Raw genomic sequence first — 53805 nt, 5'->3', positions numbered from 1 at the left:
TTTCTCTCTCCCGTTCCTATCAAGCATCTTATTAAAAGGAAGACTTTCCAGTGCAGCACGGTAAGCATCACGGGAAGCCCTGTCTGCTGCACAATCATAAAAGTTCTTCATTGTTCGATATATCTCCTTGCTGCAAACAATATATCCTTTTATTTCTTCTTTCGTTCTTTGTGGTATACCTTCTTTAACGTTACTAATATGTGTAATTGATGATACACCATTTCTGAATCGTCCAACCATTTGGATAGCATCAGTATAAGGGTCTATCATTGTATGTTCTGCAAAGTAAACATCGGTTAACATTATTACATGAGGTTTCTGTTCTAACTCAATATCCACAGCATTGAAAAAACGGCTAGTGAAAAAATTGTACCGTTTCATTTTATCAATGCTGCACTGTTCATAGGCATTGGTAAATTTATTCCTTCCCAACTTATCAACACTCTTTGGGGCACAAAAGACTGCGGAATCTTCCAATAAATCTAGTTGCTTCATCAATGAATATATAATATCAGTTGAATTGATAAACACACAAATCGGAAGTGGTGCAGCTTCCTCATTGTTTAGCTTGGATAGTGTATCTTTAAATGCTTGCAGCGTATTATTCGTATGATGAAGCCAAATCTCCTTTTTATAATCGAAAGTCGGCTGTATTTCTATCGTCTGAAAGTTCTGCTCCTTAAATCGAGGGTCATTCAATTCTATCGGTGTGGCAGAAACCAATGCTTTTTGGTCAAACTTAAAGAAATCATCTATCGGTAGTGTTATGTCACTCCGGTAATCCGCATCCTTCACTAGCTTATGACATTCATCAAACAGAAGAAAACAAGAACAATGCGCACTCATTTCCAGTTCTTCAAATGCGTCCTTTACTTTCTGAAAACTTTCGGGAGTAGTAAGTATCTTATAATACTTCTTCTTGCTCTTCTCCAAGTAGTTTACAATATCGTCAGTATATACACCTTCATATACTCCGAACAGATTATCATCTTTATGCTTAGGGTCATTGCACTTACCAATTATAACAGGAACATTCGGCTCAATGATAATCGAGTTACGTTTTGCTGTGATTTCTCCATAGGTAGCACCAAGTCCGGTCAACTTCTTATAAAGAATAGTATTCGTAGGAATTTCGGGAAGAACTTCGGTAAGGTATTGCACCTTACCGAGCTCACTAAGATTAATTTCTATTGTCATCTTCCTCATTAACGTCTATCACATCCATTCCTTCATTTTCGTATTCTTCCTGCTTGATTGCATCAAAATCAGGTGCATCTTGCAACAAATTTCCAGGAGTATTAGCTTCATTAATGAACTGGGACAACTCTTCTACTGGCTTTACATTTAACTTTTTCATAATTTTAAATTTTAATAGATTTATAAATATAGGGAAGGAATTGCGCCTTCCCCCGTTAATAATTCAATTATGCTATCAATTCTTTTTCCAATAAATAATCATATAACTCTTCTGTCCTTTCCAACCGGAAGAAAATCTTTCCTTTTCTGAAAAAAGCACTGGCAGTAATTTTCGCTCCATACTCACGAAACGTAGGAACAAATTGTAATGCTTTTCCCGCTAAAATCAGTTGCTTAAAAATTGATAGTTGAAAATCCTTATCTTCTCCTTCACTATAAGCCGTAACACTATTAGGATTAAAACCAAAATCTTCCGCTTGTCCTGTTTCCAAATAAGTACGTAACCAACTTAATCCTTCTTGATTCAATATCAAACAGAAACCTTGAATCTTTTTGGATTCAATCCAAGCACATGGATAGTTATCCTTGTTAGTGTAAAACTTAACATTCAATTGCTCACCTCTTTTCATCATTGCCTTTACAGTTTGCATTGCACCTTCATTGTCATAAGACTTAACTACTTTTTTTTCTCCAAATTCTAAATTCATAATCTTCATTTTAAAAAATTAAACATTAATGAATCTCAAACGAGGTGCGCACCTTTGTCTTTGATTACGCTGCAAAACTACGGAGAAATAGAAGCGTATGAAATGAAGAAAAAAACATAAAGAAATCCCTTTTTTTATGCTTAATTCTTTATGTAATCACAAATATCATAAATCACAATATATCAACAAATTATATGTATTTGCACAATAATCATCAATTAAATAAAGGCTATCATTTTTTATCTTTATATGTTTTACCAATATGATTTTAAATGTTCAACTGGATTATTGGGAGACATTTTGCACATGGGGATTTTCCACCAATTTGGACGAACTTCATATTTTTGTAAGTTCCTGATTGTAGCCCGCAAATTCAATATGTCATTTTTAGGACTGTCCTCATCAATCAGTTTGAGATATTTCAGTAACTCAAGAATAAAATTCCCCTCGTTATCTGTTAATCCTTTACCTTTGGCTGCAAATGATGAGTGGCGTAGTAGGTTATATATACTAAGAGTTATCGTATCAAGTATCGCATTTTCGCGCTTCCTCCCTCTTTTACCTATACTGGGATAATCTTTATCCAATTCCGTTTCCGCTTCTTCCAAAGTTGAAACTCCTAAATATTTATCAAGATATGGAGTTATCATATTGAGAAACCAACTATCATCATTCGTAAGCTCTATTTTCTGTTTGTTATATTCAATCGTGACAATATTACTCTTGGTCTTTTTCTTCTCATGAAACATCTTGTAAAGACGTAGCATATCCGGTCTGACAGAATAACTATACTTTAGTTGCGTTGGGTCAGCAATATAATCCTCAAAATCAAAATAGCCATTGGTCTGTGTGTATTTATAGTAGATACTTATAATAAGAAGAATAGCGTAAAATACATCTTGGTCTTGCTGTTCATAGGCTTCGTCCTCATTTTTATTGTATGTATTCCACAACGTTTCAATATACTCGGCTTTAAAATTACCACTTTCAAGGACTAAATTCTGTCCCACAGTCATGCTAAATTCATATTTGTCCTCATCTGTCCCACAATTTGGATAGGGAATCTCCTGCTCTTCCTTCTTTATTGACAAGTACAAATCCTGTATTTCTATTGGGAACTTATTACCCAAAAGATACACATCAGATATATAGTCCAGTTCATTATGAAACATTGAACGGCTGAATCCCACTTCACTATTCAGCCATGATTCGATTCGTTTTATCGTATTGATTGGTATTATTTGATATTCCATATTTTCAAACTTTGTCACAAAAATAAAAAATGTCGCTTCACCATAAAAGCAAAGCGACATTTTATTTTAAAGAAGATTCTTCATTGCTTCATCTATCTGCTCATTTTCAAAGCTATCAAGATAATACTGTGTCGTTGACAAACTTGTATGTCCCAATGATTCACTTATCAATGCGATGTTTACACCAGAACGTTTTAATACCGTTGCAAATGAATGACGTGCAACATAGGTTGTCAGCGGAATACTAATATCCAAATGAGCCCCTATCTTTTTAAGAGCTTTATTCATGCCTTTTATCACTTTTCTAATCCTGTCATATTGCTGTTGTTCAGTAATATGAAAATTACGGTCTAATATTGGGAAAACATAATCATTCAGTTGTGAGTTTGGTTTCCTATATTTATCTACAATTTGTACAGCTTGAGGTAAAAGTTGAAATGTAATAGGCTGCTTTGTCTTATGTCGTACAAAGCATATTCGATTATTCACAATATCTGAATACTTCAAATATGCTATATCAATCATATTCATACCACAACCAAGATAACTAAAAGAAAATAAGTCTTTAGTCAAATAAAGTAATGGACTATAATAAGTTGTTATCTCCATTAAATCAACATTCATTATTTTATGTATTTCAGCCTTAGTAATTGCCCTCTTACATTTACCCTTGCGATAATGAGATATTTTGAATTTTACAAAAGGATAATACTTCTCGTTCACCACATTATCTTCTATTGCTTTATTATAAACAGCACGTAATTCTCTCATTCGTATTCCAATCGTATTATCAGAATTACCACGTTTACGAAGATAAAGTTCATAACGCTTTAACCAATTTACATCAATATCCGTGAAAGGTATATCCAAGTTACCTGCGAATCTCAATACAGAATTATAACAACTAATGTAAGCTTTGGCATTACCTAACCGTTTCTCGGCAGTCATATACTGTATGATGTATTGAATATAATCTCCCACATTCTGTTTATTACAACTTCGTTCCACGTATTCAGCCAAAGATTGTGGAGTAAAGTCTTTACCAAGTGTTTTCAGTTCAAACATCATATTGACATATTCTTGTCTCGTTTGATTCATGATATTCAATAACTGTTCACGATTGGGATAGTTTCTTTTAGGTTCTTCCTTATCAAAATTCCAACAAGAAGCTTTGATTGAAATTCCCAAAGATTTAAAGTAACGTAACTTACCTTGGCTAATTCTCAACATTAACGGATGTTCTCCATTAGCTAAAACTTTTGATTTAAAACAAATAATGCCTATATTAGCATCCATAACGTAACATATTATTGTCACATTTTGGTTTGCGCTACGGTTTACACCGCTAAGCAAATAGGAGATATTTTAGAAGTCAGATATAAGATTTAGCAAAAGCCAAAATCTTCATAAATGACTTATATTCAGTAGCTCTGCTGGTAGCTTTCAAAGGCTTAGCCTTTGGAAGACGCAGGTTCATAATCATGAGGTCCCCGGTTCAATCCCGGGTCCCGCTACTTGATAAGAATAAGGCATTTGGGAGGCTTCCACTTCTGGGTGCCTTTTTCTTTTATACATCAATTGGTGCCGGTTTACACCAACGCAAATCATATATCAATCAGATTAAACATCCGTCAAATTCAATGTGGCAAGGTTCAACATATTAAAAAAATAGCCTCAACTTACAAAAAATTGAGGCTATCGAAATATCACTTAAAAAGTCTCTCTATTCCCATTCTATAGTCGCATTAGGTTTCGGAGACATATCATAACAAACGCGATTTACATTCTTCACTTCTTTCAGTATACGGTCTGTTATCTTCATCAGGATAGGCCATTCTATCGGTTCGATAGTAGCCGTCATAGCATCTACCGTGTTGACAGCGCGAATAATCACCGGCCAATCAAAAGAACGGGCATTATCACGTACACCAACAGATTTAAAATCGGGTACTACTGTAAAGTATTGCCATACCTTTTTATCCAATCCGGCAATCTGAAACTCTTCACGCAAAATAGCATCGGACTCACGTACAGCCTCCAAACGGTCACGCGTTATAGCACCTAAACAACGTACGCCCAAACCTGGACCAGGGAAAGGTTGACGGTAAACCATCTCATAAGGCAATCCCAACTCCAAGCCACAAGCACGAACTTCATCTTTAAATAATTGGCGCAACGGCTCCACAAGCTCGAACTTAAGGTCTTCAGGCAGCCCACCTACATTATGGTGAGACTTCACCATTTTAGCAGTTTTCGTTCCACTTTCCACAATATCCGGATAAATAGTCCCTTGCCCCAAGAAGTCAATACCATTCAGCTTACGTGCTTCTTCTTCGAACACACGAATAAACTCACCACCAATAATTTTACGTTTCTGTTCCGGATCTTCCACACCTGCCAGTTTATTCAAGAAACGATCGGTTACATCTACATAAATAAGATTTGCTTTCAACTGGTTGCTGAATACCTCAACCACATCTTCAGACTCTCCCTTACGCATCAAACCATGATTAACATGTACGCAAACCAGATTGTTACCAATTGCCTTCAGAAGTAAAGCTGCTACCACAGAGCTATCAACTCCACCCGACAGAGCCAACAATACTTTCTTATCGCCCACCTGACGCTTAATCAACTCTATCTGATCATTGACAAAGTTCTTCATGTTCCAGTTAGCTTCAGCTTTACAAACATCGAAAACAAATGATTTCACTGCCGCCTTTATAGCCTCAATATCATCCGCAAATTCTGCCAACTTCACTTCACAAGTTGCTTTATCGTGACCTGCAGCCATGACGGGAATCCCCAAAGTATAGATAGCCGGATTTACATCAATAGCAACGCCATCAATTACATTATTCGGTCCACCATTAATTATAATACCCTTTACATTGGGCAATGCTTTCAGTTCTTCCACTGTGATATCGTGAGGATAAATCTCACTATAAACTCCTAATGCACGGATGGCGCGAGCCAACACCGTATTCTCATGACTACCCAAGTCAAGGATAACAATCATATCCTGCTTCATCTGATTTTGGTTGTTTTTTAAGTTATTGTATTGTTTATTATTCACTATCGTTTCCAAACGGTCTGCAAATATAAAGATTTTTAGAGAGACTATAATACATTGATTCTCTAAAGTTTCAGAACAGAGTCGCGTTTTTTTGCTGTTATATTATTCCAAAGAAAAAAATGAAGTTATACAGACAAGCAAAAATAAAAAAAGAAGCATTCACAAACACTATAGAGTTTGAAAGACTTCTTTTATCCTAGATATTTTATACATTTGCTGCATAAAACATAATATTTCACCATGAACGAAGAGAAAAGTTCCTTTATAAAAGGTATAAATGAGCAACACCCAGCCGCTTATCATCAGCTTTATAATGAATATTATAAAGCATTGGTGTTGTATGCCATCAACTTTCTCTCTTCCCAACAAGCTGCCGAAGATATTGTACAGGATCTTTTTGCAACTATGTGGGAAAAGAAAATGAGATTCTTATCATTGCCTTCTTTCCGAACTTATCTTTATAATTCTATACGAAATGCCTCTCTTAATTATTTAAAACATCAGAATGTAGAATCTCTCTATCTTGAACGCTTGGCAAGCACTTATCGAGAAATCACAGAAGAAGAAGATACCAATGAAGAAGAAGTATACCGACTACTATTCCGTGCTATCGATAAATTGCCAACACGCTGCCGGGAAATATTCTTATTACATATGGATGGAAAAAAGAATGAAGAAATAGCTACTGCACTAGGAATTTCGATTGAAACAGTAAAAACACAAAAGAAAAGAGCTATACAATCTATCAAAGAACAGATGGGCACATGCTATTTTTTGCTCCCCTTATGTGACATTTTGTATAGTTCCAAGTTTTTTTCGTAACCAAAATAATCTTTTTTAGAAAGTTTGTACCTCTTTTTAATCTTCATGTTGTCTTATTAACAAATGATAAGACAATAAATATATGAAAATAAAATCTGGTACAGAAGAATTAATAGCCAAATATCTCTTCGGTGATATTACAGAGCACGAGAAAAAACAACTTGACAATTGGATCAAGACCTCTCCACAACACGAAGAGTTTTTCAATCGTTTACGAACAAGCGCATCATTTCGTAAGCGCTACGAGGCATATACACAGATTAACTCACATCAGGCATGGAAACATTTCAAAAAGAAATATTGCCAAGTATCAGTCACATCAATTCTCCTGAAATATGCAGCTATTTTAATATTACCTATAATAATAGCAGCAGGAGGATGGTACTTTTATATTGCTTCCGAAAAACAAATATCTGACAATCTAGCCTTAGGAGATGCCATACAGCCAGGAATTCCTAAAGCTACATTAATTTTAGCCGGGAATGACAAACAATCGCTTACTCCAACATATCCAACACCAGTTAAGGTTAATCATTCCACAACTGCTATAGCTCAAAATGGTGCGCTCATCTATCCATCAACACCCAATATAAATATAGATATATCTCAAAAACAGCAGCCTGAAATAGTAGAAAAAAACACATTAACAACTGAACAGGGAAACGAATTCAGAGTAACCTTTGAAGATGGAACAACCGTACACCTCAATTATAATACAGAAATACGGTATCCTGTAAAGTTTAGTAAGACTAAACGCACGGTTTATCTAAAAGGGGAAGCCTATTTTAAAATAGCCAAAGATGCTCGTCCTTTCTACGTTGTCACTGACCAAGGAATAATCAAACAGTATGGTACAGAATTTAATGTTAATACATTCACCTCTGGACGAACAGAAGTCGCATTAGTGAAAGGGAGTATCAGTATTATTCCTCAAGGAAGTACACAGGAACAACTCATAGAGCCGGGCCAATTGGCACACATTGAACAGAAAGGTAACAATATATCTATATACAATGTAGACCTCACTCCCTACATAGCATGGAATGAAGGACGACTTATTTTCGAAAATCGTACTTTAGAAAATATTGTCGAAATTCTAGAACATTGGTATAATGTTAATATTTCCTTTGGCACTTCCGAGCTTAAACAACTGCGATTTACTGGTAATATGGATCGTTATGCCACAATCAGCCCGATATTAAAAGCAATAGCACGTACTACGAATTTACAAATAAAAATAGAAGGAAGAGAAATTTTAATCACAGACAATTAATTACTAATTAAACAAGAAGAAAGAATGAGAAAGACAAAAAGTAGAGAAAGAATCCGAATACTTTCTCTGGTAGTAGTATTATTACTATTACCCACAATGATGCTTGCCATTCCAGAAAGTGGCAAAAAAGTAACTTTAAATCTGGAATCTGTCACTGTCAAAGATTTTTTCGATGCTTTAAGACAACAAACCGGATTAAGCTTTGTCTACAATACAGAACAGACAAAGTCACTGAAACCCATCACTATCCATGTAAAAGATGAAACTGTGGATAACGTACTACGTACCGTACTCAATGGCACGGGTCTCACTTACAGCATGGAAAGAGATATTGTCACTATCTCTAAAGTGGAACAACAAGGAAGCAAACGTATCGCAACAGGTATCGTTTCGGATGAAGAAGGATATCCTTTGCCCGGTGTTAATGTTGTGATTAGTGATCTTCAACGCTTTGCCATAACAGATAATAATGGTAAATATAATATAGAGATTCCAGCTAATACCGCATGTACTATCACCTTTTCATATATCGGAATGTCTACTCAGCAAGTAATGATTAATAGTGGTCGGAATGATGTACGAAAAAATATTACTCTAAAAAGTGATACTAAATTAGATGAAGTTATCGTTACTGGAATTTATACTCGTAAAGCAGAAAGTTTTACTGGAGCAGCAACTACTATTTCGAGCAAAGATCTGATGCGTGTCGGAAATCAGAATGTGTTCCAGAGTTTGAAAAATCTGGATCCTACAATATACATTGCAGATAATTTTGATATGGGCTCCAATCCCAATAGTGTTCCGGATATGTCAATGCGTGGAACTTCCAGTTTTCCAACGACAGAAAGCAGTTCTTTGCGCAGCAACTATCAAAATCAACCCAATCAACCTTTATTCATTCTTGATGGTTTTGAAACAACTGCTGAGACAATAATGGACATGGACATGAACCGAATTGAAAGCATTACAATTTTAAAAGACGCCTCAGCAAAAGCTCTCTACGGTTCTAAAGCAGCCAATGGTGTAATTGTTATTGAAACAAAACGTTTAACCGGAAATCAACAGCGTATTACGTATAATGGTAGTATTTCTTTGGAAATGCCGGATTTAACCAGTTATGACCTTTGTAATGCATTTGAAAAATTGGAAGCAGAACGTTTAGACGGAGTATATACAAGTAGTAGCGCCAATACACAAATCCAATTAGATCAATTATATAATGGACGACGAAAACTTGCATTAGAAGGATTAGATACCTACTGGTTATCCAAGCCACTTCACACTGGCATAGGACATAAACATAACCTAAATATAGAATTAGGCGATTCCCAAAATTTACGTGCAATCTTAGACCTTACTTATAATCAGATTACTGGGGTTATGAAGGGATCTGACCGCCGCAATATATCGGGTGATATAAATTTATCATACAGACATAACAAACTATTACTAAAGAATATCCTATCAATCATATCTAACAAAAGTAATGAGTCCCCTTATGGAGAATTTAGCGAATATTCCAGAATGAATCCATATTGGCAAGCAACTGATGAAAATGGGAATATAGTTCAATGGGTAGAACAAATTGGCTCAACATCAAGCAAAGTAGCTAACCCTATGTATAATTCTATTATCGGAACCAGCTTTACTTCCAGTTATTTACAATTCACCAATAATTTTTATGCAGAATGGCAAGTTGATAAAAACTGGAAAGCAACAGCACGTATAGGAGTCTCTGAAAAACGAAATGATATGGATGATTTCTATCCCGCCTCACATTCCATTTTTGCAAATGTTAATGATATACTTAAGCGTGGTAAGTATATTATGGAAAATGGTAAATCCAGTTCTATTTCCGGAGACTTGAATATAAACTATAATAATCAATTTGGTAAACATACTATCTTTGGAAATGCCGGTGCCTTTATCTCCGGAGAAAAATCATCAGCATATCGACACACGGCAGAAGGTTTCCCCAATAATCAGAAGGCAGATATTTCATTCGCAAAACAATATGCAGAAAACAGTACCCCTACTGGTTATTCCACAATTAACCGTGAAGCCAGCTTCCTATTAGCCGCTTCGTATGATTATGACAATCGTTATTTAGCCGATGCAACTGTTCGGGAAAGCGCATCTTCCTTATACGGTTCAGATAACCGTTGGGCCAATAGCTGGTCTTTTGGTATTGGATGGAACCTGCACAATGAAGCCATCTTGAAAGGTGTTGGATGGATTAAACAGTTAAAACTTCGGGCCTCGATTGGTTTGACTGGAAATCAAAACTTTGATACCAACGCAGCAATTGCTACATATAATTATTACACAGGCGTCGTATATGGAGGCTTAGCTGGCAAATTTACAGGAGCTTATTTAGCATCTATGCCTAACTCCAAATTAAAATGGGAACAGAAAAAGGATCATAATATAGGAATTGATATGAGAGTTGCCGGATTATCCCTTTCTGTTGACTATTACTCAGCAGATACCAAGAATATGTTAACCGATGTAACAATCCCAACTTCTACAGGGTTCGCAATAGTAAAAGATAATTTAGGATTGGTACGTAATTCTGGAGTTGAAGCTAAAGCTAATTATACAATATGGCAAGGAAAAGAAGGTTTTGTAAATGTATATGGAACATTTGCCTATAACCGAAATAAAATAATTCGTTTGTCAGAGAGTATGCGGGCTTACAATGAAAAAATGATGAAACAAGCAGAAGATAATAATACCTCTGCACCTGTATTAATGTATCAAGACGGATTATCTATGAAAACAATATGGGCAGTTCCTTCAGCCGGTATTGATCCGCAAACCGGACAAGAAATATACATTAAAAAAGATGGTACCTACACCTATACTTATTCAGCCAATGATATGGTCGCTGCTGGTAACTCCGATCCTAAGTATCGTGGTACAGGCGGTTTCACAGCCGAGTATAAAGGTATCGGATTAAGCGCTACTATAAGTTATCTTGCTGGTTGTCAAATGTATAATTCAACCCTCGTCAGTCGGGTAGAAAATGCAAATATTGCTTACAATGTGGATCGCCGATTGCTAATTGGTCGTTGGACTACTCCCGGACAAGTAACACCATACAAGAAATTTAATTCTGAAACAACTACACGTGCTACCACTCGCTTTGTACAGGATCGGCGTGAATTATCACTCTCTTCCATCAGTGCATATTATGAGTTTCCCAGTTCCATTTATAGGAAATTAAGTATGCAACGTCTGCGTTTATCATTCTATTTAAATGATATTGCAACGTTCTCTTCTATAAAAATAGAACGAGGTTTAAATTATCCTTTCGCAAGAAATATGTCGTTCTCATTAACAGCCACTCTCTAAATTTTATAAAGATGAAAAAATACATATTAATCCTATTAACGTCCGTAGTAACATTATCCTCTTGCAGCGACTGGTTCGATGTTACTTCAGGGTCTGAAATTCGAGAAAAAGATCATTATAGCACTCTAGCCGGATTCCAACAATCTTTAATAGGTTGTTATATTAGCATGACAGACAATGCCCTTTATGGTAAAGAATTATCCTGGTATGCAATTGAAATATTAGGTCATCAATTTAATCCTGTGACTTCCAATTCAAGTAATAGTAGAGAAATGCAAGAATATGAAAAATTCAATTACGACCACACACAAATATTCTCGGACATCGAAAATATCTGGGCTAAAGCATATTCTGTAATAGCCAATGCCAATGAAGCATTAACTAATATGGAAGGACAGGAGTCAAGTCTGAACGAAGTCTATTATCATGTTATCAAAGGAGAACTTCTTGCCATTCGTGCATATATACATTTTGATCTGTTGCGCCTATATGGATATGGTGATTGGAAAAACCGTTCCGCAGAACTAAACTCTAAAAAAACGATTCCATATGTAACAACTTTATCATCGATCCCAACTCCTCAACGCACAGGAAAAGAGACACTTCAAATGATTATCAACGATTTGGAAGCCGCAGAAAAATTATTAAAGGAATACGACCCGATCACAAAAAAACATCCGGCTTCTTATTACACAAGTATAGATGCAGATGGTTTCTTCAAAGATAGAACTTTACGACTCAATTATTATGCAGTCAAAGCATTGGAAGCACGTGTATATTTATGGGAAGGCAGTAAAGAAAGCATAGACAAAGCTTTAAATGCTACTGAAGAGATAATCACAGCTATCGGTGATAATGGAATTGTTATGGACGATATGTACACTTACTCCTACCTGTTACCAGAAATTTCTCAATCTAACCGTTCTCTAGCATCCGAAGCTTTATTTAGCCTAAATGTTTCAGACGTTACGTCCAAAATTACCTCATATATAATACCCAACTTCGTCAACACAGACTATACAGCTATGTATATATCTCCAACAGATGTTGAAAATATATATGAAGGCATAAATTCAGATGTTCGTTTCACACGAATGTTAGATCAAACCCAAAGTGATTCCAGAGGATATGTCCCTATGAAAATTCATCAAGCAAGTTTAGACGAATTCAATAAGAACCGCTTGTCTCTAATACGCTTGCCTGAAATATTCTATATTGCTGCAGAATGCTATGCAACAAGTGCAACCCCAAATCTTGACATGGCATTACAAAGGCTAAATAAGATTCGCGAAAACAGAGGTATCAGCACCCCTCTTGAAAATCTAAATGCAGATCAAATCATAAAAGAAATACAAAAAGAATATCACAAAGAATTCATTTCCGAAGGTGTCATGTTCTATTACTATAAGCGAACAGGGTGTAAATCTATTCCTAATTATAGTGAAGAGATGACAGATACGCAATATTTATTGCCTTATCCTACCTTCGAAATACAATCCGGTCGTGTACAATAAACAATATTAATATGAAAAAAATAATTATAAAATCAGTCTTAGCGATAAGCTGTTTCTCTTTATGCCTCATTAGTTGCGGCAAGGAAGAAATACCATATTTTGACAGTCAATATAATGCTGTCAGATTCAATTCTACGAATGAGTACGATGCAGAAACCGACATATTTAAAGGGAATTATTCTTTTCTGGAGAATCCCTTTGATGAATATGGTGAATATGAATTGCCTTTAGTTTTGGTCGGAAATGTATCGACAGAAGACCGTACTGTGAATTATGTAATCAATGCGGAGGAAACCACTGCCCCCGAAAACAGTTATGAAATAACTGCTGCAGTGATTCCCGCAAATAGTTTAAAAGGAACAATAAAAATAAGGCTGTTTAATACTGATGAAATACAAAATGGAGCATCATATAAACTTTATATCCAGCTAAAGGAGTCATCAACTCTAGGGTTAGGCCCTAAAGAATATATCACAGCAACAGTAAGTTGGAACAACAATATCATTGCCCCTCCAGCGACTGAACGATATGTATGGATGACATATAATTCACTAATAAAATCATCCCTAGCTCCAACCTCTTATTCTACAACAGCTTATAGTTCCAATGCTTTAAAAACAATTGTAACAGCTTTAGACTGGGATGATTGGGACGATATGACTGCGCATCCTGACCAACCACAGAGACCAACATATTTTACATATAAATATCTCGCCAATTATAGATTATTCGTAACAGACAAATCATATGAAGCTTATGCTGCAAAATTAGCGGATTATCTAAAAAAGTATCAGAAAGAACATCCCGATACCCCCCTAGTTCATAACGAAGGTAATTTGAAAGGACAAATTATAGAAGCCAGAACATATTAATTTATATAATTCTATAAAATTATGAAGAAAAATAATATAACTCAATTAATAATATTACTGCTGCCTAATATTCTCTGGTTTACTTCTTGTTATGAGGATAAAAGTTCATTTGTAACAAACCTTATTCCAGAAGTACAAATTAGTATAAACGATAAAAATCAAGAAAATTCAATATACGTAGGTTATCAATCTCCTGTCGATATTGTACCATCTATTACCCAAGATGGTTTTGATGGTTCTAATTTGCGCTATGAATGGGCTGTAACCGAGGAACCCTCAACTAATAATCCTGTTTATGAAATTATTGGTACAGAAAAAGACTTTCATGGTATTATAAATCGTCCTATATCAAATGGAGCCTATACGTTAAAATTGACTGTAACAGATGTAGCAAATGATAACTTACAATATATTTATTCTTGGGAATTATATGTACAAAGTAGCTTCCTAGACGGATTGTTGATCGCAGATAGTGAAAACGGAACAACAACAGATTTTACTTTGATTAACAATTCTCAAATAACAAATCAATATACAAAAGAAGAAAGAATATTCCGTCACATACTAGAAACTGCTAATGGAGCAGCATATGATGAATTATTGACTTCATTAACCTATGAGGTGATGGGGAACACAGCAATACTTGGTAGTTCTCACTTAAATCAGATTTGGGCTATTTCTTCCACAGGAAAAAGCATTCGTTTCAACTGTAAGGACTATTCAATAAACGGGACATGGGAAGATGAAAAAATATTTTTATATTGCCCCACCGATTTTCAAGTAAAATCTTATATTCGTTCTTCACAACTTTTCATCGCTTATACAAATAATGGACTATATTCATTCTTAAACGTAGCAGGTAACAAATTCTCTATGCCTAATTCTGTTTTTAATGGATTTGAAATCAATAACAATGTATATGCAGCAAATTCTTCATATAGTATTGGAGACAACCATTTAGTATGGTTAGATAAACCCAAAGGTGCCTTTTATTCCTTAAATGGCACGAGTTATAACACATGTACTCCGTATATCTCAAATCCGGATTTCGATCCTAATGACATGGGGAGTCAAACAGCTATTGCCGCAACAAGTTCTCAAGATGGCTCATTGGCCACTTTCTTACTTAAAGACGATAATAGTGGAAATTATGCTATTTACACTTTAAGCCAATATAAAGCAGAAGAAGGCTACTATGAAGATCCTGATAATTGGGAGGGATGGATTGTGACTTCACCAGAACAACCAGCAGCAGCAAAAAACAAATATATTATTCCAACGACAGGAAAAACCTTACTAGACAAAGCTGTATCTATTTTCTTCGGACATACAAATAATGTATTATATGTAGTAACAGATGCAGCTATATACTCATTTACTTACGGTATGGGAAATGAAGTATCTGTCTCCACCACCTCACAGTTTACCCCCAGTAACGGAGAAAAAATTACAAAGGCCAAGTTATATCAACAAGGGCAATATACCAATCAAATTAATGTAATGACTGGTAATCCACCAACTATTGCCCCAAATGCATGGAATAACAAAGCCCTCATTATTGTGACCCAATCCGCAGAATTTAACGGAAAAGTCTCAATTGTTCCGATGAAAACAGGCCGGTGCAGGAACCTTGGATATTTCTAAAGCCCTAATCTATGATGGTTTTGGTAAAATCCTAGATGTAACAACAACCGGATATTAATCTAATTTCATAAAAATACATTAAAGAACTGATATGAAAAAGAAAATCCTCTTACTTGCAGCAATGGTGGTAGCTTCGTCTACCACCATTGACGCACAGCGTAAATTTCCATTCTTCTGGAAAAAAAAGAAGGCAAAAACAGAACAAACAACTCCTGCTAAAAAAGAAAGTGAATATGACAAACTATTCAAGAAAAAGCATGAAATAGCCAAAGGACTGATTACTCTCCATCTGCTGGATGGAAAAGTATATTTTGAACTTCCTGTGGATTTAATTAATAAAGATATGCTTATTGGTTCCACCGTTACCAGTATCTCTGATAATGGTAATGCAGTAGTTGGTTCCAAGCCGACCGATCTTCTTCACGTAGTATTCACACGCAATAAAACACATGTACAGTTACGTCAGGTAAACACTGACTATATTACTGGTAACACACAAATTGATGAAGCTTTACGCAAAAGTACACTGGGAGCAATTTTAAGCAACCAAAAGATTCAAGCATACAATAATGACTCTACTGCTATCGTTTTTGATATGAGCAGCGTCTTCCTGGGCGACAATAAAAAGATGAGTCCCTTCGACAAAAATTCTATTTATGGAATGTACAATCGTACAGAGAATTATCAATCCGACTGCTCGTACATTTCACAAATCAAGGCTTTCAAAGATAATGTTTCTATTAAAAGCTGTCTGTCATATACATTCTCTGTCAGCAATTCACAAGGAACATCACTCATAAAAGACCGTCCATTCACCGCAGAAATGACACGTTCCATCATGCTGTTAAAAGAAAAGCCTTATCGTCCACGTATGGCAGATTACCGGATCGGTGTATTTTTTACCGGACGCGAACAACTAGGCGAAGGAGCTAAAACGACCGTACCCGTTTACTATGCCAATCGATGGGATATACAACCGTCCGACACCGCCGCCTACTTACGTGGAGAGAAAGTGAAACCCACTAAACAGATTGTCTTCTACATCGATAATACTTTCCCAGAGAAATGGAAACCATATCTGCGGGAAGGAGTCACCCAATGGAATGAATTATTTGAACAGATTGGATTCAAAGATGTTGTAGCAGCCAAAGATTTCCCGACAGATGATCCGGAATTCGATCCCGACAATATCAAATATTCATGTGTCCGCTATGCTCCATCAAGCATTGAAAATGCAATGGGACCATCATGGGTAGACCCGCGAAGCGGAGAAATCCTGAATGCCTCCGTATATCTATATCACAATGTCATCAAACTTATCAGCAACTGGTTGTTCGTGCAAACAGCACAAGCCGATAAAGATGTACGCACAGTCAATATTCCGGATGAAATGGTTGGAGATGCGTTGCGCTATGTACTTTCACATGAAATCGGGCACTGTTTAGGGTTTATGCATAACATGGGAGCTTCTTCCACCTTCCCGGTAGATTCTTTACGTTCACCGGAATTCACACAGAAGTATGGTACCACTCCTTCCATCATGGACTATGCACGCTTCAACTATGTAGCACAACCTGGCGATAAAGAACGTGGCGTTAAATTGACTCCTCCCCGCTTTGGTGAATACGACAAATACCTCATTAAATGGACGTATACTCCAGTATTCAATGTTAATTCTGCAGAGGAAGAAGCAATTATAACAGGCAAATGGATCAGTGATGCCATTAAAGAGAATCCAGTGTACCGATATGGAAAACAACAAGTATATGGAGTTGTTGATCCCCGTTCACAAACGGAAGATATTGGTGACAACTCTATGAAAGCAACTCGATATGGCATCAAGAACCTTAAGTATATCATGAATAATCTGGAAAGTTGGATTTCCGAAGGTGACGATACATACGAATACCGTGAAGATTTATTTATTGGTATCGTAGAACAACTTGCAATGTACGTTACCCATGTAGCAGGCAATGTAGGCGGCTATTTTGTCAACGAAGTTAAAGAAGGGGACACAATGCCACGTTTTGCACAGATCCCAAAGGCACAACAAAAAGAAGCCCTGAATTACCTATTCGAGATTTATAACGATCTGAATTGGCTTGACAACAAAAACTTGTTAACTAAATTCCCAATTTCCGGTTCCCCTAAACAAACTATTCAAAACTTCATGTTGAGATATATACTGCCTGTACCTTTTCAGGTATCACAATACGAAGGATTAGAAAAAGATTCATTTACTGCTGCCGAGGCTTTCAACATGATATACAATTTTGTATGGAAACCGACCATTTCCGGATGTACATTAACAGAATCCCAAATGAATCTCCAGAAACAATATATATACATGATGATGCAAACTGCCGGTTTCACAATCAAAGGAGCTGGGAAAGCATTGGCCGGAGAAAAACCACTTGACATCAATCACCGCCAGTTCGGATATACTTGTTGCCAAGGACATGCTATCAAAGAGGATGTTATACACAACCCTGTAGCAGGTTTTGAATGGAGACCGTTGAATCGTTTTTCTATGACGGCTAAAGTTACACAAGCAGATGTATACGCATATATAGCTAAAGCCAAACAACTGATGAAACAAAAGGCAGCCAGTGCATCAGGGAAGACGAAAGCTCACTATGAATTATTATTAAAGATGCTCGACATCAACTTAAAATAAGGGAGGGACAAAAGATGAAAATACTATTTTTATGGTTGATGCCAATTTTGTTGATTATCGGATCAACAAATGAAGCCAATGCCCGCTCCAAAAAGAAAAAAGGAAAAGCAAAAACCGAACAACAGACTGACAGTGTTCAAAAGAAAAAAAAGAGTGTCTACGACAAGCTTTTCAAAGATAAGAAGAAACATACAGTCAATAAAGGGACAATCACAGTTCATCAGTACGAGGATAAGATTTATCTGGAACTACCGATTGAATTAATGGGACGGGATTTTTTAGTAAACTCTGCCATCACTACTGCAAGTGACATTTCGCTGGCGGGCACAAAAGCTGCTCAAAGCAGGTATCTGATTATTGATAAAACCGATTCATTAATATTATTCCGAGATCCGAAATACAATGTTCGCCTCAACGAACAGGACGATAATCAAGAAGCGGCTTTTGCATTATCTCGTAGTAATGCTATTTACAAAGCATTTCCAATTGAAGGATACACCAGCGATTCAACGGCTGTTGTATTTAATGCCACTTCCTATTTCTCTTGTTCCAATAAAGATGTACTCAATCTTAGCGGACGCAGTTATGGAGGTATGCTCACAATTGTAAGTGCTTCCCCTCAAAGTAAAACATCTTTTGTGGACTCTGCAGACGCATTCGACAATTGTATCAGTATCACTCAAAACTGTACTGCAAAGTTGAGCATCAGCATCATGGGATTCGTCTCCAAAGAGCAACCGGAATTAACCATGTCGGTACAAACAACACTAGCCCTACTGTCGAAAGAAAAAATGAACACCCGCGAAGCCAACCCACGTGTAGGAACAGGTTATATATCATACACAGACTATCGTAATGAAAAACGTTTCAAGAAAGGATACTATGTAACACGCCGTAATATAACGACACAACAACCTGTTGTCTTCTACATCGACACTCTGATTCAAGATAGCTGGGTAAAAGCCATCCAAAAAAGTGCAGATGAATGGAATATAATATTTGAAGACTTAGGAATAGGAAAACCAATCATAATAAAACCATATGAGAAAGATTCAACTTTCCGTGCTAATAACCCAATGATAAATACGATTGCTTTCCTGAATAACAACAACTCGGAAGTTACCGCATACAATGTCACTGACTTACGCACTGGAGAAATCTTAAGTACCAAGATAGGAGTACCACGCGACCTTGCCGTCAGCGTACGTCGTAATGGAGTATACCAAATGGCAGAGATTGATCCGCGCTTCCGGACTTATTACATTGCCGATGAGGTGATCTGTGAGAATCTGACAGCACGTATGCTAAAAGCATTTGGTCTTAGTTTGGGATTGGCAACTAATTTGGCTGGTTCTGCAGCATACTCCCCTGAGGAACTGCGTTCTCCTGAATTTACTCAAAAATATGGTATCACAGCTTCAGTCATGGACAACGTATTATACAATTATCTGGCACAGCCCGGTGATAAAGAAAAAGGAGTGGTATTGATTGTCGACAAACCGGGTGTATGTGATGCATTTACGCTCAAATATCTGTATGCCGCCACCAGTGAAAATGAATCAGACATGTTGAAGAAATGGGCTATGGAACACGATGGAGATCCACGCTATTTCTATGGAAAGCGTTCACCAGCTTATGCTACAGACCCGCGTTGCCAAAACTATGATTTAGGTAATGATCCGATAGCCTCTTTAGATGCACAAATCGCTCATGTGAAATATGTAGTTAAAAATAGTCCTGCCTGGTTTCACGACGATAATATCCCCAATGATTACCGGGAGCTATTTCCTGATTTTGTGATTATTGAATTAATCAATAAAACATTGTCACCTGTATCTTCTTATATCGGAGGTATTTATATCAATGAAGCCAACGAAAAAAGCAATGTTCCTTCATATCAACCGGTATCGGCAGATATGCAAAAGAAAGTCTTACAAAAGATATTCAGTACCTTCTATGATTTAAGTTGGCTGGACTCTAATAAGGATTTCTTGCGTTTAGGTGGTGTCAATCCTGATATGTCAGCATGGATTTACAATAACGGGTATCCAATGATGTCTTTGATGTTTCGTTTGATGCGTATGGGATTGAGTGTAGAGAAATCAACTAGACCTTATACCCAAGAAGCATATTTGAATGATATAGAGAAACAATTATTCAAAGAAACTTTAAATGGGAAACCTTTAAGTGCTCCAATGATTGCACAACTGTCTGTATATATCAATTCTTTAAAAGGAATGTGTCCGACATTAAAGGCTATTGACAAGGCTGTATCAACAAGAATAACTTCCATTGCTCTCAACGAGCAAACTAATCATAAGTTACAATCATTAGGGTTGCTGACAACTTTTGCCTCTATATCTGCAACAGAAGAGCAATCGGGTATGGAACCTATGACTGCTGTCAATTTCTATGTCGGTACGGATATCGAAGCCATTTGCTATGATAAGTTGAAAAGTACACGTCGCTATTTGATACAAGCTCGTTCTTTGGCTAGTAATGATATTGAACGTGGAAAATGCGATTATTTGATAGCGATGATTGACAGGGTAATTTAGCCTTTCCTCTACCATTCAACGTGTATGTTTATAAAAAGTTTAGTGATAGTAAAATGTATAACAATAAAAAAAATTATATTATGAAGCAGATTATTTTATTCATTGTATTCATATTTACTATAATGATGTGTTCTTTTGCACAAGAAGCCCCCTCCTCTCCAATAATCAAGGCAAGAGACAATAAAAGTACTGAGTTTTTCAAAAACAAAAAACTTCAATCTCCGATCTCCCCAATGGTCCTTTTCAGTCAGAAAATCACAGGGGTTGTTTATACTGAAGGAGGAAAAGAGGTACTAATAGGCGCGAGCGTTATCGAAGTGGGTAGTACTAATGGTACTATAACTGATATTGATGGAGAATATAGTATAGGCATTTCTAAGGCCGACAAAAAAATTCTCCAAGCAAGTTATCTGGGTTATGAAACAAAACAAGAAAGAATTGGAGGCCGTAGGGTGGTGAACTTCTTCCTAAAAGAAAGTTCACAAGCCTTAGACAAATAAAACCACACACTATCACTAAACTTTTTATAAAACAGCAATATGAAAAAATTTATTTCTATTTTTTTATTGTTATACATTACTTTACCGATAAATGCTCAAGATAAAACAAATGAGCTATCGGGATTTATTATACACAAACAAGAAAATGGGTCTAATGGTTCATTAGACGGTGCCAATATCTTTTTGATCTATGCAAAAGACACACTGAAAACAACAAGCATAAATGGAGTATTCCGTTTCAAACCCATAAAAACAGGAAAAGCAAAACTCATTATCACTGCAATAGGGTGTCGGAAAGTTGAAAAAGAATTAAATATAATAGCTGGAAAGAATTCTAATCTTTACATAGAAATTTTGGATGAATCCATCCAACTGGAGGAAGTCACCATCAAGGGCAGAATCCCCATTGTGACCCAAAATGGCGACACGCTAATATTCAACCCGAAGGCAGTCAACATACAAGAAGGGGATGTCGCTATGAATATAGTCGAGCAACTTCCCGGAACAGAGACTGACGACCATTCCGTCAAAATCATGGGAAAACAAGTAACCAAAACTTATATAGACGGCAGACTAATATTCGGAAGTGACCCAATGGCAGCACTAAAGAATCTTTCTGCAACAGATGTATTAAAAATCAAGGCTTATGATGAATATGAAAATACGAAAACAAAAAAACTAATGTACAGAGGGGATCTCACCAGAGTGCTCAACATAGAAACCAAAAGCAAACTCATCAGCTCATGGAAAGCACACCTATTGGCTAGTACAGGCAGCAACATGGACTCAAAGAACGACAGAGGAAAGTTCCGTAAAGGGCTCGGACTCACCACTAACTTTTTCTCCGAGAAATTTTTACTCACAAGTAATGTATTTCACAATAATATCAACCGAAAATCAAATAATATCAAAAATGTTCTTTCCATTTCCGATCCTGGTAGTACTTACAACGAAACGACTTATGCAGATCTGGCTACGGAACGCTCATGGGACACAGAAAATGGAACATACGGTACATTTAGAGCATTTTACACTTTCGGATATAATCGCGATAATACAAATACACGATCCGAACAACATTATTTTCCTGGCAACAATTATCAGCAGCGCCTTTATGAAGAACAAAATAGCAACAGTGACAGAAAACAAAATCACTATTCCGAATTTTCTTTCTCCAATTCAAATGACAAATGGGGAGAATTCCGTTGGAACCAGCTTATAACATATAACAACAACAAAGATTGGCAATCGCTTTACATCTATAATGAAGAAAACAATCTTCAAACATCGAAAAGCCTGATGCATTACGATAATCTAAACAAGAATTTTCATGTGAAGGAAGATGTCAGTTATGTCAACAGTATTACCGACAGAATCGGATATACATTAGAAAGTTCAGTAGATATAAATAAAGGCAAAAATCATTCATTACGGATAGACACATTAGAAAGTTCGACAACACAAACTTATCTGACTATTCCATCAAAACTCCGCAATACGGAGTGGAACGGCAATGCGCAATTAATATATATACTGAATCCAGAAAATGACACCCAAATATCTTTTGACTATTCCGTTAAATACGAAAACGGATGGAAACACCAATTCGCCTGGAATATGTTGAGCCCCACAAATCCACAAACAGACGAAGCCAATACATATAGTTATAAAATAAATAACCTGACACAAAAACAGGAAGTTTCATTTCACTTTTTTCCCTTTCAAAAAACAAGTTGTGACATTTCAGCCGGACTGAAGGAAACTACACTTAAGCGGAAAGAAAAAGAAATGGACAACTACCGTAAAACATTCATCTCTCCAACAGTAGCAATATCTTTTGTGCATACAGATATAACAAAGTCATGGAGTGCCGCTTACAGACTGCATAATTTTGCACCAAACATAGTGCAGTTACGCCCACAAATAGATAACAGCAATCCTTACATGCTGCGCAGTGGAAATCCCAACTTAAAACAATCATATCTACATTCGTTCCTCTTCAATTGCAATCGTATGTTAGGAAAACATAACCACACCATAGGTGTTATTATCAATGCCTCTATCCGCCAACACTCTCCTGTTGCAAAGACAACCTATTACAATGCCGAAACTTATCTATCGGGATTGCAATACACAGCACCTGCACACAGTTCTCTAATTAGTTTTGAAAACGTAGAAGGATATTGGGACATAAAAGGCAAACTGATATGGCAGGCTCCTATACGTAGTATAAAATCCAAATATGCCTTATCTACCGGATTCAACTACGAACATAACCCATATTATATAGGAGAAAATAAGACTACAACACGTACCTATGATCCATCGCTCGAACATTTTCTACTCTGTAATCTAACTAAAAGATTAAAAATAACAATCAGTGCCAATACTCATTATGTACATAGCATCAATACTGAAAATTATACAAGTAAAACATTCTATCAAACGGCAGGAGCAACATTTGATATAAGCCAAATATGTAAATACTTCTATCTAAGTAGTCATTATAATTTCATTTTCAGCCGTGATTATGGAATCAATAAAGAGATTAACCGCAATCACACCCTAAACTTGAACATAGGCTGTAAAGTGTTAAATCGCAAAGGAGACATTAGTATTGCCGCATATGATCTACTAAATAGTCATCGGACTTTCAACAGCCAAATGTATTCCAACTACATTCAAAACACGTGGACAAATTATTATGGACGGTTTTTCACCATAAATTTTGCTTATCGGTTTGGTAAAGTGAAATCGAACTACGAAGGTACTACAAACGATGGAAGCATACGCGAATATAGGCCGATGTCAGATAAAATGTGAATTTCATAGCTATCCAAATGAAAGATAACTATACCAGTTATATTGACCGAGAAAACTTCGGGCGGTATTTTACCATAAATTTCTCCTGGAAATTCAGAAAGATCAAATCGAACCGGATGGATATTTCAAGAGGAGTTACATGGTAATATGAATAAGAAATCTATTAATCATTTAAAATAAAAAGTATGAGTAATCCTATTGTCGAAGTTAAACACTTATCTCATCGTTATAGTGTAGATTGGGCCATTCGCGATATCAATTTTTCTATTGAAAAAACAGGAATATTAGGTCTGTTAGGGTCTAATGGGGCAGGTAAGTCCACCACTATGAATATCATCTGTGGAGTTTTAAATCAAACGGAAGGAGATGTATTTATCAATGGCATCGATCTACGAAAAAATCCGGTTGAAGCAAAAAAACATATTGGTTTCTTACCTCAAAAACCACCTCTCCATCCGGACTTGACTGTCGACGAATATCTCATACACTGTGCCACACTGCGGAGAATGGAGAAATCAAAAATTCGTGAAGCTGTAGAAATAGCTAAAGAACGTTGCGCTATTGCCCATTTTAGCAAACGACTTATAAAGAATCTTTCAGGCGGGTATCAACAAAGAATAGGAATTGCACAGGCTATTGTACATAATCCTCCATTCGTAGTACTTGATGAACCTACAAACGGGCTTGATCCTAACCAAATTGTCGAAATACGCAATCTGATTAAAGAAATTGCTGAAGATCATTCTGTCCTACTCTCCACTCATATCCTGTCGGAAGTGCAAGCTACCTGCAATGATATTCGCATGATTGAACATGGTAAAGTCGTATTTTCAGGTAGCATGAAAGACTTTGATAACTATGTGGTTCCAAGTAGTTTCACCGTTACATTTGCCCTTCCCCCTTCTATAGAAGAACTAGCAAAGATAGAACATGTGTTGAATATAGAAGAACTCTATCCCGGTACATTCCGGATACGCTTTGATGACGATGAAAACATAACTGAACGAGTAGTAGCCTTAAGCATACAAAACGGATGGCGACTGAAAGAAATCACGATGGAACGCTGCTCTCTTGACATAATCTTTGCACAACTATCGGGAAAACTTAAAAATAATATCTAACATGACGGATTTAAAGATTATAATGCGTATTGCCCGAACCGATCTGGCTATTTTATTCTATTCGCCGATTGCATGGTTCATATTGATTGTTTTCTCATTCCTGACAACAGCAAGTTTTACGTCATTGATGGAGAATATAGTGACCGACTATGATCTGTCAGGCGGCAAGGAAGTATCTTTGAGCGGTATCTGCTTCTTAGGTAGTTACGGCTTTTTGTCCTCCGTCGTATCAAACATATACATCTATATTCCATTGTTGACAATGGGACTCATCAGTCGCGAAACGGCATCGGGTTCAATCAAACTGGCATATTCATCCCCAGTCACCAGTGGTCAGATCGTATTAGGTAAATATCTTGCAGCCATCGGATTTGGTTGCTGTCTGATGCTTGTCCCGATAGCCAGTGCTATTTATGGCAGTTTGGTAATCCCTTCTTTTGATTGGGCTCCTGTACTAGTCGCCCTTCTAGGACTCTATTTATTAATATGCGCCTATTGCGCTATCGGGCTCTTTATGTCCTCACTCACGACTTATCAAGTAGTAGCAGCAGTTGGGACTCTTATTATATTAGCTATACTGAATTTCGTAGGAAGTATCGGCCAGGAATACGATCTTATACGCGAACTGACTTATTGGCTGTCAATAAACGGAAGAACAATCGATATGCTGAATGGAGTAATCCGGAGTGAAGATGTGATTTATTTCGTGGTCGTAGTAACCCTTTTCCTGACATTTACCACTTTCAAACTTACATCCGACCGGTGCACTATCAGTCGTTTCCGGCAAGCAATCAGCTATCTGGGATTTTTTGTCGCAGCAATGGCAATTGGCTATTTCACTTCACGTCCGGGAATGATTAAGGTATGGGATACAACACGCACTAGACTAAACTCACTTACCGAAAATAGCCAACACGTATTAGCAAAATTGACAGGACCGGTAACTATTACCAATTATGTTAACCTACTTGATAACAAATCATATCGCTACCTCCCTATCATGAAGAAAGCGAATGAAACAATCTTCGAACCTTATTGTCTCGCTAAACCGGACCTGCAAGTGAAATATGTCTATTATTATGATTTCGCCCCCAACGGCGTTGCAAATAATCCTAAGTTTCAAGGCAAAACAGTAGATGAGATGCGTGATTATATGACCATGATTTATAACTTGAATCCTCATTTATTCAAATCCCCGGCAGAAATCCGCCAAATCATCGACCTGCGTGAAGAACAAAATACATTTGTTCGCATTATGGAAACGCAAGATGGAAAACGTACCTTCATCCGTGATTTTGAAGATATGGATGCAACGCCATCCGAAGCGGAAATTACAGCAGCCATCAAAAAGATGATTTCAACTCCTCCCACTGTTGCCTTTATCAAAGGAGACGGTGAACGTGAGGTGTCCAAATCCGGTGACCGCGATTATAGCAACTTCTCCATTGAGAAATATTCTAGAGCCGCCTTAATTAATCAAGGCTTTGATGTCTGCGAGATCGACATTTCTCACGGAGACACCATTCCTTCCCTAATCAATATTATGGTTCTTGCAGAAATGAGAACTCCGCTTACTGAAAAAGGAGAAAATCAACTGGAGGCTTACCTGGCTCGTGGAGGTAATTTATTTATTCTCACCGATACAGGCAGGCAAGAAGTTATGAATCCTTTTTTAAGCAAACTCGGTATCAAAATGGAAGAATACCAACTGGCACAATCTTCCGCTGATTTCTCTCCTAATCTGATTCTAGCCAAGGCAACCCGTGAATCGGGAAAACTTACATTCGGATTCAAAGATGATTTTCCCAAATATGATTTACGTGTCTCTATGCCCGGATGTGTAGCCCTTACATGCTCCGACAACGATTACGGCTTCCAATATACTCCGATTCTTGAAACAAATGCCAAAGGTGTATGGATTGAAAAAGAACAAACAGATTTACAGGAATCACCAGTAGAATGTAATGCTTCGGCAGGAGAGAAAGAACAAACCTATATCACAGCCTATGCCCTTTCACGCCAACTGAAAGATAAAGAGCAGCGTATTATCATCTCTGGTGATGCGGATTGCATAAGCAACACCGAACTGACTCTTTCACGCGAAGGATATAGATCAGGAAACTTTAATCTGATTATCGAAAGCTTCCGCTGGCTTTCCGGAGGAGAATTTCCAATCGACATACGCCGTCCCCATTGTACCGACAATAAACTTTCGATCGGAGTGAAAGATATTGGTACAATGAAAACTATTTTCATAATCATTATACCAGCTATCCTCTTACTTATAGGAGTTGGCATCTGGTTTTTCCGCAGAAGAAATTAATAAGAGAAAAAGATGAACTTAAGACTTATACTTAGAATAGCCCGTACCGAACTAGCGGTACTCTTTTACTCACCGGTCGCATGGTTGCTGCTGGTCGCATTTACATGCCAGGTAGGATTCGACTTTATGAATATCCTGACGGAAATAGTAAAAATAAAAGCATTGGGCAACACGATCACTTTTAGCGTCACAGCCGGTTTTGTCCTTGGTCTCAAAGGAATATATGAAGTAATACAAGAAACCATTTATCTGTATATTCCTTTATTAACCATGAATTTAATGAGTCGTGAATATTCATCAGGTTCTATCAAACTACTTTATTCATCACCGGTAAGCAGTGTTCAAATCATTACCGGCAAGTTTGTTTCAATGGTGGTATTTGCCCTAATCTTTGTCATCATCCTTGCCCTACCGACAATCGTAATGTTTATCTCCGTGCCGCATGTCGATATTACACTTATCTTGGCGGGATTGTTATCCATGTTTCTGTTGATACTGACCTATTGTTCTATCGGTCTCTTTATGACCACACTCACATCTTACCAGGTTGTGGCAGCTGTTGCCACCCTTTCCGCATTAGCATTTCTCAATTATGTGGGAGGAATTGGACAGGAGTCCATATTCTTTAGAGAAATTACTTATTGGCTATCCATTAAAGGACGTGCCAGTGAGATGGTTGGAGGATTGATATGTAGCGATGACGTTATCTATTTCCTTGCCGTAATTTTATTATTCCTCTGGCTATCGGTCATTAAACTGAATAATGAAAAAACACGTCGCTCACTCTTTTCAAAAACAATGCGCTATGCCTTAGCTGTATGTACCATTATAGTTATCGGCTTTGTCAGTTCCCGTCCGGCAATGATGGGCTTTTATGATGCTACCCGCAGCAAACAACGTACACTTTCAGAAGAAAGCCAGAAAGTAATGGAGCAATTGTCCGGACCTATGACGATCACAACTTACGTCAATATTTTCGATAAAGAATTTGATGTCGCTTCTCCAAGAGAGCAAAAAGAGGATATGGCACGCTTCAAAATGTACACACGTTTCAAACCAGAGATAAAAATGGAGTATGTTTACTATTACTCTACACCGAAAGACAGCACCCTTTATCGCCAATATCCGAATAAAAACATTCGTGAGATAGCTTATGAAGTTGCCAAGAAGAAGAACTTCAATCCTAAAAAGCTTAAAAGCGCCGAAGAACTGAAAGAAAAAATAGACTTGGCTAAAGAAAATTATCGATTTGTGCGGGTTGTTGAACGTGGCTCCGGTGAACAAGCCCGCCTTCGTTTGTTCGACGATATGGAATATCACCCTTCTGAAACAGAAATCTCCGCAGCATTGAAGAAAATGCTTGTTACTCCTGTGAAGGTAGGCGCCATCACAGGACATCAGGAACGTTCCACCACTAAAAAGGGAGATCAGGATTACTCACTTTTCGCCACACATGGACGCTTTCGTTATTCCATGATTAATCAAGGTTTTGATTTGGTGGAACTGAATCTAAAGGATATGAATGATATACCAAGTAATATCAATATATTACTTATTGCTGAAATGCGTTCTTCCATGAGTTCCAAAGAACAAGAAATCATAGACCGTTTTCTTGAACGCGGAGGTAATATGATGATTATGGGCGACGTCGGACGTCAGGAAGTAATGAATCCTTTACTCCGGAAAGTTGGTTTAAAACTGTTGCCGGGAATCATTGCACAACCTTCTGATGTTAATCCCGGAGACCTCGTTCTCGCGAAAGCTACCCAGATAGCCGCCGACAGTATAGGAGGCTTCTACAAACGTATGGTTGACAGGCAGAAGCATAGTGCAGTCACCATGCCATCGGCTGTTGCTCTGGAAGTTGTCGATACAACAAAATTCCATCCAATAGTTTTATTACAAAGCAACGCCCAACAGACATGGATTGAGTATCAAACAAAAGATTTTTTGAATGACTCCCTTTCATTAGACTCTCTTCAAGGTGAAAAGTTAGGAGCCTATCCCACGGCAATAGCGTTAACCCGCAAGATTAAAGCCAAAGATAAAAAACAACGGATCATTGTGTTGGGGGATGCAGACTGTTTCAGCAATGCCGAACTACAAAAAAGCTCAAGACCGGGTATCTATTCATTCAACTTCAATATGATTCCCGGTTCATTCCGTTGGCTATGCTATAATAAATTTCCGGTATCTTCTTCCAGAGCCCCTTATCTCGACAAAGATATCAGCCTGACTCCTATGGATCTATCTACTATCAAAATTATCTATTGCTATGGCATCCCATTTATTATTGGTCTGTGTGGTATTTGGATATGCTGGAGGAGAAGAAAACGATAAAAAGAGAGAACAGAGAAACTTCCGGCAAGCAGATTTCATGCCTGTCGGAAGTCTAATTCTTTCATAGACTCCTTCAAAACTATGCCTTCAACCGCATCACAAACCGACTCCCCTTACCCAATTCGCTCTCTACCGTCAGCGTACCGCCATGAGCTTCCACAAAATCCTTGGAAATAGATAACCCCAAGCCACTACCTTGCACTTTCGTTCCGGGTACACGGAAATAACGGTCGAAGATACTTTTGTGATAACGCGGATCAATGCCTTTGCCAAAGTCCTGGACATACAATTCAATCCAGTTTTCATCCTGTTTGGCACCAATAACCACATGCCCGTTTTCTTTTGAATAACGAATAGCGTTACTTAACAGATTCGTCAATACCCAAGCAATCTTCTCGCTGTCGACAAACAGTTTACCGATTTTCTCCTCCGGATACTCCACTTCTATCTGAATATTAAACTTATCCGCTTGCACCTGATTAGCTTTAATCGCATACTCAATCAATTCAATCGGTTTGGTGATCTTCGGCATCAACTGTAATTTACCAGCTTCCACCTGCGTCATGTTAAGCAATTCTCCGGTGATGCTTAACAAACGTTCGCTATTCTCCTTGATACTCTTTGAAAGCTGTTCCTGCTCATCATTCAGTGCACCGACACGCTTATCCTCAAGCAGTTGTAGACTCATCATAATAGCAGCAATCGGAGTTTTCAATTCATGAGAGATCGTTGAAATAAATGTAGTCTTGGCAGAATCCAGTTCTTTGAATTCCGTGATATTCTTAAGTAAAATGACATCACCCAGTTTGCGAGGTTCCCCTTTTTCAGCCTCCGTATTAATGATCGGGACATAAGAGACCTTAAAATAACTTTCCTTATTATCCGCATAAATTTTTAAAGCCTCTTTCTGATCGCTTGGCGTCACCAACTCACGAATTAGTCGACGGAGCAGGTCATTCTTCAAAGAAAGTTCCTCTGCCGATTTACGAATCACATTCTCCCGTTTCATATTCAGAATACTTAAGGCTTCATCATTGATAAACAAAACCTCACGTTCTGTATTCAGACCGATAATCGGGTCGTTAATACTGTTAACAATAGCTTCTATAAACTTTTTAGCAGAAAGAATATCCGACAAAGTACTGGCACGATATTCAGTCAAACGCTCCGCCATCCGGTTGAAACTGTCAGCCACTTCACGGAACTCTTCATTGTCACTCATGTCGAGACGCTTCTCATAGTTATGATTGGCTATTTCAAGAATTCCTTCTTTCAGTTCCTTAATCGGCTTGCTGATAGAACGAGGTAACCAATAAAGCAATATCAGTCCGGTCAAGATACAGATTCCCCCTGTTATGGAGATCCATAGCAATGCACGTTCCAAGGCAGGCATAGCAGCAGGACTATCAGGCTCTGTCGCAGTCAGAGTTTGAAGATTCACTACTGAAAGTGTTACCAACAAAATAATCATTCCTGCCAACATCCCAATGCCAAGAATCAGTTTCGTTTTAATATTCATAACGTTCATACGATTAATATTATGCAAGTATAATCAAATCTACATTAGCTTGCGACAAATTATTTAAAAACTTTCTATATCCCAGTATAGAACAAATTGCGTACGGCAACCTCAAATTAGGAGTTCCCATACACACTGTCGATATCTGTTTCTCTTTACAAACCTTGACGATGCTCCCCAAAATGTCTTTCGACTGCACCTGGACAACTTCTCCCCCAAGTTCCGCCACCAGTTTAAAATGATTCAACAAATACCGTTGACTGGCCAAATCAATTCGATCCATACTCTCTCTCGGAGTCTGAACATACAAAGCTATAAAAGTAGTATTATACCGGGTTGCCAACTTTGCCGCCTTTCTGATAATTCGCCGGGGTGTTTTCTCGTGACTACTGATACAAGCCATAAACTTCTCATGCCGAAGTCCGACGGCTACTCCCATCATCACTTCATTCTCCACCTTTTTTTCTACCCGCAACGCCACTTCCTTCAGAGCCAACTCACGCAATTGAAGAATATTCTCGGTTCTAAAGAAATTATCCAATGCTGTCTGAATCTTTTCCGGACGATAGATCTTTCCCGCTTTCAAACGGGCAATCAGTTCTTCTGCCGTCAAGTCAATATTCACCACCTCATCCGCTTCCTGAAGCACACTGTCGGGCACTCGTTCTTTCACTTCAATCCCCGTAATCTCCTGCACTTCTTCATTCACGCTTTCGATGTGCTGAATATTGATTGCCGAAATCACATTGATTCCCTCATCCAGCAGAGTTATCACATCTTGCCAACGTTTCTCATTCAGGCTGCCTTCTACATTGGTATGCGCCAGTTCGTCCACAATTACTATTTCCGGATGGATACGGATAATCGCATCCACATCCATTTCTTCCAACTCTTTCCCCTTATAGAAGATTTTGCGACGCGGAATGACAGGGAGCCCTTGCAGTAACGCCTCGGTCCCGGCACGTCCATGAGTTTCGATATAGCCAATTTTCACGTCCACACCATTTTCCAACAGTTCATGTGCCTCCTGAAGCATACGATATGACTTTCCCACACCGGCTATCATACCGATATAGACCTTAAACTTACCTCGCTGAGATCTCTTTATCAGATCCAGAAAATGCTGTACACTTTGTTCTCTATCATCCATTATGTTGCTCTGTTATTTTAAACATCCTAACCCGTAGCAATCATCACGATCACCACGGGTTCACAAAAATTCATGAGTTTATTTTATGGCCTTAAAGTTACGCCAAATACTAGATGGGCATCCTCCAAACGCGGATTCCATATAGCTTGCACAAATATAGGCAATGAAAACTTATCATTAAAATTGATAGCTTTCGTTGCTTTCAAAACAAGGTTCGTCACTGCAAAACCATTCACATTATACTGCGGAGTTTCATAAGGAACCACTCCACAGGTAGCATTCAAGTCTACCCCTTTTACGCTGAACGGATAATTCAGTTCTACGTAAGAAGAATATGCCTGTTTTTCTTCCCCCTTGTCAGTCATCTTTCTGTCAGCACCGGCAAACATGGTATACCATGCAATAGACAACGGGAATTTTTCAACAGGAAGCGTATAAGCTAATCCTGCTTCAAAATGATGTCCGGTGTCGCCACTCTTAAAATGGAAATAATCATTTGTTAGTTCTCCATTGGCTACATCAGCTTGTCCGTTCCACCAAAGACTGGCTACTGAAAGTGTCGGTCCTGCTTCACCAAACTTATAAGCTGCAGTGAGGTCAATTTCTTTATTACTCTCACTCAAACTGGTTGATCCCCATGCAGTAAGTGAGAAATTACCTACGCTAACTCCCAAAGTCGGTTGAAAAGAAGCGGCACCACCCTGATAAATACCACGCCATACATACGAACTTACCAAATCACCTTGTATAGTAAACTCTTGTGCTTGTGCATTGCCAGTTCCCAACATACATACGGCCGCTACAGCCATTGTTCCTAAAATACTCTTTTTACTAAAAAAACTTTTCATACTTCTTATCTAATTCTATTTTATGTTCCTGTAAAAAAGCAGCGCCCCATCCCCCCCTGTTTATTTGAACCGCTGGTATCACCCAAACGATTCGGACAGGAACGCTGCTCCTGATCTTCATCTACTTATTACTTTCTTCAAGAGCTATATTCAATTTCAGCACATTCACCTTTTCTGTTCCCAGCAATCCCAGGAACGGTTTTTCGATGCTTTTATCAACAATCGCTCTTACTTGTTCTTCTGTTAATCCGCGTGCTTGTGCCACTCTCTTCACTTGTACGTATGCACATTGGGGAGTAATATCAGGATCCAGCCCCGAAGCACTGGCTGTAACCATTTCGGCAGGTACATCCGCACGGTCTAAATAAGGATGATGTACAAGGAAAGTATCAATACGCGCTTTCACTTCATCCAGATATTCCTGATTCGTAGGACCTTTATTACTACCTGCAGAACTCGTAGCATCATATCCGTCACCGGCAGAAGACGGGCGTCCCCAGAAATAAATATCTTTTGTAAACATCTGACCCACATTGGCTGCCCCCACTACTTTTCCATCCAGCGTAGCTACCTCGGCATTTCCCTTATTAGGACCTGCAACCTGCGCAAACAACCACAAGATAAGTATATAGAACACGGAGAAAAAGACACAAAAAGCAAGTGTTATTTTTAATGACTTCAATAAAGTTTTCATTGCTATTGTTTTTTAATTAAAAGAATAAACCTACCAATAAATCTATCAACTTGATTCCCACAAAAGGAACAATCACACCACCCAAACCATAGATCAACAGATTACGGCGAAGTAAAGCACTTGCACCTATCGGTTTGTATTGCACGCCACGCAAAGCCAGCGGAATCAGAATCGGAATAATAATCGCATTAAAAATGACCGCTGAAAGAATGGCGCTTTCAGGACTATGCAGATGCATGATATTCAGAGCTGCCAATTCGGGAATAGCGACCATAAACAAGGCAGGAACAATTGCGAAATATTTTGCAACGTCATTGGCAATAGAGAAAGTGGTCAGCGTACCGCGTGTCATCAGCAATTGTTTACCGATTTCCACAATCTCGATCAGTTTTGTCGGATCGTTATCCAGATCGACCATATTACCGGCTTCCTTCGCAGCCTGTGTACCACTATTCATGGCTACACCTACATTGGCTTGTGCCAGAGCAGGAGCATCGTTCGTTCCGTCTCCCATCATTGCAACCAATTTACCAGCCTGCTGTTCCTTCTTGATATATTCCATCTTATCTTCCGGTTTAGCTTCAGCGATAAAATCATCCACACCGGCTTTTTCGGCAATATATTTTGCAGTTAATGGGTTATCTCCTGTCACCATGACCGTCTTCACTCCCATCTTACGCAGACGTTCGAAACGTTCCTGAATACCCGGTTTGATAATATCCTGCAACTCAATGACACCGGTCACTTTCTTGTTTACACATACTACCAACGGCGTACCACCATTACTGGAGATAGAAGAGATGACCTCTTCCACTTCTTTTGGGAATTCATTTCCTGCACCTTCCACCATCTTACGGATAGCGTCGAAAGCACCTTTACGAATTTGAGTTCCATCTGCCAGGTCTACTCCCGAACATTTGGTTTCAGCCGTAAACTTAATCATTCGTGCTCCCGTTGTATTCAGGTTACGCATACGGATGCCCGACTCGCGTCCCAGTTCTACGATAGACTTACCTTCCGGCGTTTCATCGGACAAGGAAGACAACAGACAAGTCTCTACAAAATCGTGCAAATTGACACCCGGAGCCGTATGGAAATGAGTTGCTTTACGGTTACCGATGGTGATAGTACCCGTTTTATCCAGCAACAACGTATCAATATCACCGGCAGTCTCTACTGCTTTACCGGATTTAGTAATCACGTTGGCACGGAGCGCGCGGTCCATACCGGCAATACCGATGGCAGAGAGAAGTCCACCGATAGTTGTCGGAATCAGACACACAAACAAAGAAATAAGCGAAGCAATGGTGATGACCGTATGACTATAGTCGGCAAACGGTTTCAAGGTAACACACACTATGACGAAAACAAGCGTAAAACCTGCCAGCAGAATAGTCAACGCAATCTCGTTCGGGGTTTTCTGACGGGAAGCACCTTCCACCAATGCAATCATCTTATCAAGAAAACTTTCTCCCGGTTGAGTAGTCACCAGTACCTTTATATGATCGGACAATACCTTCGTACCACCCGTTACGGAACTCTTGTCGCCACCTGCCTCACGGATCACCGGAGCAGACTCGCCAGTGATAGCACTTTCATCAATAGAAGCCAAGCCTTCAATAATCTCACCGTCGGAAGGAATCACGTCTCCCGCCTCACAAACAAACACATCTCCTTTCTTCAACTGTGAAGAACTGACGGTAACAATTTTATTGCCTTCCACTTTCTTTGCCGGTGTCTCTTCACGAGTCTTACGCAAGCTGTCGGCCTGTGCTTTACCACGTGCTTCGGCAATAGCTTCGGCAAAATTGGCAAACAACAAGGTTACAAACAGAATGATAAACACGGCAATGTTGTAAGCAAACGAACCTTGTGAAGAATTTACAATGGAGTAAAGCGTTACGAGCAGCATAACTACTGTAGCCACTTCTACTGTAAACATAATCGGGTTCTTTATCATCATCCGTGGGTTCAGTTTCACGAATGACTGTTTCAAACTTTCTATAACTTGCTCCTTTGGAAACAAAGAAGCTGATTTATTATCTTTCATATCTTCTCTAATTCAGTATTACAAACTTAAATGTTCAGCAATTGTGCTCAATGCATGTACCGGGAAGAATGACAGCGCAGCAATAATGAAGATAACCACAAATGTCATGACTCCGAAAGTCAATGTATCGGTCTTCAATGTGCCGGCACTTTCCGGAATGAATTTCTTCTGTGCCAGTAATCCGGCAATGGCAACCTGCCCGATGATAGGAATAAAACGACTCAGGATCAGAACGATACCACACGTATAGTTCCAGAAATAAGTGTTATCGCCCAAGCCTTCAAAACCGGAACCGTTATTGGCGGCACAAGAAGTGTACTCATAAAGTTGCTCACTCAAACCGTGGAATCCCAAGTTGTTCAACCATCCCCCTTCACTTTCCACAAAATCAGGGTGGTGCACATAAATATAACTTGAGAGTGCTGTAAATACCAAAATGACAAACGGATGAAGCAGAGCTACAATCGTAGCGATTTTCATTTCGCGGGCTTCCACTTTCTTGCCGAGAAATTCCGGCGTACGTCCTACCATCAAACCGCTGATAAACACTGTAATGATAATAAATGTATAGTAATTCATCCATCCTACACCTACACCACCAAACCAGGTGTTAATCTGCATATTCAGCATCTCCATCATTCCGGACAGCGGCATAGTAGAATCATGCATACCATTCACAGATCCATTAGAGGTTACAGTAGTTACAATACTCCATAACGCCGTTGCTCCGGCTCCCAAACGAACCTCTTTACCTTCCATCGCACCATTATCCTGCGCAATTCCCAATTCATCAATGCGTGGATTACCGCCCATTTCCTGACTGACATTAATACATACGCCTACCAGAAAAGCGAAAAGCATTACTCCGAATATACTATAAGCCAACTTCTTTCTGCGGGTATAAAATCCCAGTGCAAGTACCATCGCCATCGGGATAATCAGGATAGACCAACATTCTACCATATTAGTAAGATATGTCGGATTCTCCAACGGATGAGAAGAGTTTACACCAAAATAACCACCACCATTTGTACCCAATTGTTTGATAGGAACAATCGCAGCCGTAGGACCTTGAGAAACCATTTGTTCCTGACCTTCCATCGTAGTTACCTTCATCTTACCGTCAAATCCCATCGGAGTTCCCTGGAGAATCAGGATAAAACCTACAATCAGAGAAAGAGGCAATAAAATACGTGTACAGCTTATTACCAGAAATTGCCAGAAGTTACCAATTGTTTTGGTTGTTTTTGCAGCAATACTCTTCATAATACCTGCCATAGCAGCCATACCTGTTGCTGCGGTAATAAACTGGAAAAGCATGATGACGAACAGTTGAGTAAAATAAGTCAGTCCGCTTTCACCGCTATAGTGCTGCAAGTTACAGTTCACCATAAAACTGATACAGGTATTGAATGCCTGATCCGGAGTCTGCGGTCCGTTGCCGTCCGGATTTAAGGGCAACCATCCTTGTGAAACCAAGAGTACCATTCCCCAGAAAAACCAGAAAGCATTCAAAATCAACAATGCTTTCAGGAATTGTTTCCAGTTCATTTCTTCATTGGGGTCGATTCCACAAACTTTATAAATGACTCTTTCGATAGGAGCCATAAAATCAGACCAAGTCTTTTCTCCTCTGTAGACCTTGGCAATGTATTTTCCCAGTGGATAAGCCAGAATCACCATCAAGGCTATCTAAACAACCACGCCTAAAATTTCTATATTCATATACTTTTTACCTTAAACTGTGTGTGTTACTTTAAAACTTTTCGGGTTTGACGAGCACGTACATCAAATAACCGAAGATCGCAATACCTAATACGAATAATGCTGTGTACATAATCAATTCTCCTTTTTCTTTAAATATTCTCAAACCAGTCTACACATTTCCAAAATAGCCAGAAACAAGCGAAACCGCTTAACAGGCAGAAAATAAATGATAGTGTTATTCCCATGTTTTTACCTTTTAAATGATTAATAATCCTAATTATTTGCCATAAGTAATGCTAAAGGTATGCCAGAAAAAGAGAAAAGCAAGTAAGCTATTGATTTTCAAAACAATAAAAAAGAACTAAAAAGAATAACAAACGGAAAACACCCTACCATTTTGAAATGGATTATGCTATTATGAAAAACAATATAATAGAGAGGTGAAAATAAAAAAGAGTAGTAAAAGAGGAAATACAAGTATACCAAAGTATCATTGATAAATCAAAAAACAGAAATTTTGCAAAGTACCCAAAACAAAAATGAAAGTTAACTGTTTGCATAGCTGTATTATGGTAGAAAAGTTTTATCTTTATCGCGTTAAACTAACTAATACCCCCATTATGAGAAGAATTTTTTATTTACTTTTCCTTGTCTTATTAGGCTATTCTTTTGACGTAAAAGCTTCAGACACAGTGTTTATCCATGAAACACAAATCCCGGTTTTGATAGAGCGGCAAGACAATGTTCTGTTCTATCTTCGTTTGGATGCAAAAGAAAGCAAGAAGCTCGATGAAATCATTTTAGATTTTAGTAAAAGTACGAATCTGACTGATATTCAGGCAATCAAACTCTATTATGGAGGAACAGAGGCGTTGCAGGACAAAGACAAAAATCGCTTTGCTCCAGTAGAGTACATATCCAGCCACCGTCCGGGTGGGACATTGGCGGCTATTCCTTCCTATTCGATCAAATGTGCAGAGGTGGGATCATCAGAAAAAGTTGTATTAAAAGGTAATTACAATTTATTTCCGGGTGTAAACTATTTTTGGATTAGTTTGCAGATGAAAAAAGATGCCTCTTTGCAGACTAAGATACTCTCTGAATTGTGTGCCGTTAAAGCAGATGGGAAAGAACTATGTTGTAAATCTATTTCTCCAAAGAATATCGTTCACCGGATGGCAGTTGGAGTTCGTCATGCCGGTGATGACGGTTCTGCTTCTTTCCGTATTCCCGGGTTGGTGACTACCAATAAAGGAACCTTATTAGGCGTGTATGATGTTCGATACAACAGTAGTGTCGATTTACAGGAATATGTTGACGTGGGTTTGAGCCGTAGCATCGATGGAGGAAAGAATTGGGAGAAGATGCGTCTTCCGCTTTCATTTGGCGAGTATGGTGGTCTGCCTAAAGCACAGAATGGGGTAGGAGACCCTTCTATTTTAGTAGATACTAAGACGAATACCGTCTGGGTGGTTGCCGCATGGACACATGGTATGGGTAATCAACGCGCCTGGTGGAGTTCCCATCCGGGAATGGATCTGAATCATACGGCACAGTTGGTATTGGCTAAAAGCACAGACGATGGTAAAACCTGGTCGAAGCCTATCAATATAACAGAGCAGGTGAAAGATCCTTCCTGGTACTTCCTGCTTCAAGGTCCCGGACGTGGAATAACGATGAGTGATGGCACATTGGTATTTCCAACGCAATTTATAGACTCTACCCGTGTTCCGAATGCAGGAATCATGTATAGTAAAGACCGGGGGAAAACATGGAAAATGCACAATATGGCACGAACCAATACAACGGAAGCGCAAGTGGCGGAAATAGAACCGGGAGTATTGATGCTGAATATGCGTGATAATAGAGGAGGAAGCCGGGCTATTGCCATAACGAAAGATTTGGGAGAAATATGGACAGAACACCCATCTTCCCGCCAAGCACTTCAGGAACCGGTATGCATGGCTAGTCTGATTCATGTAGATGCCAAAGACAACATATTAAACAAAGATATCCTGCTGTTTTCGAACCCGAATACGACCAAAGGACGTAATCATATAACAATAAAAGTAAGTCTGGACAAAGGACTTACCTGGTTGCCGGAACATCAATTAATGCTCGACGAGGCAGAAGGATGGGGGTATAGTTGTCTGACAATGATTGATAAAGAGACAATTGGTATACTATATGAGAGTAGCGTCGCACATATAACCTTTCAAGCGATAAAATTGACAGATATAATAAAGGAATAAAGAGTCTGTCCCGAAAGTCCGAAGATTTAAATCTATGCTTACGATTTATAGGTAGAAAGATTTAGCTATAATGAAAAAGAATATCGTTATAATAAAAAAAACGCCATTTTAGCATACATTTGAGGACAGAATACTACTCTTTATTTAACTAATTATAAGCTGAAACTTTAGCCGATTTAATTGGGGCTTTCTGGACAGCTCACGCTAAAACAACATATTTTGTTAAATTATCAGTGAAATTTGCTGAAAAAGTAATATCTTTGAGACCGTTAATATCTAATGCCCCCACTATGATGATTAATTTAATCGGAAAAAAGACTCAAATAGCATGTGGACTACTATGCTGTTGCAGTATGGCATATGCGCAGAGCAATGACAATTCCGAAGTTGTGGTTTTAAATGCAGGTTGGGAATTTTCCCAGGCAGGCACGGAGCTATGGCGACCGGCACAGGTTCCCGGCACCGTTCATCAGGATCTTATCTATCATAAACAAATTCCCGATCCTTTTTACGGTATCAATGAACAGAAGATTCAGTGGGTGGAAAATGAAGACTGGGAGTACCGGACTGCTTTTACAGTTACCCCCGAGCAACTGAAACGGGACGACGCCCAATTAGTCTTTGAAGGTCTTGACACATACGCCGATGTATACCTCAACGGAGCACTGTTGTTGAAAGCGGATAACATGTTCGTCGGTTATACGATACCCGTCAAGTCACAACTCCGTCTCGGAGAAAACCTTCTTCACATCTATTTTCATTCACCCATCCGGCAGACAATGCCTCAATATAACTCTAACGGATTCAACTATCCGGCAGACAACGATCATCACGAAAAACATGTAAGCGTATTCTCCCGTAAAGCCCCTTACAGTTATGGCTGGGACTGGGGAATCCGCATGGTGACCAGTGGTATCTGGCGTCCGGTAACCATCCGTTATTACGACGCAGCCTCTATCAGCGACTACCACGTAAAGCAACTCTCGCTGACCGACCAACTGGCAAAACTATCCAACGAATTGGAAATAAATAATATCCTCCCTCAAGCACTTCAAGCAGAGGTGAGAATCAATACCTCCTTCGAAGGAAACACAGAAAAAGGCATTAGCCAGGCAATCACCCTACAGCCCGGAATCAATCATATATCTATTCCTTCCGAAGTGCTGTCGCCGGTACGTTGGATGCCGAATGGCTGGGGAAAGCCCGCCTTGTATGATTTCTCCGCTCAAATAATCGTAGAAGATAAAGTCGTAGCCCAACAATCCCACCGGATAGGACTGCGCACCGTTCGTCTCGTCAATGAAAAAGATCAGGACGGAGAATCCTTCTATTTTGAAGTAAACGGCGTTCCGATGTTTGCCAAAGGAGCCAATTACATTCCCCAGGATGCCCTATTGACCAACGTCACTACCGAACGCTACCAAACCTTATTCCGGGACATCAAAGAAGCCAACATGAATGTCATTCGTGTGTGGGGAGGCGGGACCTACGAAGACGACCGTTTCTATGACCTGGCAGATGAAAACGGAATACTGATATGGCAGGACTTTATGTTTGCCTGCACTCCCTATCCGTCCGACCCAACCTTCCTGAAAAGAGTAGAAGCAGAAGCCTGCTACAACATTCGCCGTCTTCGCAATCATGCTTCCCTGGCGATGTGGTGTGGCAATAATGAAATACTGGAAGCCTTGAAATATTGGGGATTCGACAAGAAATTCACGCCGGAAATCTATCAGGAAATGTTCCAAGGCTATGACAAACTGTTCCGCCAACTCCTTCCTATCAAGGTAAAAGAGCTGGATGCCGACCGTTTTTATATACATAGCTCCCCGTATTTAGCCAATTGGGGACGCCCCGAATCATGGGGGATAGGAGACAGCCACAACTGGGGAGTATGGTATGCCCAAAAAACTTTCGAATCACTAGATACAGACCTCCCTCGTTTCATGAGCGAATTCGGTTTCCAGTCCTTCCCGGAGATGAAGACTATTGCCACCTTTGCGGCTCCTGAAGATTATCAAATCGAATCGGAGGTGATGAATGCCCATCAGAAAAGCAGCATTGGCAATGCCCTGATTCGCACCTATATGGAACGTGACTATATCATTCCCGAAAAATTTGAAGACTTTGTCTACGTCGGACTAGTGCTGCAAGGACAGGGAATGCGTCACGGGCTGGAAGCACACCGCCGGAACCGTCCCTACTGCATGGGTACACTGTATTGGCAACTGAATGATAGTTGGCCGGTAGTATCCTGGTCGAGCATCGACTATTATGGCAACTGGAAAGCCCTACATTATCAGGCCAAACGAGCTTTTGCTCCCATCCTCATCAACCCTATCCAGCAGAACGACAGTCTCAATATCTACCTGATATCCGACTGTCCGGACACCAAAGACCACATGACGTTGGAAATGAGAGTCACAGACTTTGACGGAAAGAAACAAGGTAAACCGATACAACTCAAACCATTGGCAATCCCGGCTAACTCCTCCCAATGCGTTTACCGCATGAAAATAGAATCCTGGCTGTCATCCAAAGAACAACAGCACCACTTCATGCAACTGACCTTGAAAGACAAGTCCGGGCATACGGTAGCCGAAACAGTCTACTTCTTTAGAAAGACGAAAGACCTGCTTCTGCCCAAGACAACCGTTTCCTGCAAGATAAAACAGAAAGACGGCGTGTGCGAATTGACCCTGCTTTCTCCCTGTCTTGCCAAAGACGTCTTTATTGAAATCCCTTTGCAGGGAGCCCGTTTCAGTGACAACTTTTTCGACCTCCTTCCCGGAGAGCGTAAGACAGTTGTCATCACTTCTCCCCAAATAAAGAAAGGAGAGGAGTTGCCTTTGACAATCAATCATATTCGTGAAACCTATAATTAATTTATTAATAACTTAACACTTAATTTTTTAGTTTATGAAACAACTCTTAAAGTTAACCGGATGTCTGGCACTAGCAGGACTTTTTGCCTCTTGCCAATCGGCGCAACAGGAAGCCAACTACCAGATCATCCCCATGCCACAAGAAATTGTAACAGCTCAAGGAAATCCCTTCATTCTGAAGAGCGGTGTGAAAATCCTCTATCCGGAAGGAAACGAGAAGATGCAACGCAACGCACAATTCCTGGCCGACTATCTGAAAACCGCTACCGGAAAAGATTTCGCTATCGAAGCCGGAACGGAAGGTAAGAATGCAATCGTACTGACATTGGGCACGGCAAACGAAAATCCGGAATCCTATCAGTTGAAAGTTGCCGGTGACGGAATCACGATTACTGGTCCTACCGAGGCCGGCGTATTCTATGGCATCCAGTCCCTGCACAAATCATTGCCTGTGGCTGTCGGTGCAGACATTTCCATGCCCGCTGTAGAAATCAATGACGCTCCCCGCTTTGGCTATCGTGGTGCACACTTCGATACCAGCCGTCATTTCTTTACCGTAGATGAAGTGAAGACATATATCGATATGATGGCTTTGCACAATATGAACCGTTTTCACTGGCATATTACCGAAGACCAGGGCTGGCGTCTGGAAATCAAGAAATATCCGAAGCTGACAGAAATCGGTTCCAAGAGAACAGAAACAGTCATCGGACGTAACTCCGGTGAATACGACGGCAAACCTTACGGTGGCTTCTATACCCAGGAGCAGGCGAAAGAAATAGTAGCGTATGCTGCCGAACGTTATATCACAGTTATTCCCGAAATCGACCTTCCGGGACACATGCAAGCTGCCCTTGCCGCTTACCCCGAATTGGGATGTACCGGTGGCCCGTACGAAGTATGGAGACAATGGGGAGTATCTGAAGATGTGCTTTGTGCCGGAAACGATCAAGTCTTGAAATTCCTCGAAGATGTATATAGCGAATTGATTGAAATCTTCCCTTCAGAATATATTCATGTAGGTGGTGACGAATGTCCGAAAGTACGTTGGGAAAAATGTCCGAAATGTCAGGCACGTATCAAGGCGCTGGGCTTGAAATCGGATGATAAGCATAGCAAGGAAGAACGTCTGCAGAGCTTCGTAATCAACCATATCGAAAAATTCCTCAACGACCACGGACGTCAGATCATCGGTTGGGATGAAATCCTCGAAGGCGGACTTGCTCCTAACGCTACTGTTATGTCATGGCGTGGTGAAAAGGGTGGTATCGAAGCAGCCAAGCAGAAACACGATGTTATCATGACTCCGAACACTTACCTGTATTTCGACTACTACCAGACAAAAGATACGGAGAACGAACCTCTCGGTATTGGTGGTTACCTGCCTCTTGAAAGAGTGTACAGCTACGAGCCGATGCCGGCTTCCCTCACTCCGGAAGAACAGAAATATATCAAAGGCGTGCAGGCTAACCTCTGGACTGAATACATTCCTACTTTCTCTCATGCCCAGTATATGGTATTGCCCCGTTGGGCTGCCTTGTCCGAAATCCAGTGGTCGGCTCCCGACAAGAAGAATTATGAAGACTTCCTGTCCCGTCTGCCGCGCCTGATTAAATGGTACGATGCGGAAGGATACAACTATGCCAAACATGTATTTAATGTAACTGCCGAATACACGCCGAACCCGACGGACGGTACACTGGACATCACTTTGTCTACCATTGACAATGCGCCTATCCATTACACCTTGGACGGCACGGAACCTACCGCTGCTTCCCCGCTTTATGAAAGCCCGCTGAAAATCAAGGAAAATGTAACTTTCTCTGCCATTGCTGTCCGTCCTACCGGAAATAGCCGTGTGGTTTCTGAAAAGGTTAATTTCAGCAAATCCAGCATGAAGCCGATTGTAGCCAACCAGCCGGTCAACAAGCAATACATGTTCAAAGGCGAATCTACATTAGTAGACGGCTTGAAAGGAAATGGCAATTACAAAACCGGTCGTTGGATTGCGTTCTACAAGAACGATATGGACATGACTATCGATCTTCAGCAGCCTACCGAGATTTCGAGCGTTGCTATTTCTACTTGCGTGGAGAAGGGCGACTGGGTGTTTGACGCGCGAGGACTTTCCGTAGAAGTTTCGGACGATGGCAAGAACTTTACCAAAGTTGCTTCCGAGGAGTATCCTGCTATGAAAGAAAGCGATAAGAATGGTATCTATGAACATAAACTGTCATTCAGCCCGGTGAAAACTCAATACGTGAAAGTGGTTGCCTTGTCTGAAAGTAAAATGCCGGCATGGCATGGCGGCAAAGATAGTCCGGCATTTTTGTTTGTAGACGAAATCACGATAGATTAATGAATATAAGAAATAGATACGCTAAAGTTTGTCTTTTCTTATGGGTATTGGGAATGTGCTTAACCGCACATTCCCTCAAAGCACAGTCCGTCATACCTGTCCCATTAAAAATGGAGCAGGGGACGGGCTGTTTTTTACTGTCAGAGAACACAAAACTTTATATAAACTTGCAGGGTTTAGAAGCGCAGCTTCTGGAAAATTGCTTGCAAGCATTGCCGGTTCATTTGAAGAAAGGGAAAAAGAAGGATACGCAGAATATACTTTCTCTGTTGATAACTGAAAAGAACCACCAGTTGCCATCGCCGGAAAGCTATACCCTTTCCGTCACTCCGCAACAAATCCTGATACGCGCCACTTCGGGAGCCGGATTATTCTATGGTCTGCAAACCCTGTTGCAGTTGGCACAACCTTCGGGGGCAGGCAGCTATTCCATAGCCTCTGTCGAGATAGAAGACACTCCCCGTTTTGCTTACCGTGGACTGATGCTGGACGTGTCCCGCCACTTTTCTACCAAAGAGTTTATAAAGAAACAGATAGACGCACTGGCGTATTACAAAATCAACCGTCTGCACCTGCATCTGACCGATGCGGCAGGCTGGCGGTTAGAAATCAAGAAATACCCTTTGCTGACCGAATTTGCGGCCTGGCGTACAGATCCCACCTGGAAGCAATGGTGGAACGGCGGACGTAAATATGTCCGTTTCGATGCTCCCGGAGCTTACGGCGGTTATTACACCCAGGATGATATTCGTGAAATCTTGGAATATGCCCGTCAGCATTATATCACGGTGATTCCCGAGATTGAGATGCCCTCCCATTCGGAAGAAGTGCTGGCAGCCTACCCGCAGTTATCCTGTTCGGGTGAACCTTACAAGAACTCCGATTTCTGTGTCGGCAATGAAGAAACCTTCACGTTTCTGGAAAATGTGTTGACGGAAGTCATGGAACTTTTCCCTTCCGAATACATTCATATCGGTGGCGATGAGGCCGGCAAGTCGGCTTGGAAGACCTGCCCGAAATGTCAGAAGAGAATGACGGACGAGCATCTTGCCAATGTAGACGAGCTGCAAAGCTACCTGATACACCGCATTGAGAAGTTCCTGAACAATCATGGACGTCATCTGCTGGGGTGGGACGAGATTCTGCAGGGAGGCATTGCCCCCAACGCAACCGTCATGTCATGGCGTGGAGAAGAGGGTGGCATCGCTGCCGTAACCTCCGGCCATCGTGCCATCATGACGCCGGGTGCCTACTGCTATCTGGACAGTTATCAGGATGCCCCATATTCGCAGCCGGAAGCCATCGGTGGATACCTGCCGTTGAAGAAAGTATATTCTTACAATCCCGTTCCCGCTTCTTTAACTGCGGAACAGGCGAAGTTGGTCTACGGTGTGCAGGGCAACCTATGGGTGGAATACATTCCCACTCCCGAACACGTGGAGTATATGATTTACCCCCGAATCCTGGCATTGGCGGAAACAGCCTGGTCGGCTCCGGAACGTAAGTCATGGCCGGATTTCCATACCCGTGCATTGTCGGCAGTGGCCGATTTGCAGGCAAAAGGATACCATCCTTTCGATTTGAAAAAAGAAATCGGCAGCCGTCCCGAGTCGCTTCAATCGGTCAGCCATCTGGCATTGGGTAAAAAGGTGATTTATAATTCACCTTACAGCTCCCATTATCCGGCACAGGGAAACACCGCTCTGACGGACGGCATACGTGGCGATTGGACCTATGGTGATGGCTCGTGGCAAGGATTCATCTCGGACAACCGCCTCGATGTGACGATTGATATGGAAAAAGAAACCTCCATCCATTCTGTCACTGCCGCCTTTATGCAGGTGGTAGGCGCGGAAGTATTCCTGCCGGAGACTGTGGTGATTTCCATTTCCGATGACGGAACCCATTTCACCGAGTTGCGCAAACAACACTTTGAAGTGAGCAAAGAAACACCCATCCGCTTTACGGATATTTCATGGCAGGGCGAAGCCAAAGGAAGATACGTACGCTATCAGGCACAGGCCGGAAGTGAATTCGGAGGCTGGATATTTACGGATGAGATTATTGTGAAATAAATATTGCAGGCATAAGGATAATACGTATGATGCGTTTTTTTAGGATTATTCCGGCCTAAAGCAACCGTGTAATCCGTATCATCCGGACTTGCTGATTTCAACCTGTCAATATCATTTAAATAAAAGAGGGAATCTACTCAACCAGATTCCCTCTTTTTTTGTTATATTTGTATTATTACCTTAAAAACTAAGAATATGGTACAACACGCTAGACTCATTTTCTACAGCCTTCTTCTTCTGGTAATCCCGTGCGAGGGCACGTTGGCACAGAAGATTCCCGTCGCGCCCATAGATTCATTGATTACCGTAGGATATGCCACCGGAAGTTTGAAAACCCTGTCCGGCTCCGTAGAGAAAATCACGGAGACACAGATGAACAAAGACCAGATAACGAACCCTTTGGAAGCAATCCGTGGACGTGTGCCGGGTTTGACCATCCAGCGGGGTTCCAACGGACCGGCGGCTCTGGATGCGGTACGCCTGCGGGGAACTACCTCACTGACCAGCGGCAACGACCCTTTGATTATCGTCGACGGAGTATTTGGCGACTTGAGTATGCTTACCTCCATTTACCCTACGGATATTGAGAGTTTTACCATCCTGAAAGACGCTTCCGAAACCGCACAGTACGGTTCGCGAGGTGCATCCGGTGTGATAGAAGTCACCACCAAAAAAGGGATGAGTGGCAGGACACAGGTGGCTTACAACGGTAGCTTCGGGATTTCCACCGTCTACAAGAATTTGAAAATGCTGTCCGGTGATGAATTCCGCCGCGTAGCATCGGAACGAGGCATTTCCATTCTGGACAAAGGGAACAATACCGATTTCCAGAAAGAGATTGAGCAGACAGGACTGCAACAGAATCATCATATCGCCTTTTATGGCGGTTCCAGTGAGTCCAGTTATCGTGTTTCCCTCGGTTTTATGGATCGTCAGGGAGTGATTCTGAATGAAGACATGAAGAATTTCACTTCAAATATGAACATGAATCAGAAAATGTTCGACGGCTTCCTGAACTGCGAACTGGGAATGTTCGGCTCCATTCAGAAGAATCATAACCTGGTAGATTATCAGAAAACGTTCTATTCGGCAGCTACGTTCAATCCTACCTATCCCAATCATAAAGACCCCGTCACCAATTCGTGGGACGGAATAACGACCGCCAGCCAAATCACCAATCCATTGGCATGGATGGAAGTGCAGGACGATGATGCCACTTCGCACATCAGTACGCACGCCCGTCTCACTTTCAATCTGATGGAAGGACTGAAACTAAGCCTGTTCGGAGCTTATACTTACAATATCGTAGAAAATTCGCAATACCTCCCCACTTCCGTCTGGGCGAACGGTCAGGCATACAAAGGAACCAAAAAGCGCGAATCCTTATTGGGAAACATGATGCTGACCTATAAGAAAAACTGGAAAAAGCATTTCTTTGACGTACTGGCACTTGCCGAACTTCAGAAAGAGACTTACACAGGCTATTATACCACAGTCAGCAATTTCAGCACCGATAAGTTCGGGTATAATAACCTTCAGGCAGGAGCGCTCCGTTTGTGGGAAGGCACTAATTCCTACTACGAGCAACCGCGCCTGGCATCTTTCATGGGACGCTTCAATTATACATACGCCGACCGCTACGTACTGACGTTGAACGCCCGTACAGATGCTTCCTCCAAATTCGGAGCCAACCATAAATGGGGCTTTTTCCCCTCTGCATCCGCGGCATGGGTGATTAGTGAAGAAGAATTTATGAAGCAATTCCCCGTGATAGACAATCTGAAATTCCGTATCGGTTACGGTCTGGCAGGTAACCAAAGCGGGATTGACTCATACACAACACTGAATCTTGTCAAGCCGAACGGTGTCGTCCCCGTCGGAAACTCCGCCATTGTATCTTTGGGAGATCTCCGGAATACGAATCCCGATCTGAAATGGGAAGTGAAACATACCTTTAATACCGGTTTCGACATCGCTTTATTCGGCAACCGCCTGTTGCTTTCCGCCAACTATTACAACTCCCGCACCACGGATATGCTTTACCTTTACAACGTAAGCGTGCCCCCTTTCACCTATAACACCTTGCTTGCCAATATCGGCTCCATGCGCAACTGGGGTACGGAAATCGCCATCGGTATCACCCCTTTGAAAACGAAGGACATGGAACTGAATATCAATGCCAACATCACCTTTCAGCGCAACAAACTGCTTTCATTGAGCGGTATGTATAACGGCGAAATGCTTTCCGCTTCCGAATATAAAAGTCTTGCCAGCCTTGATGGAGCCGGCTTCCACGGCGGCTACAACCACATCGTTTATCAGATGGTGGGGCAACCGTTGGGCGTGTTCTATCTCCCTCACAGCACCGGACTGGAGTCCGACGGAAACGGTGGATATACCTATGGCATTGCCGACCTGAATGGCGGAGGCGTCAGTCTGGAAGATGGTGAAGACCGCTACGTGGCAGGACAAGCCGTACCCAAAACGATTCTGGGATCTAACATCAGTTTCCGTTACAAGCGTTTCGACCTGTCTTTGCAGATAAACGGAGCTTTCGGACATAAAATCTACAACGGAACTTCCCTGACCTATATGAACATGAATATCTTCCCCGACTACAATGTAATGAAGAAAGCTCCGCAACAGAACATCAAGGATCAGACTGCCACCGACTATTGGCTGGAAAAGGGAGATTACGTCAACTTCGACTATGTGACGCTGGGCTGGAACGTGCCGATTGAGAAGGTGCAGAAACTAAAGAAATACGTCCGTTCCCTGCGCTTAGCATTTACTGTCAACAATCTGGCAACCATCTCCGGTTATTCGGGACTTTCGCCCATGATTAACAGTTCCACGGTGAACTCAACGTTGGGCGTGGACGATAAACGGGGGTATCCGTTGGCACGGACGTACACCTTAGGATTGAGTATTAACTTTTAATGGAGGAGGAGAGGATGAAACGATATATGAAAAATAGAAATCAGTTTTTGCAGAAGGTTGAACTGTTTATACAAAGTCGTCAACAGTTGTCGCAAAAGTCAGAATCTCTTTTGCAGAGTAAAACAGAATTAGTACAAAATACAGAGCCGATTTTAAGGAGAGTAGAACGACTCTCAAAGCAAATAATCTACCCTTCAAGAATATTATTATTTTTTCTGGTGACGAGTCTAACCTTATTTTCCTGTGATAAGTTCTTACAGGAAAATCCGAAAGACAAACTACCGGAAGAGGATGTCTACAATACGATCTCGGAAGTATATCTCAATGCGGTAGCTTCACTTTATACTTACATAGGCGGTTATAGCGACAGTCAGGGATTGCAGGGAACGGGTAGGGGAGTCTACGACCTGAACACTTTCACTTCCGACGAAGCCATTATCCCCACCCGTGGAGGCGACTGGTACGATGGCGGCTTTTGGCAAGGACTTTACCTGCACGATTGGGGAGTAGAGAATGACGCTATCCAAGCTACATGGGAATATCTTTACAAAGTCGTCATGCTAAGCAACAAATCGCTCGAACGGATAGACAAGTTTGCCGAAACCCATTCCGATGCTGTACTTCCGGCATACCGGGCGGAAGTGCAGGCCATGCGAGCCATGTATTATTATTATCTGATGGATTTGTTCGGACGCATCCCGTTGGTTCAATCCTCTTCAGTGGCAATGAAAGATGTTGTCCAGAGTGAACGGAAAACGGTTTTTGAGTTTGTATTCAAGGAATTGCAGGAAGCGGCTCCTCTGTTGAGCGATGCGCACAGTAACCAGTCCGGTCCTTATTATGGCCGTATCACCCGTCCGGTAGTCACTTTCCTATTGGCTAAACTGGCTCTGAATTCCGAAGTCTATACGGATAATGATTGGACAGACGGACAACGTCCGGACGGAAAAAACATAAAGTTTACAGTGAACGGCAACGAACTCAATGCGTGGGAAACAGTCATCTACTACTGTGACCAGCTAAAGGCGATGGGCTACAATGAATTGGAACCAAAATACGAAACGAATTTCTCCATTTTTAATGAATCATCGATAGAGAATATTTTTACCATTCCGATGAATAAAACCTTGTACACCAATCAAATGCAATATCTATTCCGCTCCCGCCACTACAACCATGCCAAGGCGTACGGCCTAAGCGGTGAGAACGGCCCCAGTGCAACTATTGAAGCCCTCCAAACCTTCGGTTATGAAACAGCCGAACAAGATCCCCGCTTTGATATTTGCTATTTTGCGGGAGTAGTGCGCGACCTGAAAGGAAACATCATCAAGCTGGATGATGGCACCGTATTGGAGTATCTGCCCTGGAAAGTAGCTCTGGATATTACAGATACCCCGTATGAACAAACAGCAGGAGCCCGTATGAAGAAGTACGAAGTTGACCCGACTGCCACAAAAGACGGTAAGTTGATGGAGAATGATATTGTATTGTTCCGCTACGCGGATGCTCTGTTGATGAAGAGTGAAGCGAAAGTGCGCAATGGAGCCAGTGGAGATGAAGAACTGAATGAAGTCCGTAGCCGCGTCAATGCCTCCTTTCGCACTGCCACTTTAGAGAATATCCTTGCCGAACGCCAACTGGAACTGGCTTGGGAAGGTTGGAGACGTCAAGATTTGGTTCGCTTCGGGAAGTTTACAAGAGCTTACAGTAGCCGTCCGCAATTGCCGGATGAGGGAAACGGATATACTACCGTGTTCCCTATACCGGAGAAAATACGGGTGATGAATACGAAGTTGAAGCAGAATCCGGGGTATTAACAGCAGTTATTATTCAATCAACTCAAAACTATATTTTTCAAATTCATTCCCGTTGATAATCATAGCAATTTGATGAAGTCCGAGATGGAGCTTCCTCGTTGTAACCACCCGGAAAGAATGTTTTCGGGTGATTCGCGTGGTTGAGTTCCTGACATATTCTTTCTCGCTGATTTTATGCACTTTCTTCGTCAACGTTCCATTTGCTTTTTGGTAATAGATTCCATATTCGAGTCGTATCTTGGTTGTTTGATCGTTCTTGTTCAACAGTTTAAAACTAACCTCCAACGAATCCCCGACTTTCACTTCCGGGCTTGAAATTTGGAAATCCTCCACACAGATATTGCTGATAGTAGAGTTGAAGCCAAACAACTCCATCACTTCCGGATTGCCTTGTTTTAAGAGCGTCCGGCAACCGTGTTTAATAATCCAATCCACCTCTTTCGATTCTCCCTTCCATTTCTTCACTAAATCAATAACGATTTCGGGATTATCTTTCGCAATATCATTCAAATTATTGGCAACGCTCAATCGCACAAATCTTGCCGGATCATTTTTTAGATTTTCCAGAATAGGAATGATAGGCGCAGGATTCTCTTTCAGGTTCGGCAACGCCATCGCCCAGGGAAGACGCGGACGACAGCCTTCTGACGCAAGCCGCCTGACTCCCCAATGTTCGTGTTTCGACCAAACCAACATCTGTTTCATCATCTGATCCGGATATTTGATAATAAAAGAATGAGCCACAAACTCGCAACTTGTGAACTGCGTGATTTTCTCTATCGCCTTGACAGAAGTTTCGTAATCGTCCAGTCCATATTGTTCGACATAATTATCCAGAATCCCCCCATACTCTAAAGTCAAACCAAACTTCGTGTCGTCTATCACCGAGAAATCAGGCCGTGTCTTTTTTATATGATCCAACAATTCAAGTATCTTAGCGATCGCCTCTTTGTAATCTGCCGGTAAAAACTTTCTTAGCACCGTTGTGATGTGCATGCAGCGTTGTTTAAGTTCCCTGCCTTCCCATTCATCGTCCATCACTTGAGATACAAACTCGCAAGCATCAAAATCGTCGATAACAAGTTTCAAATCTTTCGTAAACAGATCGAAAAATTGCTCGTTAAACATGTTTTTAAAAGGTTCTGCCATTCTTTAAATATATAGTTTAGTTAAACAGTTATTGTTTTTTTATGGAACGACTAAATAATGTTTCTTTGATAAATTCGTTTTTTATAATTTGAATTTTAAAGTGTTGATAATTATTTTATGCCGATCTATTTGTTTGTTATACAAATATATGCCATTTTTTTTAGGATAGCCCTATATTGCGCCTTATTTAGGTAAACTATATGAAAAGATTGTGCGAGAGGGGGGGCTATTTAGAGAATATCATAAAAAAAGTGGGCCACAAAAAAGATTGCAGCCCACTTATACCTTATATATGATAATATGATA

General features: G+C 40.3%; 33 protein-coding genes. 19 read left to right on the top strand and 14 right to left on the bottom strand.

The window, feature by feature from the left end:
* From BXY_RS04635 to guaA, 6 genes are all read right to left on the bottom strand, one after another.
* The coding region (locus tag BXY_RS04635) for a DEAD/DEAH box helicase family protein (RefSeq protein ID WP_457851319.1) at nucleotides 1-1206 on the bottom strand (1206 nt) is incomplete at its 3' end.
* On the bottom strand, nucleotides 1181-1357 hold the full coding sequence (locus tag BXY_RS04630; RefSeq protein ID WP_015531307.1) for a hypothetical protein: 177 nt from the start codon (nucleotides 1355-1357) through the stop codon (nucleotides 1181-1183). The genes BXY_RS04635 and BXY_RS04630, both read right to left, overlap by 26 nt.
* Before the next feature lie 67 nt (nucleotides 1358-1424).
* Nucleotides 1425-1913 carry a hypothetical protein gene (locus tag BXY_RS04625; RefSeq protein WP_015531306.1) on the bottom strand — a complete coding sequence of 163 codons (489 nt, stop codon included), beginning with the start codon at nucleotides 1911-1913 and terminating at the stop codon, nucleotides 1425-1427.
* 245 nt (nucleotides 1914-2158) lie between these two features.
* On the bottom strand, nucleotides 2159-3157 hold the full coding sequence (locus BXY_RS04620; protein ID WP_229098082.1) for a hypothetical protein: 999 nt from the start codon (nucleotides 3155-3157) through the stop codon (nucleotides 2159-2161).
* Nucleotides 3158-3223: 66 nt separating this feature from the next.
* Nucleotides 3224-4453 (bottom strand): site-specific integrase, encoded by a 1230-nt coding sequence (locus tag BXY_RS04615; protein ID WP_015531304.1) that lies wholly within the window; start codon nucleotides 4451-4453, stop codon nucleotides 3224-3226.
* Between the two features lie 427 nt (nucleotides 4454-4880).
* Complete coding sequence (gene guaA, locus BXY_RS04610) at nucleotides 4881-6188, bottom strand: glutamine-hydrolyzing GMP synthase (RefSeq protein ID WP_004314576.1); 1308 nt, start codon at nucleotides 6186-6188, stop codon at nucleotides 4881-4883.
* A 285-nt stretch (nucleotides 6189-6473) separates the two neighbouring features.
* Here guaA and BXY_RS04605 point away from each other — a divergent pair, with 285 nt between their 5' ends.
* From BXY_RS04605 to BXY_RS04545, 13 genes are all read left to right on the top strand, one after another.
* Nucleotides 6474-7055, top strand: a complete 582-nt coding sequence (locus BXY_RS04605) for an RNA polymerase sigma-70 factor (protein ID WP_004314577.1) — start codon at nucleotides 6474-6476, stop codon at nucleotides 7053-7055.
* An 82-nt stretch (nucleotides 7056-7137) separates the two neighbouring features.
* Nucleotides 7138-8328, top strand: a complete 1191-nt coding sequence (locus BXY_RS04600; protein ID WP_004314578.1) for a FecR family protein — start codon at nucleotides 7138-7140, stop codon at nucleotides 8326-8328.
* Nucleotides 8329-8352: 24 nt separating this feature from the next.
* Complete coding sequence (locus BXY_RS04595) at nucleotides 8353-11682, top strand: SusC/RagA family TonB-linked outer membrane protein (protein ID WP_004314579.1); 3330 nt, start codon at nucleotides 8353-8355, stop codon at nucleotides 11680-11682.
* An 11-nt stretch (nucleotides 11683-11693) separates the two neighbouring features.
* On the top strand, nucleotides 11694-13196 hold the full coding sequence (locus BXY_RS04590) for a RagB/SusD family nutrient uptake outer membrane protein (protein WP_008771507.1): 1503 nt from the start codon (nucleotides 11694-11696) through the stop codon (nucleotides 13194-13196).
* Nucleotides 13197-13207: 11 nt separating this feature from the next.
* Complete coding sequence (locus BXY_RS04585; RefSeq protein ID WP_004314581.1) at nucleotides 13208-14068, top strand: DUF4843 domain-containing protein; 861 nt, start codon at nucleotides 13208-13210, stop codon at nucleotides 14066-14068.
* 21 nt (nucleotides 14069-14089) lie between these two features.
* The gene (locus BXY_RS04580; RefSeq protein ID WP_015531302.1) at nucleotides 14090-15712 is read left to right on the top strand and encodes a PKD-like family lipoprotein; all 1623 of its coding nucleotides are present in this window, start codon (nucleotides 14090-14092) and stop codon (nucleotides 15710-15712) included.
* A gap of 91 nt (nucleotides 15713-15803) precedes the next feature.
* A complete protein-coding gene (locus tag BXY_RS04575) occupies nucleotides 15804-18389 on the top strand; it encodes a zinc-dependent metalloprotease (protein ID WP_008997411.1) in 2586 nt (861 codons plus the stop codon).
* Between the two features lie 14 nt (nucleotides 18390-18403).
* Nucleotides 18404-20947 (top strand): zinc-dependent metalloprotease, encoded by a 2544-nt coding sequence (locus tag BXY_RS04570; protein ID WP_134993293.1) that lies wholly within the window; start codon nucleotides 18404-18406, stop codon nucleotides 20945-20947.
* Between the two features lie 80 nt (nucleotides 20948-21027).
* The gene (locus BXY_RS04565) at nucleotides 21028-21447 is read left to right on the top strand and encodes a carboxypeptidase-like regulatory domain-containing protein (RefSeq protein WP_004309031.1); all 420 of its coding nucleotides are present in this window, start codon (nucleotides 21028-21030) and stop codon (nucleotides 21445-21447) included.
* Nucleotides 21448-21486: 39 nt separating this feature from the next.
* A complete protein-coding gene (locus BXY_RS04560) occupies nucleotides 21487-24270 on the top strand; it encodes an outer membrane beta-barrel protein (RefSeq protein WP_004309030.1) in 2784 nt (927 codons plus the stop codon).
* 185 nt (nucleotides 24271-24455) lie between these two features.
* Entirely contained in the window at nucleotides 24456-25391 is a 936-nt protein-coding gene (locus BXY_RS04555) for an ABC transporter ATP-binding protein (protein WP_015531299.1), read from the top strand.
* Between the two features lies 1 nt (nucleotide 25392).
* Nucleotides 25393-27714, top strand: coding sequence for a Gldg family protein (locus tag BXY_RS04550; RefSeq protein WP_008017707.1), 2322 nt, complete (start codon nucleotides 25393-25395; stop codon nucleotides 27712-27714).
* Nucleotides 27715-27726: 12 nt separating this feature from the next.
* The gene (locus BXY_RS04545; RefSeq protein WP_004312965.1) at nucleotides 27727-30054 is read left to right on the top strand and encodes a Gldg family protein; all 2328 of its coding nucleotides are present in this window, start codon (nucleotides 27727-27729) and stop codon (nucleotides 30052-30054) included.
* A gap of 79 nt (nucleotides 30055-30133) precedes the next feature.
* Here the strand turns inward: BXY_RS04545 and BXY_RS04540 are convergent, their stop codons facing one another.
* The 7 genes from BXY_RS04540 to BXY_RS23860 all read right to left on the bottom strand — a co-directional run bounded on the left by BXY_RS04540 (nucleotide 30134) and on the right by BXY_RS23860 (nucleotide 38152).
* The gene (locus tag BXY_RS04540; protein WP_004312964.1) at nucleotides 30134-31573 is read right to left on the bottom strand and encodes an ATP-binding protein; all 1440 of its coding nucleotides are present in this window, start codon (nucleotides 31571-31573) and stop codon (nucleotides 30134-30136) included.
* Nucleotides 31574-31592: 19 nt separating this feature from the next.
* Nucleotides 31593-32723 carry a sensor protein KdpD gene (locus tag BXY_RS04535; RefSeq protein WP_015531297.1) on the bottom strand — a complete coding sequence of 377 codons (1131 nt, stop codon included), beginning with the start codon at nucleotides 32721-32723 and terminating at the stop codon, nucleotides 31593-31595.
* A gap of 83 nt (nucleotides 32724-32806) precedes the next feature.
* Complete coding sequence (locus tag BXY_RS04530) at nucleotides 32807-33571, bottom strand: hypothetical protein (RefSeq protein WP_015531296.1); 765 nt, start codon at nucleotides 33569-33571, stop codon at nucleotides 32807-32809.
* Nucleotides 33572-33692: 121 nt separating this feature from the next.
* Complete coding sequence (locus BXY_RS04525) at nucleotides 33693-34265, bottom strand: K(+)-transporting ATPase subunit C (protein ID WP_004312961.1); 573 nt, start codon at nucleotides 34263-34265, stop codon at nucleotides 33693-33695.
* 16 nt (nucleotides 34266-34281) lie between these two features.
* On the bottom strand, nucleotides 34282-36315 hold the full coding sequence (gene kdpB / locus BXY_RS04520; protein ID WP_015531294.1) for a potassium-transporting ATPase subunit KdpB: 2034 nt from the start codon (nucleotides 36313-36315) through the stop codon (nucleotides 34282-34284).
* An 18-nt stretch (nucleotides 36316-36333) separates the two neighbouring features.
* Entirely contained in the window at nucleotides 36334-37998 is a 1665-nt protein-coding gene (kdpA, locus tag BXY_RS04515) for a potassium-transporting ATPase subunit KdpA (RefSeq protein ID WP_015531293.1), read from the bottom strand.
* 73 nt (nucleotides 37999-38071) lie between these two features.
* Nucleotides 38072-38152, bottom strand: a complete 81-nt coding sequence (locus BXY_RS23860) for a potassium-transporting ATPase subunit F (RefSeq protein ID WP_073343870.1) — start codon at nucleotides 38150-38152, stop codon at nucleotides 38072-38074.
* Nucleotides 38153-38642: 490 nt separating this feature from the next.
* Here BXY_RS23860 and BXY_RS04505 point away from each other — a divergent pair, with 490 nt between their 5' ends.
* The 6 genes from BXY_RS04505 (at nucleotide 38643) to BXY_RS04480 (ending at nucleotide 52350) form a co-directional block, all read left to right on the top strand.
* A complete protein-coding gene (locus BXY_RS04505; RefSeq protein WP_015531292.1) occupies nucleotides 38643-40274 on the top strand; it encodes a sialidase family protein in 1632 nt (543 codons plus the stop codon).
* 290 nt (nucleotides 40275-40564) lie between these two features.
* A complete protein-coding gene (locus BXY_RS04500) occupies nucleotides 40565-43159 on the top strand; it encodes a beta-mannosidase (RefSeq protein ID WP_134993307.1) in 2595 nt (864 codons plus the stop codon).
* 34 nt (nucleotides 43160-43193) lie between these two features.
* Entirely contained in the window at nucleotides 43194-45518 is a 2325-nt protein-coding gene (locus BXY_RS04495) for a glycoside hydrolase family 20 protein (RefSeq protein WP_015531290.1), read from the top strand.
* Nucleotides 45518-47593, top strand: a complete 2076-nt coding sequence (locus BXY_RS04490; RefSeq protein ID WP_074708257.1) for a glycoside hydrolase family 20 protein — start codon at nucleotides 45518-45520, stop codon at nucleotides 47591-47593. The genes BXY_RS04495 and BXY_RS04490 overlap by 1 nt, the downstream gene beginning before the upstream one ends.
* A gap of 195 nt (nucleotides 47594-47788) precedes the next feature.
* Nucleotides 47789-50533 carry a SusC/RagA family TonB-linked outer membrane protein gene (locus tag BXY_RS04485; protein ID WP_008022044.1) on the top strand — a complete coding sequence of 915 codons (2745 nt, stop codon included), beginning with the start codon at nucleotides 47789-47791 and terminating at the stop codon, nucleotides 50531-50533.
* Nucleotides 50533-52350, top strand: coding sequence for a RagB/SusD family nutrient uptake outer membrane protein (locus BXY_RS04480; protein WP_015531288.1), 1818 nt, complete (start codon nucleotides 50533-50535; stop codon nucleotides 52348-52350). The genes BXY_RS04485 and BXY_RS04480 overlap by 1 nt, the downstream gene beginning before the upstream one ends.
* Nucleotides 52351-52359: 9 nt before the next feature.
* On the opposite strand, the gene BXY_RS04475 is transcribed toward BXY_RS04480, so the two are convergent.
* Nucleotides 52360-53499 (bottom strand): DNA alkylation repair protein, encoded by a 1140-nt coding sequence (locus tag BXY_RS04475; protein ID WP_015531287.1) that lies wholly within the window; start codon nucleotides 53497-53499, stop codon nucleotides 52360-52362.
* Nucleotides 53500-53805: the final 306 nt, after the last annotated feature.

The organism is Bacteroides xylanisolvens XB1A (assembly GCF_000210075.1).
GTDB lineage: Bacteria > Bacteroidota > Bacteroidia > Bacteroidales > Bacteroidaceae > Bacteroides > Bacteroides xylanisolvens.
This window is presented reverse-complemented; position numbering and strand designations above follow the sequence as displayed.

Bases quoted from the DNA above. Each gene is read 5' to 3' on its own strand.
- BXY_RS04630 (WP_015531307.1), bottom strand. From the start codon at position 1,357: ATGAAAAAGTTAAATGTAAAGCCAGTAGAAGAGTTGTCCCAGTTCATT.
- BXY_RS04625 (WP_015531306.1), bottom strand. From the start codon at position 1,913: ATGAAGATTATGAATTTAGAATTTGGAGAAAAAAAAGTAGTTAAGTCT.
- BXY_RS04620 (WP_229098082.1), bottom strand. From the start codon at position 3,157: ATGGAATATCAAATAATACCAATCAATACGATAAAACGAATCGAATCA.
- BXY_RS04615 (WP_015531304.1), bottom strand. From the start codon at position 4,453: ATGGATGCTAATATAGGCATTATTTGTTTTAAATCAAAAGTTTTAGCT.
- guaA (WP_004314576.1), bottom strand. From the start codon at position 6,188: ATGAAGCAGGATATGATTGTTATCCTTGACTTGGGTAGTCATGAGAAT.
- BXY_RS04605 (WP_004314577.1), top strand. From the start codon at position 6,474: ATGAACGAAGAGAAAAGTTCCTTTATAAAAGGTATAAATGAGCAACAC.
- BXY_RS04600 (WP_004314578.1), top strand. From the start codon at position 7,138: ATGAAAATAAAATCTGGTACAGAAGAATTAATAGCCAAATATCTCTTC.
- BXY_RS04595 (WP_004314579.1), top strand. From the start codon at position 8,353: ATGAGAAAGACAAAAAGTAGAGAAAGAATCCGAATACTTTCTCTGGTA.
- BXY_RS04590 (WP_008771507.1), top strand. From the start codon at position 11,694: ATGAAAAAATACATATTAATCCTATTAACGTCCGTAGTAACATTATCC.
- BXY_RS04585 (WP_004314581.1), top strand. From the start codon at position 13,208: ATGAAAAAAATAATTATAAAATCAGTCTTAGCGATAAGCTGTTTCTCT.
- BXY_RS04580 (WP_015531302.1), top strand. From the start codon at position 14,090: ATGAAGAAAAATAATATAACTCAATTAATAATATTACTGCTGCCTAAT.
- BXY_RS04575 (WP_008997411.1), top strand. From the start codon at position 15,804: ATGAAAAAGAAAATCCTCTTACTTGCAGCAATGGTGGTAGCTTCGTCT.
- BXY_RS04570 (WP_134993293.1), top strand. From the start codon at position 18,404: ATGAAAATACTATTTTTATGGTTGATGCCAATTTTGTTGATTATCGGA.
- BXY_RS04565 (WP_004309031.1), top strand. From the start codon at position 21,028: ATGAAGCAGATTATTTTATTCATTGTATTCATATTTACTATAATGATG.
- BXY_RS04560 (WP_004309030.1), top strand. From the start codon at position 21,487: ATGAAAAAATTTATTTCTATTTTTTTATTGTTATACATTACTTTACCG.
- BXY_RS04555 (WP_015531299.1), top strand. From the start codon at position 24,456: ATGAGTAATCCTATTGTCGAAGTTAAACACTTATCTCATCGTTATAGT.
- BXY_RS04550 (WP_008017707.1), top strand. From the start codon at position 25,393: ATGACGGATTTAAAGATTATAATGCGTATTGCCCGAACCGATCTGGCT.
- BXY_RS04545 (WP_004312965.1), top strand. From the start codon at position 27,727: ATGAACTTAAGACTTATACTTAGAATAGCCCGTACCGAACTAGCGGTA.
- BXY_RS04540 (WP_004312964.1), bottom strand. From the start codon at position 31,573: ATGAATATTAAAACGAAACTGATTCTTGGCATTGGGATGTTGGCAGGA.
- BXY_RS04535 (WP_015531297.1), bottom strand. From the start codon at position 32,723: ATGGATGATAGAGAACAAAGTGTACAGCATTTTCTGGATCTGATAAAG.
- BXY_RS04530 (WP_015531296.1), bottom strand. From the start codon at position 33,571: ATGAAAAGTTTTTTTAGTAAAAAGAGTATTTTAGGAACAATGGCTGTA.
- BXY_RS04525 (WP_004312961.1), bottom strand. From the start codon at position 34,265: ATGAAAACTTTATTGAAGTCATTAAAAATAACACTTGCTTTTTGTGTC.
- kdpB (WP_015531294.1), bottom strand. From the start codon at position 36,315: ATGAAAGATAATAAATCAGCTTCTTTGTTTCCAAAGGAGCAAGTTATA.
- kdpA (WP_015531293.1), bottom strand. From the start codon at position 37,998: ATGGTGATTCTGGCTTATCCACTGGGAAAATACATTGCCAAGGTCTAC.
- BXY_RS23860 (WP_073343870.1), bottom strand. From the start codon at position 38,152: ATGTACACAGCATTATTCGTATTAGGTATTGCGATCTTCGGTTATTTG.
- BXY_RS04505 (WP_015531292.1), top strand. From the start codon at position 38,643: ATGAGAAGAATTTTTTATTTACTTTTCCTTGTCTTATTAGGCTATTCT.
- BXY_RS04500 (WP_134993307.1), top strand. From the start codon at position 40,565: ATGATGATTAATTTAATCGGAAAAAAGACTCAAATAGCATGTGGACTA.
- BXY_RS04495 (WP_015531290.1), top strand. From the start codon at position 43,194: ATGAAACAACTCTTAAAGTTAACCGGATGTCTGGCACTAGCAGGACTT.
- BXY_RS04490 (WP_074708257.1), top strand. From the start codon at position 45,518: ATGAATATAAGAAATAGATACGCTAAAGTTTGTCTTTTCTTATGGGTA.
- BXY_RS04485 (WP_008022044.1), top strand. From the start codon at position 47,789: ATGGTACAACACGCTAGACTCATTTTCTACAGCCTTCTTCTTCTGGTA.
- BXY_RS04480 (WP_015531288.1), top strand. From the start codon at position 50,533: ATGGAGGAGGAGAGGATGAAACGATATATGAAAAATAGAAATCAGTTT.
- BXY_RS04475 (WP_015531287.1), bottom strand. From the start codon at position 53,499: ATGGCAGAACCTTTTAAAAACATGTTTAACGAGCAATTTTTCGATCTG.